This is a genomic window from Cupriavidus pauculus, assembly GCF_008801835.1.
GTDB lineage: Bacteria > Pseudomonadota > Gammaproteobacteria > Burkholderiales > Burkholderiaceae > Cupriavidus > Cupriavidus pauculus.
Genome location: NZ_VZOW01000025.1, coordinates 1 through 57671 on the forward strand (window position 1 = coordinate 1; position 57671 = coordinate 57671).

General features: G+C 61.0%; 51 protein-coding genes and 1 pseudogene (1 of these 52 running past the window's edge). 30 read left to right on the forward strand and 22 right to left on the reverse strand.

The window, feature by feature from the left end; all coding sequences use genetic code 11:
• Positions 1–350 precede the first annotated feature (350 nt).
• Positions 351–773: a flagellar basal body rod protein FlgB gene (gene flgB / locus F7R19_RS21325; RefSeq protein ID WP_008650726.1), complete on the forward strand. Its 423-nt coding sequence runs from the start codon at positions 351–353 to the stop codon at positions 771–773.
• A gap of 499 nt (positions 774–1272) precedes the next feature.
• The gene (locus F7R19_RS21330; protein WP_011514822.1) at positions 1273–3762 is read left to right on the forward strand and encodes a heavy metal translocating P-type ATPase; all 2490 of its coding nucleotides are present in this window, start codon (positions 1273–1275) and stop codon (positions 3760–3762) included.
• A gap of 57 nt (positions 3763–3819) precedes the next feature.
• Here the strand turns inward: F7R19_RS21330 and F7R19_RS21335 are convergent, their stop codons facing one another.
• The 4 genes from F7R19_RS21335 to F7R19_RS21350 form a co-directional block, all read right to left on the reverse strand.
• Complete coding sequence (locus tag F7R19_RS21335) at positions 3820–4122, reverse strand: zinc ribbon domain-containing protein (protein WP_008650724.1); 303 nt, start codon at positions 4120–4122, stop codon at positions 3820–3822.
• 232 nt (positions 4123–4354) lie between these two features.
• Positions 4355–5476 (reverse strand): glycosyltransferase family 2 protein, encoded by a 1122-nt coding sequence (locus F7R19_RS21340; RefSeq protein ID WP_008650723.1) that lies wholly within the window; start codon positions 5474–5476, stop codon positions 4355–4357.
• Complete coding sequence (locus tag F7R19_RS21345) at positions 5473–5856, reverse strand: GtrA family protein (RefSeq protein WP_008650722.1); 384 nt, start codon at positions 5854–5856, stop codon at positions 5473–5475. The genes F7R19_RS21340 and F7R19_RS21345 overlap by 4 nt, the downstream gene beginning before the upstream one ends.
• Positions 5853–7460 carry a glycosyltransferase family 39 protein gene (locus F7R19_RS21350; RefSeq protein WP_008650720.1) on the reverse strand — a complete coding sequence of 536 codons (1608 nt, stop codon included), beginning with the start codon at positions 7458–7460 and terminating at the stop codon, positions 5853–5855. The genes F7R19_RS21345 and F7R19_RS21350 overlap by 4 nt, the downstream gene beginning before the upstream one ends.
• Positions 7461–8102: 642 nt before the next feature.
• On the opposite strand from F7R19_RS21350, the gene F7R19_RS21355 reads away from it, so the two are divergent.
• Together F7R19_RS21355 and F7R19_RS21360 are read left to right on the forward strand one after the other, a co-directional pair.
• Positions 8103–8636: a helix-turn-helix transcriptional regulator gene (locus F7R19_RS21355; RefSeq protein WP_150981917.1), complete on the forward strand. Its 534-nt coding sequence runs from the start codon at positions 8103–8105 to the stop codon at positions 8634–8636.
• A gap of 98 nt (positions 8637–8734) precedes the next feature.
• Positions 8735–9298, forward strand: a complete 564-nt coding sequence (locus tag F7R19_RS21360) for a mechanosensitive ion channel family protein (protein WP_150981918.1) — start codon at positions 8735–8737, stop codon at positions 9296–9298.
• Positions 9299–9440: 142 nt separating this feature from the next.
• Here F7R19_RS21360 and F7R19_RS30645 read toward each other — a convergent pair whose 3' ends face one another.
• Entirely contained in the window at positions 9441–9518 is a 78-nt protein-coding gene (locus tag F7R19_RS30645; RefSeq protein WP_227461464.1) for a YHYH domain-containing protein, read from the reverse strand.
• A 620-nt stretch (positions 9519–10138) separates the two neighbouring features.
• Between F7R19_RS30645 and F7R19_RS21370 the strand changes: the two genes are divergently transcribed.
• From F7R19_RS21370 to F7R19_RS21415, 10 genes are all read left to right on the forward strand, one after another.
• The gene (locus tag F7R19_RS21370; protein ID WP_150981919.1) at positions 10139–11332 is read left to right on the forward strand and encodes an aromatic ring-hydroxylating oxygenase subunit alpha; all 1194 of its coding nucleotides are present in this window, start codon (positions 10139–10141) and stop codon (positions 11330–11332) included.
• A 12-nt stretch (positions 11333–11344) separates the two neighbouring features.
• Positions 11345–12793 carry an aldehyde dehydrogenase family protein gene (locus F7R19_RS21375; protein ID WP_150981920.1) on the forward strand — a complete coding sequence of 483 codons (1449 nt, stop codon included), beginning with the start codon at positions 11345–11347 and terminating at the stop codon, positions 12791–12793.
• A gap of 12 nt (positions 12794–12805) precedes the next feature.
• A complete protein-coding gene (locus F7R19_RS21380) occupies positions 12806–14209 on the forward strand; it encodes an FAD-dependent oxidoreductase (RefSeq protein ID WP_150981921.1) in 1404 nt (467 codons plus the stop codon).
• A gap of 15 nt (positions 14210–14224) precedes the next feature.
• Positions 14225–15541 (forward strand): NAD(P)/FAD-dependent oxidoreductase, encoded by a 1317-nt coding sequence (locus F7R19_RS21385; RefSeq protein WP_150981922.1) that lies wholly within the window; start codon positions 14225–14227, stop codon positions 15539–15541.
• Positions 15538–15936: an ethanolamine utilization protein EutQ gene (locus F7R19_RS21390; protein WP_150981923.1), complete on the forward strand. Its 399-nt coding sequence runs from the start codon at positions 15538–15540 to the stop codon at positions 15934–15936. Before F7R19_RS21385 ends, F7R19_RS21390 begins: the two co-directional genes overlap by 4 nt.
• A gap of 105 nt (positions 15937–16041) precedes the next feature.
• On the forward strand, positions 16042–16938 hold the full coding sequence (locus tag F7R19_RS21395; protein WP_150981924.1) for a LysR substrate-binding domain-containing protein: 897 nt from the start codon (positions 16042–16044) through the stop codon (positions 16936–16938).
• Positions 16939–17180: 242 nt separating this feature from the next.
• Complete coding sequence (locus F7R19_RS21400; protein WP_227461085.1) at positions 17181–18554, forward strand: MFS transporter; 1374 nt, start codon at positions 17181–17183, stop codon at positions 18552–18554.
• 140 nt (positions 18555–18694) lie between these two features.
• On the forward strand, positions 18695–19087 hold the full coding sequence (locus F7R19_RS21405; RefSeq protein WP_150981925.1) for a CBU_0592 family membrane protein: 393 nt from the start codon (positions 18695–18697) through the stop codon (positions 19085–19087).
• 184 nt (positions 19088–19271) lie between these two features.
• Positions 19272–20417, forward strand: coding sequence for a porin (locus tag F7R19_RS21410; protein ID WP_150981926.1), 1146 nt, complete (start codon positions 19272–19274; stop codon positions 20415–20417).
• A 589-nt stretch (positions 20418–21006) separates the two neighbouring features.
• The gene (locus tag F7R19_RS21415; protein WP_150981927.1) at positions 21007–22062 is read left to right on the forward strand and encodes a DMT family transporter; all 1056 of its coding nucleotides are present in this window, start codon (positions 21007–21009) and stop codon (positions 22060–22062) included.
• A gap of 1229 nt (positions 22063–23291) precedes the next feature.
• Here F7R19_RS21415 and F7R19_RS21420 read toward each other — a convergent pair.
• Positions 23292–24626: an MFS transporter gene (locus tag F7R19_RS21420; protein ID WP_170292626.1), complete on the reverse strand. Its 1335-nt coding sequence runs from the start codon at positions 24624–24626 to the stop codon at positions 23292–23294.
• Positions 24613–25392: a nitrilase-related carbon-nitrogen hydrolase gene (locus tag F7R19_RS21425; RefSeq protein WP_150981929.1), complete on the reverse strand. Its 780-nt coding sequence runs from the start codon at positions 25390–25392 to the stop codon at positions 24613–24615. The genes F7R19_RS21420 and F7R19_RS21425 overlap by 14 nt, the downstream gene beginning before the upstream one ends.
• Between F7R19_RS21425 and F7R19_RS21430 the strand changes: the two genes are divergently transcribed.
• Complete coding sequence (locus F7R19_RS21430) at positions 25346–25957, forward strand: hypothetical protein (RefSeq protein ID WP_150981930.1); 612 nt, start codon at positions 25346–25348, stop codon at positions 25955–25957. The two genes, F7R19_RS21425 and F7R19_RS21430, sit on opposite strands and share 47 nt — an antisense overlap.
• Positions 25958–26089: 132 nt before the next feature.
• On the opposite strand, the gene F7R19_RS21435 is transcribed toward F7R19_RS21430, so the two are convergent.
• From F7R19_RS21435 to F7R19_RS21445, 3 genes are all read right to left on the reverse strand, one after another.
• Positions 26090–26602, reverse strand: a complete 513-nt coding sequence (locus F7R19_RS21435) for a hypothetical protein (protein WP_150981931.1) — start codon at positions 26600–26602, stop codon at positions 26090–26092.
• A gap of 87 nt (positions 26603–26689) precedes the next feature.
• On the reverse strand, positions 26690–28159 hold the full coding sequence (locus F7R19_RS21440) for a hypothetical protein (protein ID WP_150981932.1): 1470 nt from the start codon (positions 28157–28159) through the stop codon (positions 26690–26692).
• Positions 28160–28272: 113 nt separating this feature from the next.
• A complete protein-coding gene (locus F7R19_RS21445; RefSeq protein WP_150981933.1) occupies positions 28273–29247 on the reverse strand; it encodes a hypothetical protein in 975 nt (324 codons plus the stop codon).
• Between the two features lie 678 nt (positions 29248–29925).
• On the opposite strand from F7R19_RS21445, the gene F7R19_RS30250 reads away from it, so the two are divergent.
• The 4 genes from F7R19_RS30250 (at position 29926) to F7R19_RS21460 (ending at position 33285) form a co-directional block, all read left to right on the forward strand.
• On the forward strand, positions 29926–30726 hold the full coding sequence (locus F7R19_RS30250) for a hypothetical protein (protein ID WP_194946607.1): 801 nt from the start codon (positions 29926–29928) through the stop codon (positions 30724–30726).
• 170 nt (positions 30727–30896) lie between these two features.
• Positions 30897–31202, forward strand: coding sequence for a hypothetical protein (locus F7R19_RS29840; protein WP_170292628.1), 306 nt, complete (start codon positions 30897–30899; stop codon positions 31200–31202).
• Positions 31203–32576: 1374 nt separating this feature from the next.
• A complete protein-coding gene (locus F7R19_RS21455) occupies positions 32577–32855 on the forward strand; it encodes a hypothetical protein (RefSeq protein WP_150981934.1) in 279 nt (92 codons plus the stop codon).
• Positions 32856–32907: 52 nt separating this feature from the next.
• Entirely contained in the window at positions 32908–33285 is a 378-nt protein-coding gene (locus F7R19_RS21460) for a hypothetical protein (RefSeq protein WP_150981935.1), read from the forward strand.
• Positions 33286–33358: 73 nt separating this feature from the next.
• Here F7R19_RS21460 and F7R19_RS21465 read toward each other — a convergent pair whose 3' ends face one another.
• From F7R19_RS21465 to F7R19_RS21480, 4 genes are all read right to left on the reverse strand, one after another.
• Positions 33359–33781, reverse strand: coding sequence for an HU family DNA-binding protein (locus tag F7R19_RS21465; protein ID WP_150981936.1), 423 nt, complete (start codon positions 33779–33781; stop codon positions 33359–33361).
• A gap of 85 nt (positions 33782–33866) precedes the next feature.
• Positions 33867–34925, reverse strand: a complete 1059-nt coding sequence (locus F7R19_RS21470; RefSeq protein ID WP_150981937.1) for a hypothetical protein — start codon at positions 34923–34925, stop codon at positions 33867–33869.
• 128 nt (positions 34926–35053) lie between these two features.
• Complete coding sequence (locus F7R19_RS21475; protein ID WP_150981938.1) at positions 35054–35851, reverse strand: competence protein CoiA; 798 nt, start codon at positions 35849–35851, stop codon at positions 35054–35056.
• A gap of 224 nt (positions 35852–36075) precedes the next feature.
• A complete protein-coding gene (locus tag F7R19_RS21480; protein WP_194946606.1) occupies positions 36076–36981 on the reverse strand; it encodes a tyrosine-type recombinase/integrase in 906 nt (301 codons plus the stop codon).
• A gap of 691 nt (positions 36982–37672) precedes the next feature.
• Here F7R19_RS21480 and F7R19_RS21485 point away from each other — a divergent pair.
• Positions 37673–40672 carry a Tn3 family transposase gene (locus tag F7R19_RS21485; RefSeq protein ID WP_150981939.1) on the forward strand — a complete coding sequence of 1000 codons (3000 nt, stop codon included), beginning with the start codon at positions 37673–37675 and terminating at the stop codon, positions 40670–40672.
• Positions 40665–41009, forward strand: a complete 345-nt coding sequence (tnpC, locus tag F7R19_RS21490) for a Tn3 family transposase post-transcriptional regulator TnpC (RefSeq protein ID WP_150981940.1) — start codon at positions 40665–40667, stop codon at positions 41007–41009. The genes F7R19_RS21485 and tnpC overlap by 8 nt, the downstream gene beginning before the upstream one ends.
• A 103-nt stretch (positions 41010–41112) precedes the next feature.
• Here tnpC and merR read toward each other — a convergent pair whose 3' ends face one another.
• Positions 41113–41538 (reverse strand): Hg(II)-responsive transcriptional regulator, encoded by a 426-nt coding sequence (gene merR / locus F7R19_RS21495; protein ID WP_150981941.1) that lies wholly within the window; start codon positions 41536–41538, stop codon positions 41113–41115.
• Positions 41539–41609: 71 nt separating this feature from the next.
• Between merR and merT the strand changes: the two genes are divergently transcribed.
• From merT to merA, 4 genes are read left to right on the forward strand one after another with little or no spacing between them, the layout of a single operon-like run.
• Positions 41610–41960, forward strand: coding sequence for a mercuric ion transporter MerT (merT, locus tag F7R19_RS21500; protein WP_150981942.1), 351 nt, complete (start codon positions 41610–41612; stop codon positions 41958–41960).
• A 13-nt stretch (positions 41961–41973) separates the two neighbouring features.
• Complete coding sequence (gene merP / locus F7R19_RS21505; RefSeq protein WP_150981943.1) at positions 41974–42249, forward strand: mercury resistance system periplasmic binding protein MerP; 276 nt, start codon at positions 41974–41976, stop codon at positions 42247–42249.
• Between the two features lie 28 nt (positions 42250–42277).
• Positions 42278–42649 (forward strand): organomercurial transporter MerC, encoded by a 372-nt coding sequence (gene merC, locus F7R19_RS21510; RefSeq protein WP_150981944.1) that lies wholly within the window; start codon positions 42278–42280, stop codon positions 42647–42649.
• 39 nt (positions 42650–42688) lie between these two features.
• Positions 42689–44371, forward strand: coding sequence for a mercury(II) reductase (merA, locus tag F7R19_RS21515; RefSeq protein WP_150981945.1), 1683 nt, complete (start codon positions 42689–42691; stop codon positions 44369–44371).
• Between the two features lie 310 nt (positions 44372–44681).
• On the opposite strand, the gene F7R19_RS21525 is transcribed toward merA, so the two are convergent.
• From F7R19_RS21525 to F7R19_RS21540, 4 genes are all read right to left on the reverse strand, one after another.
• Positions 44682–46709 carry a heavy metal translocating P-type ATPase gene (locus tag F7R19_RS21525; RefSeq protein WP_150981946.1) on the reverse strand — a complete coding sequence of 676 codons (2028 nt, stop codon included), beginning with the start codon at positions 46707–46709 and terminating at the stop codon, positions 44682–44684.
• A 76-nt stretch (positions 46710–46785) separates the two neighbouring features.
• Complete coding sequence (locus F7R19_RS21530; RefSeq protein ID WP_211922770.1) at positions 46786–47007, reverse strand: heavy-metal-associated domain-containing protein; 222 nt, start codon at positions 47005–47007, stop codon at positions 46786–46788.
• 510 nt (positions 47008–47517) lie between these two features.
• Positions 47518–47799, reverse strand: coding sequence for a hypothetical protein (locus F7R19_RS21535; protein WP_150981947.1), 282 nt, complete (start codon positions 47797–47799; stop codon positions 47518–47520).
• Positions 47800–48227: 428 nt separating this feature from the next.
• The gene (locus tag F7R19_RS21540; RefSeq protein WP_150981948.1) at positions 48228–48623 is read right to left on the reverse strand and encodes a DUF305 domain-containing protein; all 396 of its coding nucleotides are present in this window, start codon (positions 48621–48623) and stop codon (positions 48228–48230) included.
• Between the two features lie 237 nt (positions 48624–48860).
• On the opposite strand from F7R19_RS21540, the gene F7R19_RS29845 reads away from it, so the two are divergent.
• On the forward strand, positions 48861–49082 hold the full coding sequence (locus tag F7R19_RS29845; protein ID WP_170292629.1) for a hypothetical protein: 222 nt from the start codon (positions 48861–48863) through the stop codon (positions 49080–49082).
• A gap of 1136 nt (positions 49083–50218) precedes the next feature.
• Here F7R19_RS29845 and F7R19_RS21550 read toward each other — a convergent pair.
• The 3 genes and pseudogenes from F7R19_RS21550 to F7R19_RS21560 all read right to left on the reverse strand — a co-directional run.
• On the reverse strand, positions 50219–50557 hold the full coding sequence (locus F7R19_RS21550) for a copper-binding protein (protein ID WP_150981949.1): 339 nt from the start codon (positions 50555–50557) through the stop codon (positions 50219–50221).
• The gene (locus tag F7R19_RS21555; protein WP_150981950.1) at positions 50554–53727 is read right to left on the reverse strand and encodes an efflux RND transporter permease subunit; all 3174 of its coding nucleotides are present in this window, start codon (positions 53725–53727) and stop codon (positions 50554–50556) included. The genes F7R19_RS21550 and F7R19_RS21555 overlap by 4 nt, the downstream gene beginning before the upstream one ends.
• Positions 53724–54059 (reverse strand): annotated as a pseudogene (locus F7R19_RS21560) (copper-binding protein); the annotation flags it as partial. The pseudogene F7R19_RS21560 and the gene F7R19_RS21555, both read right to left, overlap by 4 nt.
• Before the next feature lie 310 nt (positions 54060–54369).
• On the opposite strand from F7R19_RS21560, the gene F7R19_RS21565 reads away from it, so the two are divergent.
• From F7R19_RS21565 to F7R19_RS30255, 4 genes are all read left to right on the forward strand, one after another.
• On the forward strand, positions 54370–55347 hold the full coding sequence (locus tag F7R19_RS21565) for a DNA-binding protein (protein ID WP_150981952.1): 978 nt from the start codon (positions 54370–54372) through the stop codon (positions 55345–55347).
• Positions 55344–56834, forward strand: coding sequence for a tyrosine-type recombinase/integrase (locus tag F7R19_RS21570; protein WP_150981953.1), 1491 nt, complete (start codon positions 55344–55346; stop codon positions 56832–56834). The genes F7R19_RS21565 and F7R19_RS21570 overlap by 4 nt, the downstream gene beginning before the upstream one ends.
• A gap of 88 nt (positions 56835–56922) precedes the next feature.
• Positions 56923–57570: a hypothetical protein gene (locus F7R19_RS21575; protein ID WP_150981954.1), complete on the forward strand. Its 648-nt coding sequence runs from the start codon at positions 56923–56925 to the stop codon at positions 57568–57570.
• 54 nt (positions 57571–57624) lie between these two features.
• Positions 57625–57671, forward strand: partial view of a GDCCVxC domain-containing (seleno)protein gene (locus tag F7R19_RS30255; protein ID WP_150981955.1) — the 5' end (the start) only. 169 nt of this gene lie beyond the right edge of the window; the window shows 47 of its 216 coding nt (coding positions 1–47); its start codon is at positions 57625–57627; its stop codon lies beyond the right edge, outside the window.

The window sequence follows — 57671 nt, forward strand, 5'->3', positions numbered from 1 at the left end:
CACCAGCCGTACCGCTTCCAGCTTGAATTCCAGCGTGTACTGCGCCCGCTTTGTCTTGCTTGTCATCACATCTCTCCTTGCTTCAGTTTAACCTCAGCAAGGGATTCGTTTTGCGGGGGCAAGCTCAGCGAAGTAATTACGTGGGGTCACTTCGTCGCGTGATGACGACAAGGTGGAACGTACCGGGGTTATGTGGATTGACATGGCTTTCGCGCGGACGCGTCAACCTGTGTGCGCGCGAACATTGCGGGCCGGTAATGGGAAACTCACGAAAAGAGGTCGCTTCTCTCGAAGCAAGATCGACTGCCTTTGCAATACGCTGCGGGTTCCGATCTAGTTGGAGAGTAAGGATGGACACGCCATACGTCGCAAAATGGGCGCGTAGCGAAGACAGCGTTCATGAGCAAGCGCTGCGACTTCGCACACGGAGGTTCGAGCTGCTGTCTGCAAATATTGCAAATGCGGATACGCCGAACTACAAGGCGCGCGATATCGACTTCAGCGCCGAGTTGGATAGGGTGATGGGCAGTGGCCAGAATTTTGCGGGCATGACCATGACTTCGCCGCGACACATCGAGGCAAGCAAGCCCGCGCTGGAAGAGGATCTGATGTATCGCGTCCCCCTGCAGTCGAGTATGGACGGCAACACCGTGGAGATGGACGTCGAGCGTGTGGCGTTTGCAGAGAACGCGCTGCGGATGCGGTTCTCCATTCAAAAGACTGCCGACGAGTACAAGGACATGCTCAAGCTCTACCAGGACATGCGGCCCTAGCGGGGAAACCGCGACTACTGGCAGGGCGGCTTGGGTGCGGCGACAGCGCTGGACGCGTCTCTGGAAGACGGCTCCGGTGTGCTCGCTGCGGATTCCTGCTTCGACGGATGTTTGGCTGTGCGATGTCGCGGGTTGGCCGCCCAGGCAACCCGTTGGTCGCGGGAGGCGTATCCCGTGTCTGAATGTCCAATGGCGAGGGTGTGCCACTGGGTCGGCTTCTCGCTGAGTCGATCACCGGTCGCAGGAGCCGGCAAAGCGTAGGCCAGCAAGGCAGAGCATGCGACGGCGCTAATCATCTGTATGGTTCCTGGACGGATGACATGAGGATCCTGTCATCCGCAAGATAGTACGCTCAGATTGCGGGCACATTACCAACGCATTACGGCGGGGCATTGGGGCGCTGACTCGTTGAGCTTTGTTGTTGCAATGCGGGGCACACTAGTTGCTAATAGTGTGCAACGGCGTGAATGCCGATTCAGACTGACTGGAGCCCGCGACAATGACCGAAAAGCTGCGCCTGGACATTCCTGTCTTGCTTCCTGGCCTTCCCGATTCCTCTGATCCCTGTGTAGAACGGTTGCTGTCCGAACTGAGAGGGAAAGAGGGCGTCGAGGCGGCGCATATAAAAACTGCAAATGTTGATAGCGATTCACAGATATGTGTCCACTACGATCCCGCAGCGATTTCCCTTGCCCGCATCCGGGAGCTGGTGACAAGCACGGGTGCGGTGATTTCGTCGCGGTTTGGTCATGTGCTTTGGCAATTGAAGGGCGTCTGGCACGAACGACGAGCGCGAACCGTAGCTAGCCAACTGCGGGCCTTGCCCGGCGTCATCGAGGCCGAAGTCAGCGCCTCCGGCATAGCGCGCGTCGAATTCGACAACGATCGGATCTCCGCGGCAGGGATCGAGCAGGCCCTGTCAAAACGCGGGCTCGCGCCGGTTGAGATCGGTGCCCGGAAGAGCGGTCATGCAGACCATGAACACCGCGAAGGCGTCAAGGATCATGCACATGGGGAAGGCGAGGGGCATGAGGCCCACGCACACGGCAGCGTGTTTGGCCCGAATACTGAGCTAATCTTCTCCCTGATCTGTGGGGCCTTGCTTGGTCTCGGATTTGCCGTTGGTAAGCTGTTCGGCAGCCTGCCAGCATGGATTCCGGTTGCCTTCTTTGTCGGCGCGTATTTTTTTGGTGGTTTCTATACCGTTCGGGAAGCGATAGAGAACCTCCGGCTAAAGAAGTTCGAAATCGACACACTGATGCTGGTAGCCGCCGCAGGGGCGGCGGCGTTAGGCGCTTGGGCGGAAGGCGCGCTACTTCTCTTTTTGTTCAGTCTCGGCCACGGGCTCGAACACTACGCCATGGGGCGCGCCAAGCGGGCGATCGAAGCGTTGGCGGCGCTCGCACCGGCTACAGCAAGTGTGCGGCGTGAAGGCGAGGTACGAGAGGTCCCCGTCGAGGAATTGCAGGTGGGGGATGTGGTGGTGGTTCGGCCGAACGAACGCCTCCCCGCCGATGGTTTTCTGGTAAAGGGGGCTTCCGCAGTCAATCAAGCGCCGGTTACTGGCGAAAGCATCCCGGTCGACAAGCAGCCCGTGGATGACGCCGCCGCAGCCAGGAGGAAGCCCGATGCCGTAGGGGCCGTGTCCCGCGTGTTCGCCGGAACCATCAATGGCGCCGGCGCCATTGAAGTGGAAGTGACGCGCCTTTCCACGGACAGCGCCCTGGCGAAAGTCGTCAAGATGGTCAACGAGGCCGAAGCGCAAAAGTCACCGAGCCAGCGGTTCACTGAGAAGTTCGAACGGATCTTTGTTCCTGCAGTGCTTGTGCTGGCGGTATTGCTGCTGTTTGCAGGGCTAGTGATCAATGAGCCGTTCAGTGCGACCTTCTACCGCGCCATGGCGGTGCTGGTTGCCGCCAGCCCATGCGCGCTCGCCATCGCGACACCGAGCGCGGTGCTGTCGGGGGTAGCGCGCGCCGCTAGAGGGGGTGTACTGATCAAGGGCGGGGCGCCGCTCGAAAACCTGGGTTCACTGAAAGCCATTGCATTCGATAAGACGGGGACGCTGACGGAGGGGCGCCCCCGTATTACCGATGTGATGGTCGCCGAAGGAGTAGCTGAAGCGGAATTGTTGAGCGTAGCGGTCGCCGTGGAGTCGCTCAGCGACCACCCGTTGGCTGCGGCCATTGCCCGCGATGGCCGCAAGCGCCTGGAAGGCAGTTCCATCCCGGAAGCGTCTCATCTCCAAAGCTTGACCGGACGCGGGGTCACGGCGACGTTGTGCGGTAAGACCGTCTGGATTGGCAAGCCTGACATGTTCGGCGCCGACGGGATTGCACCGCTTAGCGAATCGATGGCGAGCGCAGTGCAGACGCTGCGCAGCACTGGCCGCACGACAATGATCGTCAGGCAGGGAGATCGGGACCTCGGCGCCATTGGGCTGATGGACACGCCGCGCGCCTCGGCGCGCGCTGCCCTCGAGGCACTGCGCAGGCTGGGTATCACACGCATGATCATGATCTCCGGCGATCACCAGCGCGCAGCCGAAGCCGTCGCCAAGGACGTAGGTATCGATGAAGCCTGGGGCGATCTGATGCCTGAGGACAAGGTCAAAGCCATCCAGACGTTGCGCGCGGAAGCCAAAGTGGCCATGGTCGGCGACGGCGTCAACGACGCGCCGGCAATGGCCAACGCCACGGTGGGCATCGCAATGGGTGCGGCAGGTTCAGATGTGGCACTGGAAACGGCGGATGTTGCGCTGATGGCCGACGACCTCCAACACCTACCTTTTGTGGTCGGTTTAAGCCGACATACGCGGGCCATCATCCTTCAGAACGTGTATATCAGCCTCGGCGTCGTGGCGTTCCTTCTGCCAGCCACGATCCTCGGCCTCGGTATCGGGCCCGCCGTGGCCATGCATGAGGGGTCGACGCTGATCGTCGTGTTCAATGCGCTTCGACTGCTAGCCTATCGCGACAAATCCCCATGACGGGCCCCGGCCGCAATGATGGCGATGCCAGATGCGGCGGCAGCTATGGCCGCCGACTCATTTGGCGGCATTGCCGCAACTTCCACAGAACTTTGCGTCGCGTGGGAGTAAGGTGCCGCATCGACTGCACGGCGCCGGAGCCAGTGAACTGCCGCATTGCTGGCAGAAGCGCGCGCCCTGGGCGCTCACCGTGCCGCAGTTGGGGCAGTGGACGCCGGCGGGGCTTTGTGGTGGCAAAGGATTCCCATAGCCGTAGCTGCCGCCACCATCATGATGACCTCCTCGACGACCGTGCTCACTTCCGCCGCCGTGATGACCGCCGCTGTGACGGCCCATGAGCCTTTCCAAGAAACCCATCATTCCTCCTAAGTGGATGGATCGTCGCTGCGGCCCCGTGGTGTCGGGTGCTGCGACGACTTGCGCTGCTACGCGTCAGCCAATGCCTGTAGTAAATAGTCTGTAGTGACTACAGGGTCAATGGTCGGTGGATGCGAAGAACGGAATAAGTTGAATACGAGGCTCTTTCTTTCGAAAACGTCATGATCCCGATAGTTGCTGGCCATGTCGTGAGAGCGCATGGAAGGCGGGCTGTCTATCGGCTTGGCGCAAGGGTTTCCGTGAGGATGGCATCCCGCTGAGGAGCCTCGGGGAGGCCAGGAGCTTTGCCTTCCGGGCATCCGGGTGCGTGAAAGATTGCTGCAGGCGGGGTGCCACCCCGTGTCGCTGCGGCCACCTGCCCCGGCTCAGCGGTGGGGGTGCCGGGGCCGATCGGCGCCGTATAGCTTGCCACCAGATACACCGGCCGCCGCTTGACTTCATTGAACAGACGCCCAACATATTCCCCGAGCACGCCTAGGAAAACCAGTTGCAGGCCGCCCAGCAGAAGCAGGGCGGTCATCATGGATGGGTAGCCGTGTACGGGGTCGCCGTAGAGCAGCGTCTTGCCAACGATGAAGGCGGCCATGCCAAAGGCGGGAACGGCAACAAGCAGGCCGATCGAGGTTGCAAACTTGAGCGGCACGGTGGAAAAGGCAGTGATGCCATCCACGGCAAAACGCAACAGCTTGCGGTAGTTGAACTTGGTCGTCCCGGATGCCCGCGCGTCACGCCGATACAAGACGGCCGTCTGCCGGAATCCTATCCAGGCATACAGCCCCTTCATGAAGCGGTGCTGCTCCCGGAGTTGTCCGAGTGCGGCAACGGCACGACGGCTCATGACGCGGAAGTCGCCGGTGTCGGCCGGAATCTCCGTATCGCTGAGCTTGCCCATCAGGCGGTAAAACCAGTGCGCGGTGAACTTCTTGAGGAACGATTCGCCATCCCGGGAAGTGCGCGTGGCGTACACCACGTCGAACCCCTCGCGCCATTTCTCGATCAACGACGGAATCAGTTCGGGCGGATCCTGCAGATCGGCGTCGATGATCACAACGGCGTCGCCGCTTGCCACGTCGAGGCCCGCCGTTAGCGCGGCTTCCTTGCCGAAGTTGCGACTCAGCTCGACAATGCCGACGCGCGCTTCGGCCGCCTTGAGATTGTGTGCAACCGCCAGTGATCGATCGCGGCTGCCATCGTCCACGTAGATAATCTCGTAGTCCGATGCCAATCCATCCATCACGCGGAGAAGCCGAAAGTGAAACTGTGGCAGGACAGCTTCTTCATTGAAGAGCGGTACGACGACCGAGATCTTCTCTGGCAGCAGGCTGGCGGCATTCATCGCATCGCTCCATTCATGAACGTCCAATTTGCATGGAGTACGTAGTTGACCAACATGACGAAAATTGTCGAGAGGATTTGAGCAACCAGGTAGTGAAGCCCCAATGCTAGTCCAGCCCACATCAGAAGTGAGTTAAGAAAGAACGCCAGCGCGGAAACGAGAATGAACCGTCCGAAAGTGGCGCGTTGTGGTCGGACTGGTGTGAACACCCATCGGCTGCTGATGCAGTAGTGCGTCAGAAGGCCTGCAACACTGCCGGCGGCAGACGCCGGTAGCGCTGCAACCCCGAAACCGACCAGCGTGATCAGTGTTGCGTAGTGTGTAGCGGTTGCCGTCGCCCCCGCGCCCAGAAACCGTACAAATCGTGATGGGATGTTCATGGTTTTTGCACCAGAACGTTGACGCCATGTCGTCCGATCACAGTTGTGTTGCCGCCGAGCAGCGGTCTCAGTCGATGAAACGTCTCGTGCCGCATGACCGCGAGCTTGTGACCAGGGGTCAGCCATCGCTGCGCAAAAGCTTCTTCATTAGCAATCCACTTGTCGGGCTCGACCGAGAAGCCGAGATCCAGCTCGGATCTGGCCCCGACAATGATCGGTTCTCGTTCGGCGTAAAACGCCAGACCTCGGTCAATCTGGCCCACGTTGAACAGTTGTGTGTTGTCGCGGGACGCCGCCTTGGCTTCCAAGCCAAGTGGTTTGATGGAGAGGGACCCAAACGCCCGAGACGCCATCAAGCCAGCCTGAAGGCTGGCCAGCGTCGCCAGCGAAGCGACGGCAACCGCGCAGAGCCTGTGGCCGCGCAGGGCGATCCCAAAGGCCAGGAAGCCACCGATGACCAGAATGCCCATCGTGATGGCGCCCCAGGTATGCAATGAGGCCGGATTGCTGATATTGAGCTTCAGTACCGCATTCGACATTGTCGGATGCCATAGCAGCACGGCGATGGCAACGCCGAGCACAGGCATGGCAAGAAAGCTTGCCGCCAGTGTGGGGCGGGCTGCAGTCATGGATCTGTACGCGAGCAAGACGGCCACCGGTGGTAAGGCGGGCAGGATATAGAGCGGCAGCTTCGAGCGCGAAATCGAAAAGAAGGCAATGACAACGACTACCCACAGCGACAGAAACAGTCGTGCGTCGAAGCCAGGCGTTGCCTGTGCGCTGCGAGAGCGGAGTGCGATAGCACGGGGAATCAAGCCCATGAACGGCAGGACGCCTGCCGCACCAACGGCCAGGAAGAACCAGAATGGCTTGTCCCGCTCGTGAACCGAGGACGAGAATCTCGCGAAGTGTTCGTGGATGAAGAAGTAATTCAGAAATTCGGGGTTGCGCTGGGACACCACGACAAACCAAGGCATGGTGATGGCCACCGCAAGCAGGCTCCAGCGCCAGAATCTCGCGCTAAAAAATGCGGAAAATTGTCGAGTGACCGCCCCGTATAGCAGCAGCGTGATTCCTGGCAGTACCAGGGCAATCAGGCCTTTGGCAAGAAATGCCAGACCGACCAACAACCAGATCAGGGGGTATAAGCGAGGTTCCCGATTCTGGTAGGCCACGGCGAAAACGAGAGCGGCACTGCCGAGCAGTGCGCCGACACCAATGTCTGTTGTTGTCAGATTCGAGCCGAGAATCCAGAGGGGAGCGCCGATGAGCACCAGCGCTGAGGCGAGGCCTATGCGCGTGTCATAGAGCGATCGCGCCGCCCACCATGCGGCGAGTGCGCCCAGCAGTCCCACAAGCGCACTCCAGATCCTTGCTGTCCACTCGGACGGCCCGAAGAGCGTATAGGCGCTGGCGGTCGCCCAATACTGCAGGGGCGGCTTGTCGAAGAACTTGATGCCGTTCAACCGCGGCGTGACCCAATCGCCGGAGACGAACATCTCGCGCGGAACCTCGGCGTAACGACCCTCGTCGGGTTCATAGAGGGGACGCACGGATAGCGTGGACATCCAGAGGACCACCGTGAGTGCGATGGTCAAAGCCATGAAAATCTGTCGCTTCAAGAGACTGCCCGTCCAGGTGTGCGGTGGCCACTGCTACCGCGCTTGGTCAAATGCTCTCAGGGCGCAACGACATAGATGCCGGATGTGGTTCGTCGCCGTCGTGATGTTGGATCATGGAGCAGTTCACGCGGCGCCGCTTGACGCCCCACGAGCCGAGGATGCGATTCACGCGGGAGTCCGAAGGATGGCGACTTGGCCAGCAGAGAGCGAACAGCGGGATTCTAGGGCGCTCACCTGTCGGGGGGATTACGAGATGATGACGGCGCAGTCCGCCGTGGAGTGCGTTGCGGCAGAAGATGTTGCCTGTTAAAGCGCAGCGTCAGCTCATGGTAACCCAAGTGCTTCGGAGAACGGGCGTCGGGTTCGATGCCTTTGCGCGTAACCATTCGGCCATGTCTGCGCAATGTTCTGCGTAGTAAAATTGCGCCCCCGCAGTTGTCAGCGGGGCTTCATCATCCTTAGTGCTCACGCCTAGAAGGGCGCTTTCCCTCAGATGTTCTTGGGCGCAGCCGCGTTCGAAGGTGCTTGTCTTCCGCGCTGCGCATAGATCCGGGGTGTTCGTTGTGAACCCCAAAAAGTCGCAAGGACTTCGCTGCTATGCGGTCGAGACTGACGGCACTTCTGATGGCAATCTCGACCTATCAGGCGTGGGATTTCTACTACCTTGCAACGCGAGCACCGGACGCTCATGTCGTCGCCGACGCAGTCGCGTGGGTAGTGGGCGGCCTCGCGATCCTTTGGTTCGTGATTCGAAAACGGCGTCGTCGTGTCCACCACAAGCGGCCCGTTTCTGAAGCGCTACCTGGCGCACCCAAGGTACGATGGCAAGCGATGGTCGAACGAGACGAGGTGGCAATTCAGGCGACGCGGCAGTTGTTGCAGTCAATGCAGATGCAGTTCGATCGCTGGAAATTTACGCCACCGGAAACGGAAGTGGCGATGCTTCTCATAAAAGGGTTGACCCTTGAAGAGTGTGCTCAGTCGCTAGCGTGGCATGATGTGACGGTGCGGACAATTGCCGCGAGCGTATTCGCCAAGGCACACCTCAGCAATCGCCATCAATTTGCCGCCTACTTTCTCGGTGATCTGTTGGTTGAGCCGATCGAACCTGCACCTCGATCAAAAGCCGGTGAGTGTAGACACGACGCCGGCATGTAAGTTGTCGCGCTTGACCTTCAAGCAAAGACCAGAACGGTAAAAACCCGATTATTGGTGTCTGTGCCGCAGTACGGTGCTGTGGCTGTATCTCTATTTCGATGAACAAACTTCTTCAAGCTATACACGAAAGCTTGCCGCAGTGGCTGGCAGATTGGTTCGACATTCTTGTTCCCGCTATCGAGGTCGTGCTGATTGCGGCTGGCGCATGGTTAGCAGTGCGCATCGCGCGTCGGTTGCTTAGAAAGCTGACCAACACATATTCTCTGCCAGGAAAAGTTGCGGCGCTGTCTTTGCGTGTGGTGGCGACCATCGTGTACGTAGCTGCCACGCTCTGGGCTCTCGAGCGAATGGGCGTGTCTGGAACTGTCCTGTGGACCGCATTCACGGGATTTGCCACTGTCGGGGCGGTCGCGTTTTTCGCCGCGTGGAGTGTACTCTCGAACCTGTTCTGCGCGCTCCTGATCTACGTCACCGGTGCGTTCCGCATCGGGGACGTTGTGGAGCTTCTTGAGAACGGGGAAAAGCCGGGAATAAAGGGCCGTGTGCTCGACGTAAATCTCGTCTATACCACCTTACTGGAAACAACAGTCGACGGACAAGAGGTGGTGCTGCAGCTGCCGAACAGTCTGGTGTTTCAACGTGTGCTACGAAGGTGGAAGTAGCCTCACGGGTGGCGCGGTCCGGTGAGAACGCAGACCGGTGCTAGAGGGGAATCCCGCTTTCGCGTTTTTGAGGCTACGTAAACTACTCAAGACCTTAAGCTGGCGTCCGCGATGTCGGCGGGCGCCGCAAAACTGCTTGATTTCAGTGGCAGTGGCGAATGCCGGTCTTGTGGTCTATATGGCAGCCTTGGCTGTCAGTCCCACCACTATGCGCCCACACGCCGCCCGACGCACAGGCCAGAACGGCCGTGAGAATGATGGTGATCCGTTTCAAGAAAGGTCTCCCTGGAGTGTTGGTTAGCGGTCTCAGTCTGCCGCACGTTCCACACTATCATCACTGCGATTGCCAGCCCTCCCCGCCGCGGTAGGGCTGTTGCGGCTGTGTCACAACTGTCTGCGCTCGCTACGGCCAACGCACCTCAGCAACGTAACGAAAATGCTGACGGCCGCTGGCGCCCAAGTTTGTAGGTGAATCGACGCATAACGTCCCCGCAATCCCGATGGCCTCGCCGACTCACGCCCTCTGACTTTCGATTTGCACCGAGCATGATAGGAGTCCTTGCGACCTGAACAGGGAAGGGAGAGTGGACCGAATCGGGCGCTTCGACGCAGGCGCCACGGTGGGCAATAGCTCCCTTGGACTACATCGGTGGTGAGGGTAAACCCCAGCGTTGCGAAGGCCATCCACGTTGGCGGGCGAGCGTCAATCTATGAGTTTTCCAGATCAATCCGCTCCCAAAGAATCGTTTGTTGTCCCTGAGACCGGCTTCGATAATTTGCATCAAAGCCCGCGACAAACTGCGCGCGGGCGACAAATCCAGATGCAAAGGAGACAAGGCAATGAATGCCCCCATCGAAGCCAAAGAATTTCCGCTCGTCCAGCTCGCAAACGTTCTGGAGCCGATTGAGAGAGCCACTGGGCTCGGAAATGCGTTCTATACCGACGACCAGTACTACAAGCAAGAGCGTGACACGTTGCTGGGTAAAGACTGGGTATGCATCGGTTTTGCGGATGACGTGAAGGCGAAGTCTTTTGCCAAGCCGGTCGATTTCATGGGTCTACCGCTGCTGATGATGCGCAATCGCGAAGGCGTCCTCCAGGTTTTCCACAACGTCTGCAGCCATCGTGGCATGAAACTGGTACACGAAGCCGGTGAAATCCAGGGAGTGATTCGCTGTGGATACCATTCCTGGACGTATGATCTGAACGGCGTGCTCAAGGGCACGCCACATGTTGGCGGTGTCAATCAGCACAAGGACCCCCGCTTTGCGTGCGAGAAGCACGGTCTGAAGGCATTGCGCAGCCATGTCTGGATGGGCATGGTCTTCGTCAATCTCTCGGGGACGGCGCCTGCCTTCGAGGAAGCCATTAAGCCGCTGACGGACCGCTGGCAACAATTTCTCGGTGCGGATGGGCTATCCATGATCCGTATGCCGCACGATAGTGGCTCGTGGTCGCTTGAGGTCAATTGCAACTGGAAGCTTGCGGTCGAGAACTACTGCGAGGCCTACCATCTTCCCTGGGTCCACCCATCGCTGAATACCTATTCGCGTTTGGAAGACCACTACAACATCGCGTTTTCGGAGCGCTTTGCCGGCCAGGGAAGTCATGCATACAACCTCGCCGACGTCGAGGGCATCTCACTGCCGACGTTCCCATCGTGGCCGGTGGACCGGATGCGCACCGCCGAGTACGTTGCACTCTTCCCCAACGTCCTGCTTGGCATTCAGGCCGATCATGCCTTCGCAATGGTGCTGCAACCCTTGGCCGCGAACCGCACGGTAGAGCACCTACGGCTCTTTTTCGTGGGCGATGAGGCCGCGCAAGACCCGAACTATGCGGCGAGCCGACATGCCGTCCTGGCAGCCTGGCGCGTCGTGTTCAGCGAAGACATCGGCGCTGTGGAGGGGATGCAGGCCGGACGCCAGTCGCCCGGCTTCACAGGGGGCGCCTTCTCGCCAGAGATGGACGCGCCCACCCACTATTTCCATCGTTGGATGGCCACCCGGCTCCTTGAAAACGCGCAAGCGTGATAGGAGAGAGAAATGGCACCCACCATGGCTCGACATTGGCTCAACTACATCAACGGAGAGTGGGTCGACAGTGGCCGCCGGCTCGATGTCGCCTCCCCCGCGACAGGCGAGAATTTCGCTACCGTGGCGCTGGCGAGTGTCGAGGATGCTGAACTGGCTCTCGACGCGGCCGCGCGGTGTGTTCAACGCGGGGACCTGACACATCAGCGGCCCGAGGAAAGGGTGAGATGGCTTCTGCATATCGCGGAGGAGATCCGCGCCGTAGCCGACGAAGGCGCGCAGATCCTCTGCCAGGAAAACGGTAAGCGACTGAGCGACGCGCGCGACGAGTTTATCGAGGCTGCACGCTACTTCGAGTACTACGCGGGTATGGCCGACAAGATCGAGGGAATTTCCGTCCCACTCGGTGATAGCTATGTGGATTTCACGCGCTATGAGCCGATGGGCGTCTCGGTGCAGATCGTGCCGTGGAATTTCCCGGTCTCCATCTGCGCGCGTTCGCTCGCGCCCGCATTGGCGGCGGGCAACGCCGTCATCGTGAAGTCCCCGGAACTGTCGCCGCTCGGTCTCTGCGTTCTTTTCCAGGCGATTCAACGAGTTGGGTTGCCCCGTGGCGCCGTCCAGTTACTGTGCGGTCTCGGTCGAGAAGTCGGTGCCCATCTGGCTAGTAGTGCGAAGACGAATCACATTGTCTTTACCGGTTCCGTACCGACGGGGCGCGCCATTCTTGCTGCCGCTGCGCAATGGGCGACGCCCAGCGTGATGGAGTTGGGCGGAAAGTCCGCGGCAATTGCTTTCCCAGACTGTGACCGTGAGGATCTGCTTGCCAGCGTAAAGAGCGGCATCTTCTTCAACGCTGGTCAGGTGTGCTCGGCCATGTCGCGGCTTCTCGTACACCGCGATATTTACGACGAGGTGCTGCTTGCCGTCGCAGCGCTTGCCAACCAACTCGTCACGGGGCCTGGAGAAGACGACCCCGATCACACCCCGCTGATCAGCCTCGATCAGCTCGATAAGGTGGCTTCTATGTGTCGGGAGGCCGTTGCGGAGGGGGCCACGGTGGTGGCAGGCGGCGACCGAGTGGTGGAGCGGTGCGGGCATTTCATGCAGCCGACGATTCTTGGCCACGTACAGCCACACATGAAGATCGCTTGCGAAGAGGTGTTCGGTCCCGTGTTGTGTGTGATGCCATTCGAAACCGAGGATGAAGCGGTACAGATTGCCAATGGCACGCCGTTTGGCCTGGTGGGGGGCGTATTCACGCGCGACATTAGCCGCGCACTGCGCTTTACGCGACGTCTGCGCGCCGGCCAGGTCTTCGTGAACGAATGGTATGCGGGCGGCATCGAAACCCCGTTCGGTGGCGTTGGGCTTTCTGGATTTGGTCGGGAGAAGGGCCAGGAGGCCATCTATAGCTACGTGCGTACGAAGAACGTCGCGATTCGCGTGGCCGACCACTAGGAGGCACCCGAAATGAAGAAGTGGCTCTGCATCGTTTGCGGTGTGATCTACGACGAGGCTGAAGGCTGGCCTCAGGATGGCATTCCCCCCGGAACCCGATGGGAGGATGTCCCTGAGGATTGGAAGTGCCCCGAGTGTGGGGTCGGCAAGGCTGACTTTGAGATGCTGGAGATTGCGGGGGAGGAGGTGCCGTCAGCCTCGCCAGCGATTGCTGTGTCGGCCGTCGCCGCAGCGAACCCTGTCACGCAGTGCTCACCCCATCCAGTCGTCATCGTGGGTTCCGGCCATGCTGGTTACGGGCTGGCCCAGGCGATTCGTCAGCGTGACCCGCATGCCGAAATCATCGTCCTGACGCGTGAGTCTGGTCATCTCTATTCAAAGCCAGCCCTATCAATCGCGACCTCGTTGGGGCGCAGTGTCGAGAGCCTGATTGCCGAATCGCCTTTCGAGATCGAGAGAAGGCTCAGGATCCGTGTCTATCCCTACTGTGACGTGCATGCGATCAACAGTGCCGCGCACACCCTGACGACTAGCATGGGGGAGATGCCCTACGCAAAGCTCGTTCTGGCTCTGGGGGCAAGCCCCGTACGCCTTGGTGTTAGGGGGCGTGGCGATGCGCTGCTAAGCGTCAACAACCTTGACGACTATCGGGCATTGCGTCGTCAGTTGGAAGGCGCCACACGTGTGGCGATCATCGGCGATGGGCTCATTGGGTGTGAGTTTGCCAACGACCTCGCCACCAGTGGCTACCAGGTGAGTGTCGTCGGCATCGGGAGATGGCCGCTGGAACGTCTCCTGCCGCATGCGGCTGGAGTCCACCTGCAACGTGCCCTGACAAGCCTTGGAGTGGATTGGCATCTGGAAAATCAGCTGGAGGAAATCGGCGGAGTACCCGGTGCATGGCAACTCAAGCTCGCCGATGGCAGAGAACTGGAGGCGAACGTGGTGATCTCGGCGGTGGGCCTGACGCCAAACGTCGCGCTGGCTGCCGACAGCGGTTGCGCCGTCGGACGCGGCATTCGTACGGACGACACCCTGCAGACAAGCCTTCCGGATGTGTATGCACTTGGTGACTGCCTGGAAATTGGCGGCCGACTGGCCCCGTACTTGGCACCAATCAACCACGGCATTACCGCCCTTGCTCGAACACTGACCGGGAGCCCGACGCCAGTCAGCTACCCGCCCATGCCCGTCCATGTGAAAACGCCGGTGGCGCCGCTGTGCTTCCTGCCGTCTCCCGCATCCGGCTTAGGCGAGTGGCGGGTCGATGAGACCGCGGATGGGGGGGTGAGTTGTGGCCACTTTGACGACAGCGGGCGGATGTGCGGCTTCGCGCTCGTCGGTTCCGCGGCACAGTCGTTGCGCGGACAGTGGCTGGAAGCATGCAAGCCGCCGATTGGCGATTATGTGTCCTGATATCTACTACGCAAGATGAACCTGCCAAATGATGACAAAAGCTGCGGCTGGTATGCCGCGCTACCAAGCCCGGAACTGGCCATGGGATTGGCTGGCCGTCAATCGGCGGACTATGCCGTGATCGGCGCCGGCTTTGCCGGTCTTGCCGCTGCGCGTCGGCTCGCTGTTCACAAGCCGCAGGCTCGCATTCTCCTGGTCGACGCACAACGCGTGGGCGAGGGCGCGTCGGGTCGCAATTCGGGGTTCGTGATAGATCTTCCGCACAAGTTCGCCCTGGAGAACCCGGACCCGGCGTTCAAGCAGCGGTTGCTGCGGTTGAACCGCGCCGCGATTGCCCAACTGCAATCACTCATCGACAACCACGGCATCGCGTGTCAATGGTCGCATGCAGGGAAATATCAGGGTGCGGTCGGTGAGCGAGGACTGGCCTACCTGGCGCATTTCGAAAAGCTCCTGGCGGATCTAGGAGAGCCCCACCATTCGGTCGATGGCAGCAAGCTGGCTGGGATCTTGGGCACCAGTCATTACAGCCGCGCCGTATTCACGCCGGGATGCTACCTGATGCAGCCAGCGGCGCTGGTCCGAGGGCTTGCGCGATGCCTGCCCGAGAATGTTGAGCTGCTCGAGAACGCTCCCATTTTGCGGGTGGACCGTGACGGCACTGGCGGCTACGTACTGCACGGCGCGAACGGGGCCATTCATACGCGAAGCCTGCTGCTCGGGACGAGCATTTTTACGCGCGAGTTCGGGTACCTGCAAAACCGGCTGTTGCCGGTGATGACCTTCGCGAGCTGGACCGCGCCACTGAACTCCGAGCAATGCAAGCGCTACAAGGGAACCTTCGACTGGGGATTAACGCCGGCCGATCATGCGGGCACGACGGTGCGCATGACGCAGGATCGACGTTTGATCATTCGAAATACCTACCGGCACGTATCGAAATATGGCCGCAGCGTCGACAGCGCTATGCGCGAGCGAATCCGCGCGGGTCACCGTCAGGCATTCCTTGCACGCTTTCCGGAGTTGGCGGATCTGGAATTCACCCATACATGGGGAGGCGTCTACGCCATCTCGCGCAACTTTACGAACTTCTTCGGCCAGTTGCCGGATGGGGCCTTCGCGTCGGCATGCGACAACGGCGTTGGCGCTGCATGGGGCACCATCTCAGGTACCTTGTTGGCGGACTATGCCGTGGGCGCCCAGTCTTCCCTGCTTGACGACATTCAGGCGGTCACCGGTATGCCATCCCTGAATCCACCGGAACCGTTCCTCGGCATTGGCGTTCGCTCCCGCATCATGCTCGCCGCGTGGCAAAGTCGGAGCGAGCTGTGAGAACCCAAGCGAATCCGACTGCGGAAGTAAGGTTGGTCGACCAGGCTGACCTCGGCTTCGTTGTCCGAGGCGGGCCGCCTGGTGCGGCCTACGTCGCACGAGCGTTTCCCGATGACGGACTGTCTCCTCTCGGTATCGGTTTCGCGAGGTGGGAAGGTGCGCGGGTCAGCTGGACCACATTGTACGAGGAAGTGATCTTCACCATCGAAGGCAGCCTAAGTGTGGAAGTCGGCGGTTGTCAGCATCACGTCAAGCCCGGACAGGTTTTGTGGATACCCAAGTACACGGAGCTGATCTATTCGGGCTTTGCGCTTTTTGGGTATGTCGTGTACCCGGGAAACTGGAAGCAGACGTGCAACGAGGACTTGGAGGAACCTACAATGCACTTGAGGTAAGGTAACGTGGTTGCATCACGGAAGGCATCTTCGCTGTCCAGGACCTTCAGTGGCGCGACCAATGCGGGACTACTATTAAAAAAGCCCCCGGAGACACCCGTTCCCATGAAAATCCAGCCATTGCCGCCGTTCAAGGCGCTGATTGCCTTTGAAGCCACGGCTCGCTTGGGCAGCTTCACGCGTGCCGCAGACGAACTCAATGTCACGCAGGGCGCCATCAGCCGACAAATCGGTTTGCTCGAAGACATGCTTGGCGCACACCTTCTCGACCGAACCACGCGCTCGGTCCGCCTGACTCCCACGGGCGAACAGTACTTTCAATCCAGTCGAGAAGCCTTGCTTGCCCTTGCGGAGGCCACGCAGGTGGTCAAACGATGGCAGGGCGACCAGCAGGTGACGGTTGCCACCAGCACAGCGCTCGCCTCCTTGTGGTTGCTGCCGCGCATCCCCGAGTTTAATGACGCTCATCATGGCATCGACCTGCGCATAGTTGCCTTTGATCACGTCAAGGACTACGGCAAACTGGAGTGTGACCTCGCCGTCTACTATTGCAAGAGCCCACCGGCCTCTATCAAGAGCACGCCGATCTGCAGCGAAGAAATCTTCCCGATCTGCAGTCCCGCGTATCTGGCACGTTGTCCGGAACTCCGCCGGGCGGAAGACCTTGCTGCCTGTACCTGGCTGTGGCTAGACGATTCCGAACGAGACTGGGTCAGTTGGCCAGAGTGGTTTCGCCGCCTGGATCTCGCGCCCGCCACGCCTCGCAATCGGATCAATCTCAACAGCTATGCCATGGTGATCCAAGCCGCGTTGAGCGGCCAAGGTGTCGCGCTCGGATGGGGAAATCTCATCGATCCCTATTTAAAGGCGGGCACCCTAATACGTCCTGTTCCTGAAACGCTTAAAACAGATGGGCAATTCCTGATCCTCGAACCGTCGGGGCCGCACGAGAGACGAAAAAGCGTGGGAAGTTTTCGGGACTGGCTGCTGTCGCTGCAATGACTGGGGCCTTGCGAGCATCGCGGGGGCCCTGTATTACGTCGCGCCCAGAGCAGTCTATTCGGACTAATGCTTGGCTATTCATGTATCCTTTTTTATTACATTAAATAATCAATCGATGCACAAAAGATCGTTTGTTTAACCCGGCGGACTTACACAAACTCTCCTTGCGGCTTGATCGAAATCAAGGTGTTCCTGCTGCGAATAGAACAGGCCTTAGGCCATACAGATCCAAGGAGACAACGTTGTCCAATGCAATCGGTTCCCTATCTTCCGCCCCCGTGCTACACCCCGGGAAACTGTCAAACAAGCATCGCAAATTCCTGACGAAGCTGACGGCCGTCATCTCCGGAGGCATGCTGATCGATGGCTTCGTCCTGGGCTGCATCGGGATCGTGATGCCCGCCATCACCAACGACCTGCACCTGTCCGTCGTCTGGCAGGGATTGATTGGCGCATCGGCGCTCATTGGCATCTTCATTGGTGGTCCGCTCGGCGGGTGGCTGGCCGACAAAGTCGGACGACGGCCGATGTTCACGATCGATCTGGCGATTTTCCTGGTAGGTTCCATCGCGCAATTCTTCGTGACGGACGCGCTGCAACTCTTTGCGGTCCGGGTATTGATGGGTATTGCTATCGGTGCGGACTATTCGATCGGTTGGCCCCTGCTTGCGGAATTCTCGCCAGCGCGCCTGCGCGGCAAGTTGCTCGCAGTCCTTGAACTGGCGTGGTACGTGGGATTCCTCGTCTCCTACGCGGTGGGCTACGGCTTGACGGTTGCTCACGCGGCGAGTTGGAACGTGATTCTTGGACTAAGCACGATTCCGACCGTCATCGTTTTCTTGATGCGGCTGGGTACGCCGGAGTCGCCGCGTTGGCTGATGAGCATGGGGCGAACGGCCGAAGCTAGGGCCCTGGCGGCGGAGTATATGGAGCAGGACGAACAAGCGGATTTGCAATCGCAGCCCATCACCGATCAGCAGGGGTTCGGTCGACTGTTCTCGGCCGACTATATCAAGGCCACCATTTTTGTCTCGATCTTCTGGGTATGTAACGTCACCCCATACTTTGCGATCGGTGCATTCGCACCCATTGTGCTGGAACGACTGGGGCTTCAGGAGGGATTGACTGGCGGGTTGGTGCTCAACGGAGTGGCGGTACTCGGGACCGCTATCGCGGTGATGTCGATCGAGCGCGTCGGTCGGCGCAAACTGGCTATTCCGCCGTTCTTCGTTTCGGCCATCGCGCTGCTCTGCGTGGCGCTGTTTTCTCACGGTTCCCCCACGCTCATTCTGGTGTGCTTCTTCACGTTCTCCCTGGTGAACGCGATTTCGACCACGCTGACGGGGGTCTATCCCGGTGAGGTGTTCCCCACGGAAATCCGAGGAGTAGGCGTCGGCTTTGCCACCGCCTTTTCTCGTGTAGGGGCCGCGGCCGGCACCTTTTTGCTGCCGCTGGTCATTGATGGCTTCGGCGTTGGCATGGCATTACTCATTGCCGCGGGTATCTGCCTCTTCGGCGGCATCGTGTCTTACTTCCTGGCACCGGAGACCAAGGGGAAACTACTCAGCGAGGTCTCTGCACCGCAGGGGCGCACCGTGCCGCAACCTGGGTCATGATTGTCGACGAGGCAACGGGCGCTCTGGCGCATCGATGAAGCTCTCCCGCACGCCGCGTGTGGTGCGGCGCTCGCAGCAAGTTGGCATGAGTCGGCGTGCGGCGCGCTCCGGATGACCGGATGCCGACGCGAGGCCTGCGCATGGCATCCGTCATGGGGTGCGTGCTTCCTCGTGCCGACGTCGTCCTGTCCATACCACGCATAACCGAAATCATGATGGCCGTCGCTGACGCAGTCGGGATCATTGGTGTGATCTGCTATCAGATCGCCTATGCAGGCCTGCAATTGAATCGATTGCAACGGGACAGCAAACTGTACTTGGCCCTCAATCTGATCGGTCCCTGCTGCTTGCTGTATTCCCTTGTCTTTCATTTCAACCTCGCCGCGGCGATCAGCCAGTGGTTATGGTTGATGTGGAGCGTGGTGGGTGTGGTCGTCACCGTCCGCACCCGACGACGGCAGCCTGCGCACAGCGGCGAAATGTGTCCGGGACAGGGTAGGCGGTCCGCATTGGGTTCGGACGTGCCGCGGTAGGCGACGGCGGCACCGCGGGCGCCACGCGCGGCGATCGCCCGGCAGGGAAGCCAGACGGCCATCGGCTTACGACAGCAACCGCCGGCGGCTCGCGCCGGCGCGCCCGCGGCCTGCAAGACCTGACTTGTCATTTCCTAATGCCGCCAACGGTGCGGCCTGCAACGCAATCCATTTGGAACTACCCATGAAGAAACAATTCTTTGTGATGGGCATGGCGTGCGCCGTCATGGCGCCCGCCTGGGCTGTCGGCTCAGTGACCCTGTATGGCATCTTGGATGAAGGGGTCAACTACACGAGCAATGTCGGCGGACACAGCCAGGTCGCGCTGGAAAGCGGCTTCCCTCACGGCAGCAGGTGGGGCATAAAGGGCACCGAACCATTGGGCGGTGGACTCCAAACGGTGTTTCAGCTCGAAAACGGCTTCATGGTGGACAACGGCCGCGCAGCCCAGGGGGGCTTGCTGTTCGGCCGGCAGGCCTATGTTGGGATTGTTAGTGATCGATTCGGGACTGTGACGGCGGGTCGGCAGTATGACTTGACGGTGGATTTCCTCTCGCAAACCTCCGCAGCCGGGAGTTGGGGCGGATACATGTTTGGACACCCCTACGACAACGACAACATGGTGTATTCATTTCGGGTGAACAACACGCTGAAATACACCAGTCCGCTGCTGGGTGGGGTCAAGTTCGGCGGCGCCTACAGTTTCAGCAACGACGCAAACTTTGCGAGAAATCGGCAGTTCAGCTTTGGTACGCAATACACGCAGGGTGGCCTGCTGCTGGCGGCTGCCTACCTTCAGGCCAACCAGCCCTCCGCGACGCCCAACGGTGCGATCAACAACGGGGGAGACCAGAATCTGCTCGGCAGTCGGCTGGAGATCTTTGGCGCTGGCGCGACTTATAGCATCGGGGCGTCGACCTTCGGTCTCGTCTACTCGAACACGAACGTGTCCGCGCCCAAAAGCTCGGGGTACGTCGGGCCGATTGTCTCTCCGGCGGGGGCGGCGTCATCCCTGAAATTTCAGAACTTCGAGGTGAACGCCAAATACCAGTTCGCGCCATCTTACTGGCTTGGAGCAATGTACACGTTTACGCGCGCGAGTCTGGCGGCCGGTTCTGGCCGCCAGGATCCGGTCTATCACTCATTTGGGTTCATGGCCGACTATGCATTTTCCAAACGGACCGATATTTATATGCAGGGTGTCTATCAGCGCGTCGCAGGAGACCGCACGGGCACCGTCCTCGATGCAGCCTATGTGACCGGAGCCGCCAACGTGTCCTCTAACCGGAATCAGTTGCTGCTCCGCGCGGCAATCCGCCATTTTTTCTAGGGGTGGCCTTTCCTCGCCAATCACGGGTTACCTCGTCCGAGGAAAGTCCGGCGGTAGGCCTCGGCCTGTTAGGCATGAAAGAGCGAGGCAATCACTGTACGAACCCGGATCGAGCGAGATTTTCCGGGAGGCGTGTGCTTGGCCGCCGCGGATTTTTCCTGAAAGTATGCGAGCCGAGGGCTGCTATCGCTCCATCTAGGCGACGCCTCGCAGGAAGCTGGCAGCGCCACCGTACCTTACGCGGCGAACAGCTGATCTCGAAGGCTGTTTGCCGCTTCCATGACGGCTCGCGGCGTCGACCCGCCGTGTCATCGGAGGGGTGAGTTGTCTTACACATATATCTCCGAGGTGCCAATCGGTGAGCAGCCGCGGGAGTATCGAGGCTGAGCATTCGTTGGCCGCCATCGCTAGCGTCACTTCGATCTTCGGCAGCTACTGTTCAAAAAAGGCGCAAGCCTCGTTTGACTGCACGAGGCAATCGTGTGAGAGTCGAGCATCCGATGGTCCCCGACCCCGGCCGACCGGAAGCGCAAGTAGTGCTGGAAATGTGAGTTCGCGAGTCTACGCTCGTCCCAACCCCTGATCTGCAATGTCCATTCGTACCGCATCACCGGCATTACTGGCGGCTCTGCTTTTCGGCGCAAGCACGCCGCTGGCCAAGGCGCTGACCGGATCGGTTGCCCCGCTCCTGCTGGCCGGACTACTGTATCTTGGTAGCGGCATCGGCCTGGCGCTCGTGCTCGCAATCCGAAGAGTCTGGGCGAAGCCTGATCCGGGAAACGATCATAGCGGTATTCCGCGGGCAGAGGTGCCGTGGCTGATTGGCGCAATCGTTGCGGGCGGCGTAGCGGGGCCAGCGTTGCTGATGAATGGCCTCGTCTCGACCAATGCCGCTTCGGCATCACTGCTGCTGAACGTGGAGGGTGTGTTCACGGCGGTCATCGCCTGGGTGGTGTTGAAGGAGAACGCCGACCGGCAGATTGTTCTGGGGATGATCACGATCGTGGCCGGCGGCTTGCTGCTGTCCTGGCAGCCGGGCAGCCTGCAGATGTCGACTGGCGCGCTGCTTATCGTCGGCGCTTGCCTGTGCTGGGCGATTGACAACAACCTCACCCGCAAGGTGTCCAGCAACGACGCACTGCTCGTCGCCTGCCTGAAGGGGCTTGTCGCGGGACTCTGCAACACGTCGCTCGCCCTGATGCATGGGGCGGAGTTCCCACCAGTCGGTACCGCGGCGGGCGCGCTGATCATCGGATTCGCCGGATACGGTGTGAGTCTCGCCTTGTTTGTGGTGGCGCTGCGGCTATTGGGAACGGCTCGAAGCGGTGCATACTTCTCGGTCGCCCCATTGTTTGGGGTCCTGATCTCGTTTGTGATTTGGCCTGAGGTGCCAGGCTTGGCGTTCTGGTTTGCCGCGGCGCTGATGGCCTTGGGCGTGTGGTTGCATCTGCGAGAGCGGCACGAACACGTGCATACCCATGAGCCATTGGCGCATAGCCACTCGCATCGGCATGACGAGCATCATCAGCATGAGCACGGCTTCTCATGGGATGGCAAGGAACCCCACAGGCACTGGCACGAACACGAGGTAATGGCGCACAAACACCCGCATTATCCAGACATGCACCATCGCCACTTGCACTAATACATCGCGAAGGCCTATGACAGATAGGCCACAATGCGGGTAAATGGCGCGTCGTGCATGGTTGAGCGAAGGTAGTTGACTGGGCTTGCCGACCATGGCCCGCTCGCACCTCGTATGCGAGACCCCAAGTTAGCGCAATAAGCGCCTTTCCAGAGGCTCGCCGGGGGCTGCTTCCTTGCGCAACACGGCAGGGTCAGCGGGGACGATTGCGAAACTAATGCAACAACCTACATTTTGCGCGGGGTTGCTGCACTCAAAAAACCACCCACGGAAAACCCGGCGCTACGCGAGGCATGCCAATCGGCGTCAGAACGGACAGAAACGGTGTCCTTCTCGCCATGCGAACCAATCGCACGGGTAGATGCAATCGCCATCTCGTTCGTGGAAGATCGCGATCATCTCTCGCCGGATGCAGGCTAACAGGTCATCCCGATATGGCCGAGGCACCTCGGCGAGCACGACAAAGCGGCCGCGATCGTCTTTCGTCACCGATCGCCGCGCTGCAATCGCCCATGGGTTAGCGGGGCCATTTGCGACCGGGTTGTGCATCGTTCACTGGTTCAGGGTTGTCGACAGAGCCAAGCGCGCAGGGCAAGCAGGCTGCCGACCAGCGGTGCGATAGAGAGGGCGGGGACGCCGCGGAGGCGGCCGTCCCAGCGCCGCCACGCCTGTAGCGAAGCCTGCGCGGCGCCACGCAGTGGGAGGAAATAAACGCCAGGGGCTTCACGCGCCGCGCGCGATAGCTCGCGTGCCACGGGTGACCACCGAAAATTAGAGCGCATGACGGATCTCTACCGCGCAATCCTGGTTGCGGCACCTGGACGGTGCGATGGCGCTGGCACAACGCGCGGTCCAACAACGTAACGCCTTCTTAATCCACGGCACGGCAGGTGAGAGTGCCAATTACCCGGAGTGGACACCCGCATTTTACGGACCGCTTGGCACGCCCATCCGCCAGGGAAGATCGGGAATTTCTGAGGGAGATTTACTAGGTGCAGCAAAACTGCGCGAACTAGAGGTTGCTGCAGAAAATCCGGCGAGGCCCAGGCTTTCGGGACTTGTGTAAGGGATCGGGAGGATTTGGCACCTCCAACTTCAGCAGCACGTCATGCAGCATTGCACTATGCACTCCGCGCGCGAACGGGAACAGGGACAACGCGCAGGTGCTGGCCGGACCTGGCCCTGCGGCGCAGGGCCAGATTACCGAAAATTGTGCCGCTCGCAATCCTCTAACTAAGGTCCCCCTCCTGCAACAAAGGACGCCGATACGTCTCCGGGATCCGCACTATGAACAAGAATGCCACCAAGAATATGCCAGCCGCATAGTAAGCGGGTGCCAGCCTATTGTGCGTGAGCGCCAACAGATAGGTGCTCAGAAATGGCGCGGTGCCACCGAACAGAGCGTAGGCCGCGTTTACGCTGATCGATGCACAGCTCAGTCGCACACGCGTCGGAAAGAGCTCAAGCAGAGCAATCGGGAGCGGTCCCCAGAACAGGCCGCCAGCGATCGCAATCATGCCCTGTCCCAGATTAGCCGCAGCCAGGCTTCCTTGACCAGCAAGCATATAACCGGGAATCAGCGTAACGATGGATAGCACCAGTGCGCCAAGAAGGACGGGCTTTCGACCGAACCGGTCGGATAAATACCCACCAAGATTCATGGCAAGGAAAGCCAACATCAAGGCAATGCAGTTGGAAATCAAAGCATCGTTGGCACTCAGCTTCGTGGTCGTCGTCAGGTAGGTGACGAAGTAACCGGCCAGAGTGTAGAAGCCCAGACTAGACAGCGCGGAAAGTACGAACGTGAACAAGACCTCCGAGCGATACCGCTTAAGGGTCGCCAGGATGGGCTCGGGAGCGCCGCGCCTAGTCGCCTTCGTAGCCTCGAACGCTGGCGACTCTCCTACTTTCGCGCGAATATAGATGCCCACCAGCGCGAACGGCGCTCCCAGCAAGAAGGGGATGCGCCAGCCCCAGGACGCATAGCGCTCTGGCCCGAGTCCGCTAGTAACGGCCAAGACTACGAGCGCAGCGACGATGGGGCCTACGTTTGCAAAGGAATAGGTGAACGCCACTGCGATGCCGCGGCGCCTCGCTGGCGCATGTTCAGCCACGAAGGAGTTCGATCCGGTCGCCTCGCCAGCCGCTGACAGACCTTGCAGCAGACGACATACCACTAGGAGAACCGGGGCAAAAACACCAATCTGTTCGTAGGTGGGCAGCAGGCCAATCCCGACAGTGGACACCCCCATGATCAGAATGATCGCCGCGAGCGTGGACTTACGTCCGTAGCGATCTCCCAATCGACCAAACACGTAGCCACCGAACAGCCGCATGACAAATCCGACGGCGTAGACGGCAAACGTTGACAGCAATGCGGCGACCGGGTCCGAATGGGGAAAGAACAGTTTCGCCAACATGGTCGCCGAGTACGCATAGACGACGAAGTCATACCACTCGACAAATTGGCCCAGCGCCGCTGAAACGACAACCTTGCGCATCGCGTGCTCGTCCGTACCCGACGGTTGCGCTTGAACACCAGTGATGGAATCAACGTACGCCATTGCGCACCTCGCATTGCTCAGCATTGGTGTCAATAAGCATGTATCGGCGTTGGGATACGCACGGCAGGATCGTTCTGACATACGCCGCGTTCCAATGCACGCCAGCGATCACAGCACCCATAGGATCCACAATCATCGACATCCCGACGGAGTGGGGCGCTGGCTGGCAGCAGGCCACGACGTAACAGGTATTTTCGATAGCACGCGCCCGTGCGAGCGTTTCCCACTGCAAGGCCTTCAGAGGACCAGCTACCCATCCAGAGGCCACGAGCAAGACATCGGCCCCTTTCTCAATCAGCAGCCGGCTCATCTCAGGAAAGCGAAGGTCGTAGCAATTGAGCAGACCAAACTTGATGCCATCGCATTCGAAGACGACCAGTTCCTCGTAGTCCGGCTTGAGCGGAACGCGATCATGCTTCTCGCTTTCCACAAAGTTGAATGCGTCGTAGTGATGCAGCTTGTCGTAGTGAATTGGCGCGGCGCCGTCCGGGCGCAGCAAACTGAGGACGTTACGCGAACGGCCGGCCGTGGACGACGGCAGATAGAGCCCCGCGACAATCGCAACGCGATAGCGCTCAGCGTAGGCCTGTAGCGCCGCCTCAAATACGGCGCTGTGCTGCTGGGCCGCTGCGGCAATCGTCGCCGCAGGTTCAGTGAACTGAAACATCACCGCTTCTGGAAACACTACCAACGACGAGCCGTCATTGTTCGGAAAGTCTGTGCGTTCGGTGGCAGGCAGTGCCGTCCCGAAGAAGCGTTTTTCCACTCTTCTTGCCCATCTGTCGGATCTCCAAAAGCACTTTGCGGATGGCTACAGGCTGTTCGTGGCGGATTTTTCGTACGACAAGGTGATTGACCAGATCGAGGCGGCAAAGGTTGAGGAGATCGGCAAGATCCATAAGGCTTTTTCTGACATCCAGAATCAGATCCTAGGTATTCCTGTTGCGACGGTGATTGTTGCCACTCAGATGAAAGCGGCGGACAAGGTCGGCTACGAGTTCTGGGTAAATACGGCTGTGCTGATTGGGTGCTATGTGTTCGTTCTGCTAAGCGCGCTCATGCTTCGCAATCAGCTCCATACACTGGACACATTGAAGACTGAAATTACGCGAAAGCGCAATCAGATGCTGGACCAGTACAGCGAAGTCGCCGACCTCGTGACGGGCAGCTTCCCCGCTCTCTTTGCTCGGCTTAGGACGCAGCGAATCGCGTTCTACTTTGTCGGGTTCGTTCTCTTCGTCGGACTGGTTTTATCGCACGTGTTGTACTTTGCCCTTACGCAACCTGCGGCGAAGAAGCTAGAGGCCTTGCTTGCCTGTTTCAATGGGTAACCGTAGGGTGCCAATCAGTGCGCGGGGCCGAGCGTGCTCGGAGATTGATGAGTCTATTTGACTCAATTGCGTGGCATTGATTCAGCATGCGCGAACTCATTTAATCGGCGCACACATCAAGGATCTTCTGTATCAAGAGTTCGTAGCATAGAGGGTGCTCAGGAAGTTGACTTCTCTTTTGGTATGTTTCCACCCGATCAGCGTTCCACATGGAAAGAGTTCCAGAGCCTGATCAATGGCAATGTAGTCCGGGAACCTGCCATCAGGACGATGCTTGTTCTGCGATGTCGTCATTAGTACGGTCTGGTCGCGTTCGAGGAAGATTTCGAAGAATTGTTCGCGCGCGACAGGTTCCGTGGGTTTAATGTAGAGCTCGGCCGCGGTCGTGATGCGATTGATGCGGTGTCCACGTTGGATCGTGCGTGGCGGACGTCTGAACTCATGTGCCGCAAATATTTCCAAAGCCTCCCGAGTAATACCGACAACTCGCCACGACCAGGGACGCGATCCCATCAGGCTCGTCATCATCCGATTGGCATCGTTGGCAGTAAATCCCTCCCCATACGCTTTAATTGCCTTGAACTGCGCAACGTAAATGGAGTGCAGTGCTGCCCGGAGTTTGTGATCTTTGTAGATGGATTGCATGGTGGATGAGAGCTCGTTCGTCGTACGCTTGGCGGCACCTCGGTAGGGGTACGACAGCGCCAAGGGGGGCTAACCCGGGGACGCGGATTAATCGTTCGGAGCGTCTCGAAGCTGTCGCATGGGGCGTCCATGGCTGTAATAGTCAAAGTAATGGTCCCCGCCCGCCAAGGCCAAGATGATCCGATGCAGCAATACTGTGAGGAGCTTGTTTTCTCGAATCAGACGAATTGGGTCTTGCGAAGAGGTGCCCGCCCCGTGTGCGGCTCTGTTCCGGTTGCGCCAGGCCGACTTCTCCAGTTCAGTCGTCTGCAGATCGAGGCCGGAGAGAAAGCGCTCCATTAGTACATTCTGTGGTGCGGTATTTAGCCCATTGATCTTCCGATCCAGCAATTCCTTAATCTCCTCCGGAAGATTCGCTTCCTGGATGCAGGCACTCAGATTCTCTCGCAGTTGTTGCCAATCCTTGTTGTTTGTCACGAGACGCGAATCCAACTTGGTCGTGGCACGACCGTACCACGACTTTTGCAAGCCCTCAATCGTTGCGCCCAGATGCGCGGCTGCCATATGCACGGGCGCAGCTAGAGAATGCCAATAATTCCAGAAGACGGTACGCAGGTGATAGGCGTCGTATAGATTCAACAGCGTGGCGAGCTGCTTAGTTAGTCTTTCCTCTGTCAGTTCGGGAATGAACTTCAATCCGAGTGGAGCGGGCAGCCATCCTTGTAGTCGATCCGCTTCCTTGACAAGGGCATGCCCACTACTCGCGCTGAAGGCCACGGGTCGCCAAGCGTCATCGAAGGAAGTCCATCCTAAATAGATGAGGTAGCTACCGAGACAGAACGACAGACGGTCCCGAATCTTCCGCCGAAGTTCGTCATCCGGTGCTCCGATATACAGGATGTAGCCTGGTCTGCGTATGAAATTCGGCTGCGCTCTTGACGTACCTATGACTATGTCGAGGCCGTGAATGCGCAGGTGAACGCATGAGCGTGCGCTACTGCCGGTCTCGTCTGCAGCGGTTTGAATGATGTCTCCGCGCTTGCCTTGCAGCACGCGTGTTGTGCTGGTGACTTCGTTAAAGGTATCGAGATCCGGCCATCCTGCGTTCTTCGGCATGTTCTCGTACCATTCGATCAAATACTTCGCCGGCTTCTTGTTCAAACTTTCCCAGCGGAGTTGATGGCATTGGGATTCTTCCCTTGTCTCTCCGTTGCGATCTCTGTCCCATTTTCGGCTGTGCTGCAGTGGTATGACGCCGCTAGCGATGGCCACTGCTCCACTGTACCCTTCAATTCGGACCTCGTCCTCCGCTTCATAGACGGTGCCTGCGGCTCTTTCCTCGTGTACAGACGCACTGTTTCCGGCAGAGACAGTTTCGAAGACGAGTCGTAATTCATCATCTCTACGAAACGAGAAATGAGCCACAGGTCCATGCAAGGGACCATGGTCTACAACCCCATAGGTACCGTTGTTGAGGATAGCTTCACAGCATTCCCAGTCGAAACAAGTCCCACGGGAATTTTGGTCTATTTTTGGCATTGTCTTCCTGTAGGTCATTTACTTCGCAACCAAACTGGTGGCTGCGTGGGTGGTGCCGGGGAAACCCAGAAGCAGTGAACCAACATCTGCCCAGTTCGTCAGCGGCAATGCCGCGGGCCAGCGGATAGCTTCTACTTTACGACGCGTGCCAGCACAAGGGTTTCGCCGGTTTCCTGTACGCGATGTAGTTCGAGCGAGATCTGTCTACCTTCCGCCTCCATCGGGGAAAAAGACACGATCTCCGATATAGGAAGCTCGGCCCCGAGACGCGAGTAGGTGGAGACCTCATGAACGGGCAATGATGTAGCTTCGATGCGGACGGTTCCTATGAATTCGATCCTGGCTATCTGAATAGGGCCGAGGTTGGTGTCGATGACGTAGCGATCGTCTTCGGGATATTCGGCATTCAATTGCGTTCTTCTTGGCCCGGCGCCAGGCGCAAGTCCTTCATGCAACGATTCGATAGAGGATGCGACGTGCACGAATGCATTTGCCGGGGTCGTACTTACGCCATGTCGAACCGAGCGCAGGAAGGCAGTCGCGCCATTTGCTTGGTTCATCGATTCCCCGAGTGCGGCCAATGTTTCCGCGGTTTGGCCAGGCGCAGGATGCAATATCGCGGACTTCAGATCGTAGGATCTTGTAATCTGAGTAATGGCCTTCATCGACAGCCATGATTCGACATCATCGACTTGCTTGCGTGCCAGGACGCGCAGTTCGATTCCATGACCTTCAGCGAGTGCCACGGCCGCAGGGGCGAAACCCGTTGTTGAGACCGCCGTCACCTTGCCGAAGTTGAAGCGGGTTCGACGACCAATTAGCTGTTCTATCCACGCAGAGGGTGCAGGCCCATGGCTGGGGCGGTCTCGACACTCTAGCAGCCATGTCATTTCGGTACTGCCGAAGCGGCCCGAGACGAAAATGTCGAACTCGGCGACAGGGCTCCCGTCGCTGTCGAAGATTTTCTTGCTTTGCTCGATTGTAAAACCCTCGCCCATGAAGTATTCCTCGATCGTCTTAACAAGACTTTCCAGGCGCTTTCCGTCAGATGGCATGATCGGCCCTTTGAGGATGTCGTTGGTACCTGCACGATTAACGGACGTCATTAAGCTACTGGTTCGTTTCCCCTGCGTCTGGGTCAATATATCGGTGCGTAACGGCGTGCAACTGCATAAGGATAACAAGCTACACGCCCATGGCGTCGTCAGGAATTACGGCGCGCTCCATGCTGCGAGAGTCATACGCAGGCGCATCTTCGCAACAAAGTAGGAGGGTATGGTCCGCAGCGGTCGCGGCAGCGGCAGCCAAGCTTAGGTTTAGCCCCGTAGTGACGGGGCTGACTCATAGAACGTGCGCGGTGACGTCCATATGGGAGCCGTGGTCGCATGGCCCGTCAGTCGAGTCGGTGCAGGCGATGAGGGCGTTGCGTTGGCACGTGGTGAAGAGTCGAGATCACCGCGCCACGCGCGGCGGCAGACCACTGGGTAGCGCCTATTTATGTTAGTCCCCGGCTCACTTGCGGCGAGTAGAGCGCCGGAGGTCTGGCACAAAAGGCTGGTGGTCATCTCGGATATTTTCCTCAGACTTTGTTGTCGGCTAGCTGAGTATCGCATTCCAGTACCATTAGTGTGTGCATGGATTCGACCCGGCGATAACCCGTTGTATGGAATGAACTTTTTCCCTTCTCCATTTTTCTTGTGTGGGTTTCTCAGTCTTTATTGTTTGGGTACATTCGGACGACGCGGCACGACTGGATGCGGCGGCACTGGATCGGACGTACCATCATGTCCGGCTACATTAAGATCCAGCCAGACACCTACCATCCTGCGATGCTTGGGCAGCTGCGGCGATTCATGCTGCAGTTGGATTTCGACGAAGAGCAGCGCGCAACCGCCGCCGGCGAAGCGCCAAAGTTCCGGTTGCTGCCACTCGACCTGATGATCGCAGTTGACGCCATGCAGTCCCTGAATGGTGTGGCAAGGCCGTTCGCGGCGTGGGCCGACCTGCGGAATATACGGACTCGCGGCGTTCGGTACGACATCCCAGATGTGCCGGAGGTCGCGCAGACACCGATTCCTGCGGCGCGTTTTCTGCACGTCGGTGACGACTGGGACGATTCAGCGCCTGATTCGGGGGGGACTGGCCTGCGTGACCCCATGCGGGAAGCGCTAACAGAAGGAAGCTCTTGTGCTTCGGAAATCGTCACGACGGATGACGGCCGCGCCATTCTGGACCTTCCGACAGCGCAGCGGTTTGATGTTGACCCGGAATCCGCAGCTTTCATCGCGGACTTCGAGGTCGATCGTCTGCTGTCGATGCACGACGCTGGTAATGGGCCCGGATCGATTACTGCGGGATACCGTTGGTATGTGCACTACGGTTGTTTGACGCTGTCGCATTCGCAAATGGCAGAGCACGATGAGATAGCGAGACGAACGGCTTTCAAGGACCGGCTCGGTCTTACTGATAGCTATGATGTTCGGGACGTACTCGCCAGATCTGTGCCAGTGGAAGATCTATCGCCCCAGGCGCGAGAAGCTTGGGGCGTCCACGGGATCCACCAGGCCCAGCTCACTCTCTGCTAGCCCTTTACAAAGCCCCGGCGTCGCGAGACGACCGGGGCTTTCTTATTTCGGATTGTGGGATTCCGAAGCATAAATCTTGAAAGCTCGGATAAAACATACCTCTTTTTACGGAAATCTAGAGGCGAGAATGGGAAATAATACGCGAACCTTACTTGGAAGGACCGAAAGCTATGCTCGATGCATTGATGTTCGCGGCTGCCGCTCTGGGTGCTGCGCAAACCGGAGGCGCGGTTCTTGCCTTTGTTGTGGCCGCATATGCGCACATCCCGGTGGTGGGTGGGCTCGTACAGGGGTACGTCGAATATATTGGACCTCTGGGTGCTTCAAGAACAGAAAATGTCCTCGCCGGCCTAGTCGCTTTCCAACTTATCGTACTTCCCGGTAGTGCCATCTACGGCCTGCGTCTTATTTGCAAGGCTGTGCGCCTTTTGTGGACCGACTTTGCCAGCCAGAGACGACCTGCGACCCGCAGTTAAGGGGGGAACGGGCCGATCGAGCTAACGGCGGAACAGACTTCAGCGGTTGCGACCGCCCGGCTGGAGTGCTGACTTCGTTGCTGCATCCATTCCAGTTACCGCTACATCTGGTCACGACATGGCGGGGTCAGCCGGGGCGCAAGGACGATCCGCTGCATGAGACGATGGGTGAAATCACGCACGAGCTACTGGCGCTGATCGGCTTCGTCTCGGAGACAATTCCCGACTCCGCCGACGCGTGGCGAGGGGTATGCGCTGGGAACGGACCCGCGCGCGCCATCGGGTGGCGGAGATCGGAAAGAATATGGGAATCCTCACTTGGATCTAGATGATGAGCGACAGCACAACTATCGTCCCGACTGCAAATAATTCTGTGCAACACGCCCGCTACGAAAGTTTTCGCCTCACTGAGCACGAGACTTCCGCAATACTTCGCGTGGGCCATCCAGCTGGAACCCTCTCGGTCAATCAAGCGGCTGTGGGCGACGCATTGAGGCGCATCCCTACCGCGATCTTCACTGCGACGACGGATATCAGTTCGATACGCGCCGTACGCGGCAAGACAAGCGATGCGGTTCGTCGGAACGCGAACTCGAAGATCTACCTGAAGCCGTGACGCGGGATTGGGAACCTGGCCCCCGTCATCCGTTGACGATTTGAGGAACAAAGCACTCGTGGTTAGATTCCTTCTTCGCCTCGCACGAGGTGACGCATTCTTTTGCGCCGATTCACAACTGTTCTCCCCGGCACGCCGTCGGGCAAAAGATCGTCAAAGAGCGAAACGGACACTCGCTAAGAATCTCTCGCATCTCGAGCCAGTTCGAGTAGGAAAAGCAGAGTCCGTCGCGGTGTGCCCCGACTGGATCGGAATGCCTAAGATCGCCACATGCGGTCCATGGAGCGTTTGCCTTTCGAGACACGTCGCGGTTTCGATCGGTAGCGACTTACGCGTGGTCGGCAACCGGGTCCGTGTAGATGGGACATGGCACTACACACAATGGCGAGTGTCTCGCCAACGGGTGTGGGTCAATGCGGGACTCGCTTTTGCCAAGATGTTGCTCTTGGCCGGTGCAATGTGGACGGGGTGGAAGTTCTCTATAGCCCTACTCGGAGTCTTGTTTGCCCCCTTTTTGAGGGAGACTCAAGACTGGCCGTCCGTCCTGGCGTATGGTGCCGCTGCCCTGTGCCTTATGAGCGCGGAACGAGTCCTTGCTCGCATTCCTAAGGGATTGCCGAGAGTATGGATGACATCCAAATCGGCTCGCGCACCGGCGATGGAGCATGGCGATGGCGGCCAGAGACAGGCGAAATTCCCTGAGCCAGATGTCTGCTTTCCGACGCGAAATGGCTGAAGCCGCGACAGAGGAAACGCCTATGGCAACGCCCAAGATCAAGAAGGTGTTCTACCTGCCGCCTGACTATGGCTTCTTTCCGATGCTCGTCGGATTGGGCGTGGTTGCAGTGGTTGTTCTGTTCTGGCCTCAAGAGCCGCATACGGCGAAATGGTATGCGGAGCATCTCGACGCCGCGCGGGTAGCTCAGACGCAGTGTGCACGCCTAGCGAGTGCTGGCACGCAGCTCTCCGAAAGGATGAAAACAGAGTGCGAAAGCGTTGGCAATGCACTGCACGTAATCAATCAACGCGTGCCGTAACGAGGCTCACAGGTGTTTAGCTCCACCACTCTTGACACACGGAGAAGGAACAATGTTTTTCTGGAACAGAAGAGTTGTCGCGGAAGTACGCAGAATCCTGGGCTGGTCTGGCGGAGGAGTGCACAAGCGAATCGACGAGAATCGAGAGCTACTTGAGCTGCTGCGGGATAAGGCCCCTGAGTTTGTCCAAGAGCACCCTTGGATCGTCAACTGGTTACAGTCTCAAGACGAATTTTTGTCGGAACTTGCTTCGGCTGTGCCAATCATGGAGGGGCGCTTCCTGGCTCAGACTCGCAATCCAGTAGGAGTGTTCCCGCGCCCCTGGCCAGCTGAGATTTTTGCTGGCCACGCGTACACCGTCGACCCGGCACAGGATGGAATGAGCCGTGTTGGGTTGGCTCCCGCGCAGGAGCCGAGCACTCGCCGTTGAGTCGGCGGTCAGAGTAAACGAAAGGCCCGACTGATGCGAGTCGGGCCTTTGTCGTTTTTGAGGATGCGTCGAATTACAGCGCCGCGTCCTTCAACTTCTTCAGCGGACGAACCTTCACCTTAACGGAAGCCGGCTTGGCCGCGAACCATTGGTCCTGGCCGGTGAACGGATTTTTGCCGAAACGCTTCTTGGTCGCCGGCACTTGAATGGCCGACACCTTGAACAGGCCGGGGAATGTGAATTCGCCCGCGCCCTTCTTGTGGATGGCGCTGGTGATCGTGTTCTCGAGGTGGGCAAGCACGGTCTGCACCGTCTTCTTGTCCAATTCGGTCTGCGTAACCAGGTGCGCAAGGAGGCTGGACTTGTTGAACGTGTCCTTCAGCGGCTTTGCCACGGGTGCAGCAGCTGCTTTCTTCGCTGCGGGTGCAGCCTTCTTCGCCGGCGCTGCCGGTTTCTTTGCCGCAGTCTTCGGGGCGGCCGTCTTCTTCGTTGCCATGGAGCTCCTGTTTCGAGAATGCCGGCACCGTGCCGGATCGGCAGAGCTTAGCGAAGATGACAGGCACTTTGCAACGGGGAAATCGCTAGTCGGGCGCCTTTCCCACAGCCTCATAGCGCTTACGTTTGTGCTGATTCTTCGCGACGATGGTATTGAGGATCGCGCAGGATGGGCACCAGTGACCGGCCTTCACTCCAGAGGGCGTCGCGTCCCAGACGTGGCCACGATGACATTCCCACTTGAGTTTGGCTTTTCCGTGGCGGTAAGTGTCTGACAAGCAAATGCCGCCGCGCTCCCGCGCCAAGGCGTGCATGGCCTCGATGCCCAGCTTTTGCCCCTCGTTGCGGCAGATCCTGCACCAGCCGCCCTGGAGGACGTTGTTACCGAGCGCTTCCCATTCGTGGCCAGCCGCGCATCGGAAACGGTAGAAAGCGCTGGTTCCATGGTAAGCGGTACTTAAACACCGGCCTCCGCGCTCGTTGGCCGTGCCCTGTATGCGCGCCAGGCCGTCTGCATCGGTCCGTTGTGCTCCTAATCTGGTATCGGTGCACGTCCGGCACCAGTTGCCTTGTTTTAGAACCTTGTAGCCCATCGCTTCCCAACGGTGGCCAGCCGCGCATTCAAATGGGTAATGGTCGCGGCCAGTCTTCCAGGCGGCCGCGAGGCACTTGCCCCCATGCTCGGCCGCTTTGGCGTGCAGGTCGGCCAAGCCGTATTTTGAGGCTTGCCGGTGCGGCCGAGGCTCGGTTGGCTTGCCGGCGCAACGGGGACACCAGTAGCCCGCCAACACGCTCCGCCCTTCTGGATTCCATTCATGCCCATGCTTGCAGCGAATTCTATGGAGCGCCGCGCCACCAAGAAATCCACCGTCGGTCAGGCACTGTCCGCCGCGATCCGCCACGAGCTTGTCGAACTTCGCTGCAATGCTCGCGCGGCTGCATTCAGGGCAACCGGGCGCCTTGTACAGGACGCCGTAGGCGCGGCGCTCGAAGCGATGCCCATTGGCGCATTCAAGGAGAATCTTGGCGCTAACGCCTTGCCATACCGTCGCGTGGCAGGCGAGGCCTTGTAGCGTGGCGGCGGCCTGTAGGCGGGCAAGGGCCATCGTCGCGCGGCGCGACGGTGGGGAGTTGGCTTGTTTCACGTTATCTGGAAGGGGATCTTGCGTCCCTGTCATGGTTCCGACTGCGCGAAGCCTATCATCCCATGTGACATTACTGGGCGCGGATTATCCGCCGGTCCACCACCTTCCACGCCGCGTTGCGCCTCCTTTCATAGGCGTTTCCGAGAACGCCTGCGTAACAAGGGATTCATCGATCTCGGCAGCGCCTGGGGTATGGCCTGACTTCGTGTTTGTGTGCGAACAGGGCTTTCAATGTTTGTGATGCATTTTTCAAAATTTTCGACCAGAGCGAGAAACCGGGTTGTTACGTCGGTACCACCAGGCCGATGTGCGTCCAGGAACCTTGCACGCGAGAAAGGTGCGACATATACGCGTCCATTTGGACTTTTCGGAAAGAGCCACCAGAGCCAAGGACTTCCACCAAGATCAAATAGTACCGGCGCTTTCGTGTCACCCCACTCCCGCAACAGAGCACTTTGCTCAGGGAACGGAATTCTAGTAATCAGCAAGTCTGCGTCCAGAGGCTTGCCTGCTCTTATTGCTTTAAGAAAGTGTTCGCCGTCCTTCTTTCGTCTTGTCCCATCGACAACCCAAACGAGCTTTTGATAGAAGGCGTTGCGAGCCTGACGTTCCTCGGGCTTCAGGTACGAATGCTGGAATTCAATTACCCATCCATCATCGGTTTTCACATCCGCAATGTGCCGCTCGCCATCTTCTGCTCTGTGGACAACCTCCTGCCAGTTGCTTGGGAACTCGTTCTTCCACGCGCGATGCCATTCCGTTTCGTTCTCCCACCATGGGTCGCAGACGCGTTTCGCTTGATGGGCCCAGTGCCATGCCTTTAAGGTTCCGCACTTGGCGATCATCAGGCTTCCACAGGCTTCGCAGTTGCCTAGAAGGCCGCGCGCCGCTTCGTGGCGCTCACCTTTGACGGTTGCAAATTTCATGGTCTGCTTGGGCTATTGGGGTGCGAAGCAATGGCAGATGTTGGGGCGTGCTGCGAACCCGCTACCCACTATAGGAGACGGTGATCCGACTGTGGAGCGCGAAGCGAGTTGACGCCAGGAGGGAAATGTTAGTGCGGCACAGAGCAACCGATCGGATGCTGCTAATCCGGGATACGGTTAAACGACTGGCCGCAGTCTGTCCTCCCAAGGGGGCAATCTCGGCCTTATGCCCCGTCGAGAGTGGCGGCAATGCGCTCAACCGTCCTGTTGCTGGCCAAGCCCAGCCGCTCCGTGACGGCATCGGGGGCAACGCCACGGATCAGCAGGCGCCGGCAGTACGTGTTGCGGAGGATTCTCGGGCTCATGTCCTCGGAATCTTGTCCGATGGAGGCGGAGGCCTCTCGTACGATCTTTCCGAGGCTCATGTCCGTGATGGGCGTGCCGGTCCGCTTCAGGGTGAATAGGAGATCGCCAGCGACCGGCCAGTCATGCCGTACCGCGTGCCATGCGCTCAAAGGGGCTATGGCGAAGGGCTCAAGATGGATGGTGCGGGAGATTTTCGGCGGACGTGCCGGTACGTGCAGGTAGGGCGGGGCGGCGTTCGGGTGTAGGTCCTCAAATCGAGCAGTACGCCCCTCGCTGGCCGTGACGCCGGCGCCCAGGAAGAGCGCAACGATCGCACGTCTCTGGAGAGTTTCCGGCGAGTCAGCGCTGTGCGGCTGTACGAATTCCTGTAGGCGCTGGTCGACGTCTTCGGGAAGGAAGAGGGCATCGGGATCTTCCGTAGGCCAATGCTGACCACGAACGAGATCGCTGGCAGGGTTGGCATCGCGGATGCCGATGTCGACCAGATGCCGGCACAGGCGATCGATGAGCTTGAGATAGCGCATGCGTGTCGCCGGCGAGTATGCGGTGGCGTCGGCATCAAGCCAAAACCCATCGAGCGCGTCAGCGCCGAAGTTGGCCACCGTCATCCCGCGGCCGACCAAGTATCGGTTAAATCTGTCGAACATTGCCCGATGCTGGACGATGGACTGCTGCGCGAACGGTCGCCGGTCAGCGCCGGCGGCTTCGCGTGCTTGCCAGTCAGCGTAGGCGCGTGCGGGGTCAAGGTGCCAGAGGGTATCCATAAGAATTTATATACTGAATATTGCGTCCCCCGACAACCCCTACCGCATCTTCGATGCGGTTATTGCTAGCAAACGCGGGGGGTAGGCCCACAGCACCCGCCGCACGGCTTCGGACACCAGCAAGCGATATCCACCTGGAGACGACGCGCGGACGGCCAGCAACTATGTCGTCGACATCGGCACATGCGGTCGGGCCGGCCGGTCCGACGAACAACTCGTTCAGGACGGCGCGTTTCAGCGCGTGCCTGCCCGGGCCGGGCTCGTTGAAGAGAATGTGATCGCCGACTGCAAAGGTCCCAAACCGCCGGTACAGCGGCTGCCCGTTCGGGTGGCAACCAATCTGGTCTGCGAGGGTGGGCGCCTGGCCTTCGAGAAAATCGGCAAGCTGCGAACGCTGATAACCGATCCCTCCGTGAACTTCATCGACGGGAAGCTCCGGCTTGCCAACCACGCCAATCGCGGCACGCATCACACGCCGGTAGTGCTGTCCGCCCGCCAGAAACACCCTGCTGGCTCGGCTGGGCCAGGCCACTTGGACGGGGTCATGCCAAGATGCGGTCAATCGGCTATCATAAGCCATGGGGTTATATAGACAAGCAAAAACATTCCCGTCAGTTATAACGCTGGTCTAGAATTTTGCCACCATCCTCGGCTAGACTGGCTGGCCCTTCAGAGATTGCCGAGATCCTGTATGGCCACCGTCGAGCGTACCGCCTACCCGCGTTTCCCGAAGGTTTTCTCCACCAAGGAGCTACAGGCGTGCTACACGCCGGATGCCGAGGAACTGGAGTGGGCCACCCGCTCAACCCGTGGTCAAGGTCCGCGACTTGGCTTGCTGGTGCTGCTGAAGGTCTTCCAGCAACTGCATTACTTCCCCAACCTGGACAGCATTCCCGTCGTCGTGATCGACCACGTGCGCGCCAGCGCTGGTCTGGCGCCAGATGCCGCGTTTGGCTATGACCGCAAGCTGTCCCCCACGCTGTACCGGCATTACACGGCGGTGCGCGAATTTCTCGGCGTCCAGCCCTATATTGGCACCGATGCCAACGAGGTCACGATCCGCGCCGCGCGCGAAGCCGCGGAAACGATGGACCAGCAGGTGGACATCATCAACGCCACCATCGATGCGCTGATCCTGCACCAAGTCGAGCTGCCAGCGTTCTCCACCCTAGACAACATTGCCGAGCAGATTCACACCCGCACGCAGACCGCGCTGTTTCGACGCGTCGCAAGGCGCTTGTCGGATGAAGAACGGCAGCGGCTGGACCGGCTTCTGACCCGGGAATTCACCAACCGCCTGACGGCCTACAACAACATCAAGCGCCACGCGCGCCGTCCATCACGCAAGCATCTCAGCCTACTCATAGAACACCTGACCTTACTCGACGGTCTTGGCGATTTCTCTCGCGCAATCGCAGGCGTGCCAGCCTCGAAGCTGCGCTCGCTGGCCAGCCAGGCCATGAGCCTGGACGCGGCCAATCTACGGGAGATCCAGCCTGAGAAGCGCTACACGCTGATCGTCGCCTTGCTCAACCATATGCGCGTGCGCACCCGCGACGATCTCGCGGAGATGTTCATCCGTCGCATGGGCGCCATCCACAAGCGGGCGCGCGATGAGATGGAGCGCATCCAGTCCCGTCAGCGCGCGCAGATGGAGAAGCTGGTCACCTTGCTCGACGGCGTGGTCGATATCGTCGCCGATGGCCAGGACGACGCGCTGATCGGCCGGCAGGTGCGCCGCTTCCTCGCGCCGTCCGGCGATTTGGAGCCGCTGCGCGAGAGTTGCGCCGAGGTACGCGCCTTCAGCGGTAACAATTACCTGCCGCTGCTGTGGCGGCATTTCCGCGCGCACCGCTCCGTGATGCTGCGCCTGGCGCAGGTGCTGGAATGGGAGTCGACCAGCCAGTCGCGCACGCTGCTGGCGGCACTTGCGGTGGTGCTGGACAATGAATCTCTGCATCGCGAATGGATCGCCGCCGGCGTCGATGTGAGCTTCGCCTCGGAACGTTGGCGCAAGCTGGTGCGCCGCCCCCACGACCAGGGCGCCCCCACCAACCGGCGCTACCTGGAACTTTGCGTGCTCTCGCATATGGTCAACGAGCTGCGTTCCGGCGACTTGTGCGTGGTGGGGTCGGATGCCTTTGCCGATTACCGTGCGCACCTGCTGCCCTGGCGCGAATGCGAACGGCGCCTGCCCGAATACTGCGCCAAGCTGGACATGCCGGCCAACGCGCAGGACTTCGTGGTGCATCTACGCCAGTGGCTGACCGACACGGCTCGTACGCTGGATGCCAGTTTTCCCGACAAGCGCCAGCACGTCACCATCGGCCAGGACGGCGAACCCGTGCTCAAGCGGACGATCGCCAGGGAGATCCCGGCCAGCGCGATCGCCCTGCAACAGGCGCTGATCCGGCGCATGCCGACGCGCAATCTGCTGGACGTGCTGGCCAACATCGAGCACTGGACCCACTTCACGCGGCACTTCGGCCCGCTCTCCGGCAGCGACCCCAAGATCCGCAATGCGGCCGAGCGCTACCTGCTGACCATCTTCGCCATGGGCTGCAACCTGGGGCCCACCCAGGCCGCCCGCCATATGGCGGATCGGGTCACGCCGCACATGATGTCGTTCGTCAACCGCCGGCATCTGAGCCTGGAGCGTCTCGAAACCGCGCAGCGGGAATTGATCGAGCTGTATCTGCGGCTTGACCTGCCCAAGCACTGGGGGGATGGCAAGACCGTCGCGGCTGACGGCACCCAGTACGACTTCTACGACAACAACCTGCTGGCCGGCTACCACTTCCGCTACCGCAAGATGGGCGCGGTGGCCTACCGGCACGTGGCCGACAACTACATCGCGGTGTTCCGGCATTTCATTCCGCCCGGCGTGTGGGAAGCCATCTACGTGATCGAGGGTCTGCTCAAAGCCGGCTTGAGCGTGGAGGCCGATACCGTGCACGCCGACACCCAGGGCCAGTCGGCGGCAGTGTTCGCCTTCACGCATCTGCTGGGCATCAACCTGATGCCGCGCATCCGCAACTGGCAGGATCTGAAGCTTTACCGTGCCGATGCCAGCACCAAATACAAGCACATCGACCGGCTGTTCTCGGACATCGTGGACTGGGACCTGATCGCCTTCCACTGGCAGGACCTGATGCAGGTAGCGCTATCGATCCAGGCCGGAACAATCTCCTCGCCGCTCCTGCTGCGCCGGTTCGGCTCGGAAAGCCGCCGCAATCGCCTGTTCCTGGCGGCGCAGGAACTCGGCAAGGTCGTGCGCACGGCGTTCCTGCTCGAATGGATCGGCAGCCGCGAACTACGCCAAGAGATCACCGCCACCACCAACAAGATCGAGTCCTACAATGGCTTTGCCAAATGGTTCTCATTCGGCGGTGACGTGCTGGCCGAAAACGATCCCGACGAACAGCAGAAGCGCCTACGCTACAACGACCTGATCGCCTCGGCCGTGATTCTGCAGAACACGGCGGACATGATGCAGGCCCTGCGCGCGATGGTGAAGGAAGGGATCAAGGTCGACGTGGCCGACATTGGCTTCCTGAGTCCCTATCTCACCAGCAACATCAAGCGCTTCGGCGACTATAAACTCAACCTGGAGCGGGTGCCGGAAGCCTGGATTCGCGACAGCCTCTTCGCCGCTCCCGCCCATTCCGTCCGCAAGCCTCGCCATGCCTGACACCGATACCCCTTACGGCAGGGTCGACGCCGAGGCGTTGCAAGCGCTTCGGGACACGTTCGACACAACCACCATCCTGCGCGTGGTGGACCACCTCGATGCGATCCGCGCGCGTTGCTGTGAGCCAGCCGGGCTGCGCGACGATCTGCTGCGCTTGCACGGCATGGCACATACGCTGATCAACGGCGCCGCGTTGTCGTATCCAACCACTGGCCCGACCCTCGTGGACCAGGCCGAGGCCATCATAGAGGAGCTGGACGACTGGATCTTGCTGCTCAAGCGCGCCGTGCAAGCGCTGCGCCCGCTGGAGCCGCTTCGTCCCGGCGACGATAGCTGACTCGGCGAGGTCGCTTGCCCGTCGAGACGGCGCATGTGAGGCTGGCTGCGACGACGCGGCAGAACAGAAGCCGGAACGAGCCAGGGCAGCGTAGCCGCGTCCACTACGCCCTTTGGCGCACTTTTCCCGCTTGCAGCGATGCGATCAGCGGGCAGGATACGTTGCCCTGGCGGGCATGGCAGGCGCACACCAGCTCGGACAGCACGGCCTCCATGCGTCTCAGGTCGGCCAGCTTTGCGCGCACGTCGTTGAGCTTGCGCTCGGCCAGGCTGCTGGCTTCCTCGCAATGGGTGCCGTCCTCCAGGCGAAGCAGTTCGCCAATTTCTTCCAGACTGAATCCCAGCCGTTTGGCCGCTTTCACGAACCTCACGCGCGTCACATCCGCTTCGCCATAGCGGCGGATGCTGCCATAAGGCTTGTCCGGCTCCGGCAGCAGCCCCTTGCGCTGGTAGAACCGAATGGTTTCCACATTGATCTCGGCCGCCTTGGCGAAGGCGCCGATGGTCAAATTCTCCAAATTGCGTTCCATCCCGCTTGACTCCGTACAAAACTACGGAAGTAAGCTTACGTTATCACTTCCCGATTCGAAAGACCAAGCGCATGCCACAACCGCAACCCGGGCGCCGTGCACTCTTTGCCGGCGGGCTGGCCGCCATCCTCGCCTCCACCTGCTGCCTGGGGCCGTTGGTCCTGGTCGCGCTCGGTTTCAGCGGGGCCTGGATCGGTAACCTGACCGCGCTGGAGCCATATCGGCCTCTTTTTATCGGCACGGCGCTGGTGGCACTGTTCTTCGGCTGGCGGCGCATTTTCCGTCCGCCGCAAGTCTGCAACCCGGGGGAGGCCTGCGCCATCCCGAAGGTACGCGCCACCTACAAGCTCATGTTCTGGGTCGTCGCGCTGTTGGTTCTGGTCGCGCTCGGATTTCCCTACGTCATGCCATGGTTCTACTGATCAGGAGTTCGCCATGAGAAAGCTGTTTGCCGCCCTCGCTCTCGCCGCCGCCGTCGCTCCCGCGTGGGCCGCGATGCAAACCGTCACGCTGTCTGTGCCGGGCATGACTTGCGAGACCTGCCCGATCACGGTCAAGAAAGCGCTCTCCAAGGTCGACGGCGTAAGTAAGGCCAGCGTCAGTTTCGAGCAGCGCGCGGCCGTCGTCACCTTCGATGATGCCAAGACCAGCGTGCAGAAACTGACCAAGGCGACCGAGGACGCGGGCTATCCATCCAGCGTCAAGCGCTAAGCCCCGGAGCGAACGCGGGAGCGAGATCATGGGACGGATCACGCGCGTGGCCAACAAGGCAGGGGCGCTTGGCAGCATCGTCTCGGCGATGGGCTGCGCGAGTTGCTTTCCCGCCATCGCCGGCTTGGGCGCGGCCATCGGCCTGGGCTTCCTGAGCCAGTACGAGGGGCTGTTCATTCGCCTCCTGTTGCCGGCGTTCGCTGGCATCGCGCTACTCGCCAATGGGATCGGATGGCTCAACCATCGGCAGTGGCAACGGACCGCGCTCGGACTGATCGGCCCGCTCCTGGTGCTGGCCGCGGTGTATTTGAGCTTTGGCTGGCGCAGCGAAGCGCTGCTCTCGCCGGCGAAGCGCTGCGGGGCACCGGACGCCTGTGAACTACCGGCCAAGCGCGGCTGATCGCCTGGCCGTCGCCTATATGACAGAAGGAACTGTGGCATGACCCACTTGAAGATCACTGGCATGACCTGCGACTCGTGCGCCGCGCACGTCAAAGAAGCCTTGGAGAGAGTGCCGGGCGTGCGGTCGGCGGTGGTGTCCTACCCGAGGGCGATGGCGCAACTTGCCACCGAGCCTGGCACCTCGCCGCAGGCGCTGACTGTCGCCGTGGCCGGACTGGGCTACCGGGCGATGCTCGCCGAGGCCTCGCCAGCGGAAAAAGGCAGCCTGCTCGACAAGGCGTTGGGCTGGCTGGGCGGCGGTGACAAGTCCAGGAGCGAAGCCGGCGGCCTGCATATCGCCATTATCGGCAGCGGCGGCGCCGCGATGGCGGCGGCGCTCAAGGCCGTCGAGCAAGGCGCGCAGGTGACCTTGATCGAGCGCGGCACCATCGGTGGCACCTGCGTCAATGTCGGCTGCGTGCCGTCCAAGATCATGATCCGCGCGGCCCACATCGCCCACCTGCGCCGCGAAAGCCCGTTCGACGGGGGCATCCAGGCTACGCCGCCGGCGATCCTGCGCGCGCGCCTGCTGGCCCAGCAGCAGGGGCGTGTCGATGAGCTGCGCCGCGCCAAGTATGAGGGCATCCTGGCAAGTACCCCGGCCATCACGGTGCTGCGCGGCGAGGCGCGCTTCCAGAACGGGCACACCCTGAGCGTGCGCCAGACCGAGGGCGGCGAGCGCGCGGTGGCGTTTGACCGCTGCCTGATCGCCACTGGCGCCAGCGCGGCCGTGCCGCTGATCCCCGGTCTGAAGGACACCCCCTACTGGACCTCGAACGAGGCGCTGGCCAGCAACATCCTGCCGAAGCGGCTGGCCGTGATCGGCTCGTCGGTAGTGGCCGTGGAGCTGGCGCAGGCCTTCGCCCGGCTCGGCAGCCAAGTCACGATCCTGGCGCGCAGCACGCTGTTCTTCCGCGAGGACCCGTCCATCGGCGGGACCGTCACGGCCGCCTTCCGCGCCGAGGACATGACGGTGCTGGAACACACGCAGGCCAGCCAAGTGGGCTACGCGGACGGCGAATTCGTGCTCACCACCGGGCACGGCGAAATCCGTGCTGACCAGTTGCTGGTCGCCACCGGCCGCGCGCCCAACACGCGCGAGCTGGCACTGGAGGCGGCAGGTGTGAGGGTCAACGCGCAGGGCGCCATCGTCATCGACCATGGCATGCGCACCACCGCACCCCACATCTACGCCGCCGGCGACTGCACCAACCAGCCGCAATTCGTCTACGTGGCGGCGGCGGCCGGCACCCGCGCGGCGATCAATATGACCGGAGGCGATGCCGCGCTCGATTTGAGCGCTGTGCCGGCGGTCGTGTTCACCGACCCGCAGGTCGCCACCGTGGGCTACAGCGAGGCGGAAGCGCACCACGAGGGCATCGAGACCGACAGCCGGATGTTGACGCTGGACAACGTGCCGCGCGCGTTGGCCAACTTCGACACGCGCGGCTTCATCAAGCTGGTCGCCGAGGCCGGTACCGACCGGCTGATTGGCGTGCAGGCGGTGGCGCCGGAAGCTGGTGAGCTGATCCAGACGGCGGCGCTGGCGATCCGGGCGCGCATGACCGTGCAGGAACTGGCGGACCAGTTGTTCCCATACCTGACGATGGTCGAGGGGCTGAAGCTCGCGGCACAGACGTTCAGTAAAGACGTGAGCCAGCTATCCTGTTGCGCCGGATGACGAGAAAGGGGAACTTCGAGGCGGGCAGACGCCAAGCCCGCAATTCGAGTCGTGCGCCAGCAGCGCCGACCAAGGTTTCGCAGCGGCGTCACCGTGGGGTTCCAGGTGCCTCGGGGTAGTCGGCCATTTTGCTCACGGACACTGCCTTCGAATGAAAGTCGAGATTTCCTCAGGGCGGGTGAAGCCTACTACGGCGCGGTCTCCCTGCATGCCGGCGCCGATGAGCACAGGCTTGCCGGCCGGCGGGCCATTAGCGCTGCCATCCGTCTTGAATCGCAGGTTGAATTCCCAGAGGGTGTGAGTCTTCCGGTCAGCGGTGGTGAGGCGGTAGGTGTCGCCGCAGTAGCGGATCGCGGTGACCCGCGCCAATCCGCCGGGCCGCGCGCTCATTGTCGCCGGTCAACAGCACCGGCCGGATCCCTGCCGCGCGCAGCGCCGCCACCGCTTTGGCTGCGTCAGGACGCAACCGGTCGCCGAGGGCGAGGATGCCGAGAGCCCTGCCGTTCCTCGCGACGGCGATCACCGTGCGGCCTTTTTCTTCCAGCTCCCGAGTCCGCCCGGCCAGCGCGTCTAGGGCGATTCCCCGCGCCTGCAAGAAGGTTGGATTCCCTACCAGAACCTGCTCGCGTTCGATATGCGCGATCACGCCCTGGCCTGGAAGCGCCTCGAATGCGTCGATCTGCGGCGGCGCAATCCCACGCCGCAGCGCCACCTCCAGGATCGCCTGGGCCAGCGGATGCTCGGAACTCGATTCGGCGGCGGCCGCAATCGCGAGCAACTCGTCTTCGCCCGCTTCGTGCGGCACCATCTCCTGGACCAGCGGTTGGCCCTCGGTAAGCGTGCCGGTTTTGTCGAGCACGACCGAGCTCACAAGACGGTAGCCTTGAAACGCCTCGCCGGTGCGCATCAGAATGCCACGCTCCGCGGCCTCGCCCGCGCCCCGCACGATCGACAGCGGGGCGGAAATGCCGACTGCGCACGGATAGCCCATCACCAACACGCTCAAGCCAGCAAACACCGCGCGCTCGAGGTCGATCTGTCCCGTCACGAGCAGCGAGCCGGCGAGCCAGCCGGCCACCGCCAGCGCGGCCACTGCCAGTACCGTGGGCGTATAGACGCACAGCACGCGGTCCACCAGGTGCAGCAACCCCGGTTTCAGGGCGCGCGCGTCCTCGACATGGCGGATCACCTGTTGCAGGAAACTCTCCTCGCCGATCGCGGTGACTTCGACGAGCAGGGTCCCGGTCCCGTTCATCGCGCCGCCGATCACCGCGTCGCCGCGCCGCTTTTCGACTGGCAACGGCTCGCCGGTCATCAGCGCCTCGTGCACTGCCGAGTGGCCGTCGATGACCTTGCCGTCGACCGGGATGCGCTCGCCGGGACGCACGTGCAAGCGGTCGCCAAGCGGGACCTCGTCGAGTGGGATTTCCGCTTCACGGTTGTCGCGCACCACGCGCGCGAGATCCGGCTGCAGGTCGAGGAGTTTCTTCACCGCCTGCGAGCTCCGGGTCTTGACGATCAGCGAGAGCCACTCCGAGAAGATGTGGTAGGTCGCCACCATCACCGCGACCGCGAAGAAGGGGGCGGTGGGATAGCCGGCGGGTTGCAGGATCAGGCCGATGATCCCCCCGACGATGCCAGCAAAGGCGCCGATCTCTAGCAGCACGTGTTGATTGAGAATGCCGCGGCGCAGTGCCTGCACCGCCATGATGAGGATGTGATTACCGATGCCGAACACCAGCCCCAATGCCAGCGCGGCCGTCACCCACGGCGCTGCCTCGACAAGCCACCCGTGGGACCTGGCGTAGTAGAGCACGACGCCGAGCCCGCACAGGCCTGCGGTTCCGCCCAGCGCCGTGACGATTCCCCGCGGTCTGAGGACGACGAACAGGAACGTGGCCAGGCTGAAGAAGACGGCGATGGCAAGTAAGGTTGACCAGAATCCCACGGGGTTGGCCACCAGCGCGATCGCCGTGAGGCTGCATCCGACCGCGGCCACAAAGCGCCGGCCCTCGCGCACCAGCGCCGCCTCCTCTTCCTCGAAGGGGCGCAGCTTGCGCGGATCGGAGATCGTATAGCCGATGTCCTTGAGCGTCTGCAGCAGGTCCTCGGCCTGGGCTACGCGCGGATCGTACTCGATCAGTGCCTGCTCGTGCGTCAGGCTCACCGCAACCTTGTCGACGCCGGGCCGCTTGCCGAGCGCCTTCTCGATCGTGCCGGTGCACAGCGAGCAGTGCAGCCCCCCAATCCGTGCGCGGATGCGCCGGCGCCCCGGCCGGCTGGATGGTTCCTCGCTCCAGAAGCGAGGCGCGGATTCAATGGGAGTGGCGGCCTTCATGATGACACCTCATCGCGGGTTGACTCAAGCCGTTTGACAACACCAACCGCGGCAGCACGGCCAGCGTTTGGGGCGATCACGAGACTTCGGCCGCGGTGACCCGATAACCCGCATTTTCCACCGCGCTCACGAGGGCCTGCTCCGAGATCGCTCGCGGCTCAAACAGCACGCGCGCAAGGGCCTCTTTATGGGACACTTCGACCGCCTTGACGCCAGCCTGGCGCTCGAGCAACACTTGAACGATAGTGGCGCATCCAGCACAATGCATGCCGTCGATTCTCAAGGTGGCGTTCTTCACGTGTCTCTCCTTGCCGAGACTGACAGGCTCACAGGCCCTGTGTTTTGTGCCGAAAGCCAATGGCCACCCACTTGTGGGCCGTCCCGTCAAGTTGAATTGAAGCGCGTGCGACGCATAGACGGCCAATCGTTCTTGTTGGGACAAGACCCCAGCAAAAGGGGCTCGATGGCTGTAACCGGTCGCTGTCTCGCTGGTCTCCCCTTAAGAAGGACAAGAGCTTGTCAAATGGACCATTGAGCAGCGCTTCCCACTCGTTGATCCATGCCTGGTCGAGATGCTGCCGCCACCGGAAGAGATTGCCTTGCGCAATCCGCAAGCGTTTCCCACTGAAGCTTGTCGACTCGGCGATGCAGGACAAGACTGCGTTCATCGAGCCGATGATGAGCGCTCGGGTGCTGTGCTGAGGGATGCTCAGGCATCGTGGCAGGCCTATCCAGAAATAGACAGCGTGCAGTCATTGCATAGAGGCGCGTCATGCGCCTTATGCAGCACGTTGACGGCCTATCGCCGCTATTGCAGAGGACAGTAATGCGGGCGCGATTCGCATTGGCGACGATCCAGAAAGTCCTGTGTGTTGGCATGCTGACGGGCGGTGATCTCGCCTCGCGTCAATAACAGATCGTTGATGCATTCCAGTTCGGCGATTGGCCATTGCTCCGCCAGCACGACTAGGTCAAACAGCGTCGGCGCTCGCATGACGGTTGGCACGGCCTCGGTACCGCGTCGCCTGGGATTGGACCAAAGATGCATGCCTGCACGCAGCGTGATGCCATGCCAACTGAACGATTTCATCTTCGACTCATGGGAACGTGGTCTCGTTACCACTGCCTGTTGAGCAGACGGCTGCCGGATGGCAGCTTCGCGCGCCAAGGTAGCCGGGCGGCCAGGGCGTTCTGCGGATACTGAAGACGCTCGGGCTCGATTGCTAAGTTGTAATGCGTGCGCAACATCACGGTTAACTCGTGCGTTCTATATTTGATGGAAGCGCCTGATCGATGCTGGCGGGTAAGCGGCGCGTCGATCTTGCCATAGCTGGTGCCTCTCTCCCCGGGGTCCAGCATACTTAAGTCCCCGCAGCACCTAGGCTGCGGGGACTTCGTTTTTTTCCGATGCATACAGATCTCGACGAAAAAGCCTGAAAACGTGATCCGGCGTACCAATCCCGGATGCCGTTGTGCCGCTTGTGCTCCTCAGATCAATTGGGGCGCCAGAGGCGAGGGTCACCTGGGTGCCTTGCCTTGGTCTAACCAGCGATCGAACTTGCCGATATCGCGTTGCGCATCCTTGATGATCTGATTCGCCACGGCTTTCATTTCTTTCGAGTCGCCTTTTGCCAGCTCAGTCTTGGCCATGTCGATCGCCATCTGGTGGTGCATCTTCATCATCGTGGCAAAATCCTTATCAACGTTGCCTGACGATTGCATCGCCATCATTTTGTCCATGCCTGGCGCCATCGAGCCGTGAATCTCTTGTGCGGCGGAGCCGCCTGGCACGGCGCCTTGACCGTGTTCACCGGCAGCATGCTGCGCGAGGGCGGATAAGATGCCGGTCAGCAGAAGGCAAGCCGCCACAACAAGCCGGCGATTCGCATGCAGTTTGGTTTGTAGGGTCAGCATGATGGATGCTCCGCAAGAAAGAAGACATTGGGTGCGCACCGCTCCTTTCCAGGAGCACGTACATCGTCGAACGCAGCGTGCGGTTCGGCCATTTCAGGTAGTTACCCCCGCTATGTTGGCCGCGAGGGCTACCGTGTACCGGCTGCAAGGACTGCATGCCGCTAAACGGCTGGTAGTCTGGAATGTTAAAGTCACGCTCCAGCATTTCACGCATGCCGTCAATGCCCATGCTTTGGCATGCCACTCGTTGCACATCTGGATGAGCGCACCATGCCGCCGATCTGCGCCGGTGATGCAGGCATTGAGCGGGTCCAGGAAAGTGAAGGGGTGCCTGCTAAAGACGTCGAGAAAGGCGTGCTCAAAGCCCTTGCCCAGTTGAAATCGTTCGAGGATATCGATGGCGGCCTGCTGCTCCGGCCGGACTCGGGGCTGATAGTGAATGCCGTACCGATTGCGTAGCATCGCGAGCAGTCGCAGGATCTCTTCGCGCTGGGGCACGATTCTCCTGACGAGCATTTGACTTGATCTCATTCGAGGCGGCGTTAGGATGCGTCTCCGGAAAACCCACGGTCGGCGACGTCCCCTCACTGTTCGAAAGTTGGCCGCTACGGCGCGGGTCGGTACCAGGTAGTCAACCCGGTCATGCGCGAGGCGGAGTAGTGATGGTCGATCAGTAGCTGCATCAGCGCAACTTCGAAGTTGGCTGTGATGGCGCGACCAGGGGCGACAGACCAAGTGGGCAGGGCCGACATTGTGAAGAGTCCCGCCGCCATACAGATGCCCCACCTGGGGAGATACTGAGCGCGGCGGCGTGATCGCGGCTGCCAGCCCCTCCCTCTGCGATGCGTCGTTGGGCCGTGTGCGGTTCATGGCAGCCTCTCCTCATCGATCTCTCGTCGATATGCGGACCATTGTAGAAGGCACATCGCTTCAATCAAGAAGTAGTCAGGTTGACTTTGCTCACATGGCGAAACATACAAAGACACGTAGTAGAACATGCGCTCGCGTGGCGGATGGCAACGGCGCAAAACGAAAGTGGCAGCGTGGCAGATCGCGATTTCTCTTAATTTGCCGATCCGTCGCAACGTTTGCGCTCGCGTTGATTACACGATAATGACGCGCGCGTAATGTTCGCGTTGGCACGCGTCCTGCGTGCATAAGCCGACTGACGACGACGCTGAGTTGGCACTCTAAATGCCGTGCTGGTATGCCGAGGCAGGCACGAACCGGTGCTGCATCGCATTCCGCTGCGAACGAACCGTTGTGGCCGCTATTTGCGACGTCTCGTCGATTTTCTGTTGCGCTTACGCGACGCCGCGCCGCGCGGATTGCGCATTCTCGAGGCAGGGCCATGTCGGCGTCTGACATACCAGGCAAACAGGCCGAGCATAACTAGGATGGCGGCCAGTCCGAATAAGACGACAACAAGGACATCGTGTGGCAGATCAAAAGGGGGGCGGCGCACGGTCTGATTCGATTCGGAATTGGCCAGTCAGGATCGTTGAGCAAATGCGCCCATCGGCCGGCTAGACGTTGCTAGCATCTACAGGACGCGCACGGCCACTGGCAACGCAACCGTGCGCGCATGGCGTGAATTATTTGCGCTGGATGTCCACGACCGTGGGCGCGCCATCCACCTTGTCGAAGGTCACCGACACGGCTTCGCCTTCCTTGAACTGGCTAAGCGAGGCGCGATCCTTGACCGGAAACGCCATGGTCATTCCGGGCATGCCCAGGTTCTCGATGGGGCCGTGCTTGAGCGTAACCTTGCCGGCTTGCGCATCGATCTTCTTGATCTCTGCGGGCACCGGTCGAGGCGCCTGTGGTGAGGCGGCCGGGGCCTTCATGTCCATGCCGTCCATTGAACCCGCGGCGAATGCGACCGGCCCAGTAAGGATGGCCACGACGGCCGCGAGGGTTTTGAGGTATTTCATTGCGATTCCTCCTGAGGTGAGAGGTGGTGGGGGGAAAGGGAAGTCTGCTTGAGCTGGCGGCGGCGTAACAGCAGGTACACCGCCGGCACCACAAACATGGACAGCAGCGGCGCCGTCACCATGCCACCAACCATCGGCGCAGCGATGCGCTGCATTACTTCTGAGCCAGTGCCGTGCGACCACATGATCGGAAGCAGGCCGGCCAGAATCACCGCCACGGTCATCGCCTTCGGGCGCACACGCAGCACGGCGCCTTCCTGGATCGCATCGAGCAGGGCCGCGAGATTGCTTTGACCATCCTCAAGCCGTTCCTGCCAAGCGTGTTTCAGATAGAGCAGCATGATGACGCCAAATTCCGCAGCGACCCCGGCGAGTGCGATGAAGCCGACAATCCCGGCTACCGACAGGTTATAGCCCAGCAGATAGAGTAGCCAGAAGCCGCCGATCAAGGCGAGCGGTAGCGTCCCCATGATGAGCAGCGCCTCATCCAGCCGGCCGAACACCAGATAAAGCAAGACGAAGATGATCAACAGGGTGAACGGCACCACCACCTTCAGCTTGGCCGTAGCGCGCTCGAGATACTCGAACTGCCCTGACCAGCTCAGGGAGTATCCGCCTGGCATCGGGACGGCTTTGGCCACCGCCGCCTGCATGTCCTGCACGGCCGAGCGCAGGTCCCTGCCGCGAATGTCGACATAGATCCATCCGGAGAGCCGCGCATTTTCACTGCGCAGCATCGGCGGCCCTTGCACGACCTGGATGCGCGCAACGTCGGCCAGGGTGATCTGCAGCCCCTTGTCGGTCACGATCGGCAGACTGCGCAGTTGCTCGATGGAGTCCCGATAGTCGCGCGGATACCGGACATTGATTGGATAGCGCGCGAGCCCGTCGACCACTTCACCGACGTTTTCGCCGCCGATGGCCGAGGAGACGATGGCCTGAACGTCTTCAATGTTCAGGCCATACCGGCCGGCAACCGCCCGGTCGATATCCACGTCGATGTACCGGCCGCCAGTGAGCCTTTCGGCCAGCGCGGAGGTGACTCCGGGGACCGTCTTGACGGCCTCCTCGATGCGAGTAGCCAAGCGATCGATTTCCTTCAGATCCGTACCGGCGACCTTGATCCCCACTGGGCTTTTTATGCCGGTGGCGAGCATGTCGATGCGGTTGCGGATCGGCGGCACCCAGATGTTAGACAGCCCTGGCACCCTGACGACCCGATCGAGTTCCTCCACCAGCTTGTCGGTGGTCATGCCGGCACGCCATTGGTCCTTGGGCTTGAACTGAATGGTGGTCTCGAACATCTCGATCGGCGCTGGATCAGTAGCGGTATCGGCGCGGCCCGCCTTGCCATACACCGTCGCGACCTCCGGCACGGTCTTGATGAGCCGATCGGTCTGTTGCAGGAGCTGGGAGGCCTTGCCTGCGGAGAGACCTGGCAACGCCGAGGGCATGTAGAGCAGATCGCCTTCATCCAGGGGGGGCATGAATTCGCCGCCGATGCGCATAATGGGCCACGCGGTGGCGACAAGCAGCACGGCGGCAATCGCCAGGGTGGTCTTCGGATAGGTGAGCACCTTGCCAAGCAGCGGCTGGTAGCCGCGAATCAGCCAGCGATTGAGCGGATTGGCCTGTTCCGACGGAATCTTGCCGCGGATCATGTAGCCCATCAGCACCGGTACTAAGGTGACGGACAATCCCGCAGCGGCCGCCATGGAATAGGTCTTGGTAAAGGCCAGCGGCGAAAAGAGGCGGCCCTCTTGCGCCTCCAGTGTGAACACCGGAATGAACGACAGCGTGATGATCAACAGCGAGAAGAACAGGGCAGGCCCGACCTCGGCGGCCGATTCGCCAATGACGCGCCAGCGCTCCTGTGCGCTGAGTTCGCGCTGTGGGTTGTCGGCATGCCAATGCTCAAGATGCTTGTGCGCGTTCTCGATCATCACCACCGCGGCATCAACCATCGCGCCGATGGCGATGGCAATGCCGCCCAGCGACATGATGTTGGCATTCACGCCCTGGTAGCGCATCACCAGGAAGGCGGCCAGCACGCCCAGCGGCAGCGAGACGATGGCCACCAGCGCCGAGCGCAGGTGAAACAGAAACACCAGGCAGACCAGCGCCACGACCGCAAATTCCTCGATCAGTTTGGTGGTGAGGTTGTCCACCGCCCGCTTGATCAGTGCCGACCGGTCGTACGTCGTGACGATCTCGACGCCCTTAGGTAGGCTCTTCTGTAAGGTGGCGAGCTTGGCCTTGACCGCTTCGATGGTTTCCAGGGCATTTTTGCCCGAGCGCAGCACGATGACGCCACCGGCCACTTCGCCCTGGCCATTCAGTTCGGCAATACCGCGCCGCATCTCGGGGCCGAGCTGCACGGTGGCAATGTCGCCCAGCCGTACCGGGATGCCCGCGTCGCTGGTGACCAGCGGAATCTGGCGAAAGTCGTCCAGCGTTTTCAGATAACCGGTCGCCCGGACCATGTATTCCGCTTCGCCCAACTCCAGCACCGAGCCGCCGGTTTCCTGGTTGGCGCCCTTGAGCGCTGCCAGCACCTTGGCTTGGGACAGGTTATAGGCGCGCAGCCGATCCGGCATCAGCACGATCTGGTACTGCTTGACCATGCCGCCGAGCGAGGCCACTTCGGCGACGTTGGGCAGGGACTTGAGCTCGAAGCGCAGGAACCAGTCCTGCAGTCCCCGTAGCTGGCTGAGGTCATGCTGGCCGGTCTTGTCGACCAAGGCATACTCGTAGATCCAGCCGACGCCGGTTGCATCGGGCCCGAGCGCGGGCTTGGCTGCCGCCGGCAATCGCGACTGCACTTGGTTCAGGTACTCGAGCACGCGTGAGCGCGCCCAGTACAGGTCAGTCCCGTCTTCGAACAGCACATAGACATAGGAGTCACCGAAGAACGAGTAGCCGCGCACGGTCTTCGCCCCGGGCACCGACAGCATGGTCGTGGTGAGCGGATAGGTCACCTGGTTTTCTACGATTTGCGGCGCCTGGCCAGGGAATGGCGTGCGGATGATCACTTGCACATCGGACAGGTCGGGCAGGGCGTCAAGCGGTGTACTTCGTACCGCCCAAAGTCCCCACGCGGTCACCATGACGGTGGCGAGCAGTACCAGGAAGCGATTGCGGATGGAGGCGAGAATGAGTCGGGCGATCATGGCTTGGCTCCCGCAGTGGTGTCGGCCGTCTCGACCGCCGACAGGGTCGCCACGCCGTCCTTATCCAGTCGGAAGCGGAACCTGACCTGATCCCCGGACTTGAATCCCTTGGGCATGCCGGCCGGCGGCGCGCCAAACTCCATCGTCATGGCGCCCCACTGCGCAGAGGGAATGGCGCCATGGGAGATCGTCATGCTCTGCTCGGTCACGGCCTCGATTCGCCCAACGCCTTGATGTTCCGGCCCGGGCGCTGCAGAGGCGGCTGTGGGCGCGGTCATGCGCTGAGTAGTGCCGCGCAGGCTCGCCTCCGAGTCAATCAGGAACTGTCCTGATAGGGGTCCCCTTGATTCCCGTGCAGTTTACCGGCGTAGCCACTCCTAGCATCCACGCGGGTTTCCGGGCGGTGCTCGCCTGATACCTCAGTCAAATCAGTCACTTGCTGACTGGTCCTTTTCTCCCCTCTTGATGGACCGTTGATCGGCCCCGGCCCGAGTAGCGCGCCGGCGAGACCGTGCGACAGCCTGTTTTGGCAAGATAATTACATTTATCCTGTTTTCATGATTCATTACCACGAGGAAAAGCCTTTCCTAACGTTAGGATCGTACGTAAGATAGGGTCACATTCACCCTCTGTCCGACCACCATGCCCCGCCTCGCCGCCACGTCCGACCAGATCCGCGCCACCGTGCTGGCCATGCTGACCGAAGCCGGCGACGCGGCACCGCCCACCGCGGCGCGCTTTCGGCGCGTGGTATCGGTGCGCAAGCTGCGCGACCGCCTGGGCGGCGGCGACCCGGCGACCCTGTCGCGCACGCTCAATGCCATCGAGGCCGAGGTCGTGCGCGCGGGCCTGGCCGACCTGGCCCTGCCCGAGCTTCCCGCCGAGGTCGCCGAGGCGATGCGCGCGCTGTGGCAGGCCGCCGTCGCGGTCCAGCTTGACGACGTAGTGCGCCTGCGACGCGAGGCGCAACAGACTGCGGAGGCCGCGCAGTCCGCCCGGGCCGAGGCCGAGCTGCGGGTCGAACTGCTGCGCCAGGAACTCAGTGAGGTGCGCGCCCAACTCGCCGCGCGCGACACGGCCCTCGCCGAAGCCAGCGCGGCCTTGGCGGCCGCCAGCGCGCGGGCCGACGCGCAGACCGCCCGCCGTGGTGAACTCGAAACGGCACTGGCGACCGTGCAGGCGCGTGTCGCGGCGGACGAGCGCACCCACGCCGAGGCGATCGCCACCATCCAGACGCGCTACGAAGCGCTGTCCAAGCAGCTGCTGCAGGAAACCGCCCATCAGCGCGACGCCGTGCGCGCCGAGCGCGCGCAACTGGCCTCGCAACTCAAATTTGCCGAGCGGCGCATCGCGGCGCTCGAGGAGGAACGCGGACGACTGGACGCGGAGCTGGCCAGCGAACGTGCCGCGCGCCAGACCGCCGTCGGCGAAGCGAGCGCGCTCAAGGCCGTCACCGCCAGCCAGCGCGCCCAGCTCGACGACCTGCTGCGCACCACCCTGGCCGCGGCACCGCCCGCCGCCAAGGCCGCACGCGGGAGCCGATCGACCGCCAAGCCGGCCGGTAAGCCCGGCCACAAGCCCGACCATAAGCCCGGTAGCAAGCGCCGCGATCTGTCATGAATCCGGCCGACTGGATCGATACGGGCGCGGTGCCGCCGCGCGCATTACCGGCCACGGTCGAGGCAGCGCTCGCCTACCTCGCCGAGACTCTCGGGCATCCGGTGTACGCGCACTGGACCCTGACGCGCATCAAGCGCCGGTATGGATCGCTCGCGGACGCCAAGGCCGCGCAGCCGACGGTGCTTAATCTGCTGCTGGCCCACGACGGGGCGGTCGAGTATTGGGAGCGCGGACGCCTGCGCGCCGCGCCAGCGGACCAGGCGCCCAGCCCGGAGACGGTCCTCACCCGGCTGCTGCACACGCACCGCCGCCGCTTCCGCTCCGGCGCCGCCTTGCCGGGGAGCAAGACTGCGGTGCTGGCCGCCACAGAGGCAACGGAGGGGGTGGCTGCGCCATGGCTGGCCGCATCCGGTCTTGCCGACCCCGCGTGGCTCGCGCGCGCCGGCCGCTTTGCCCAGCCTCAGACCGCCGCTAACACGCTGGGCGCCATCGATGATGCGCAGGCGCTGGCGCTTTTTCTGCGCGACCGGACGGGCCGATCGCTCCATACACGACGCGCCTACGGCGCCGAGCTGCGTCGCCTGATTCGCTGGTGTCACCTGCATGGCTTGGGGCCGTTATCGGCCCTGACGCGCCAGCAACTGCTCGCCTACCGGCACACGTTGCAGCACGGTGAGGCCGGCACAGAGAACGCCTCGCCACCGCTATCCGAAGCGACCTGCACACGCGCACTCGCCGTGGTAGCCAGCCTCTACGGCTACTGGTACGCCACCGGTTACCTGTATGCCAACCCGGCCGCCGGCCTGTCCAACGGCAGCCGCGCGCGCAGTGGCTTTGTGCCGACGCGGCTGATCCCGCCCGCGCTGCTGGACGCGTGCGATGCCTGGCTCAATGGATTGAGCACCGACGATTCGTTGCCGGCGCTGCGCCGGCGTGCCATCTGGGTGCTGTATCGCTATGCCGGCGTGCGCCTGGCGGAACTGGCCTGGTCGGATAAGACGGGACTGCCCCGACTGGAGGCCGAGGCGCCCGGGCGGTGGACCCTCTATGTCTGCGGCAAGGGACACAAGGTGCGCGCCATCCCATTGCCGACCCAATGCATGGCCATATTGCGGACTTACCGGCTCGCACGGGGCTTGCCCGCCGAGCCGCCCGCGCACGAGACGTTGCCCGTGATCCACGGCCACAAGGGCGAAGCGCTGCAGCAGGCAGGTCTCTATCAGGAGGTCAAGGCGATCTTTGCGGCCGTGGCCGATAGCCTGCAGGCGCGCGAGCCGGCGCAGGCGTTGCTGCTGCGCAAGGCATCGCCGCACTGGCTGCGCCATGCTTATGCGCGCACGCTGGTGGTCGACCACCAGGTACCGTTGCCAGCGGCCCAGGCGCTCCTTGGCCACGCCTCCGTACAGACCACAGCAGCCTATGCCAGGACGGACCTGACGCAGTTGCGGGCATTTGTGGATGCGACATTTGGTGCCGATACGCCGTAGGCGCAAGCAGCAGGCAATAGCCGTACTGCTTTGGCCGAGGACGGGCTGCACTTTCTACTTACTTAGCCGGTTAAAAAGCCAGTCAACCATGACACGGAAGAAATACGGGATCCAGATCTTTGATGAAACGGGAGCACCCGTCCTGGAAGTGGGGCCGCACCTGATTCGAGAGTCACCAAAGTTTGCCGAAAAAATCGGGACGATCGCGGCATCGTGGGCGCATGCCGAAGTGAACCTGAACTGCTACTTCGCGATCTTGCTCGATACGACGCCCGAGGAAGCAGCCAAGCACCTGACAAAGCACAAGAGCGCGGCCCGCGCCACCACAGGTGCGAGAAAGGTCGCCGAGGTGTCGCTGAGCGGCACGGAACTCGCCGCGACCATCGCGATTCTGGACAACCTGGACGAAGTACGCGTGCGGCGCAACCGGATTCAACACGATGTGTGGGCCAAGAAAGGGAGCGACGACCAGCGGATTTTTGCGATTCACGCGGATCAATACCTTTCATTCACCACTGCCGTAGTGGCTATCCAAGAGTCGGCAGCCACGCAAAGCGAACAGAATGCGCGCGTGATCGCGCTCGCCAACGAATTTGCGGCCGACGTGTCTAACGGCTACTCCGTTCAGGAACTCGACAAGCTTGATCACGATGTTGATCTTCTGAGCCAGTCTCTTGTAACGGCCATGTTTTCGCGCATCGCCCGACGTTTGGCAAAGGTGACCGAGTCATACTAACGACATCAGTGCGACGAACAACGCAGAAGAGTGTTTAGGAAAAGTCCAACAGCCATGAGCGAAACGCAGCTTGAATCGGTCCTAACTTGCCCCCACTGTGG

Coding starts and splice junctions, on each gene's coding strand:
- flgB (WP_008650726.1), top strand. CDS start 351: ATGGACACGCCATACGTCGCAAAATGGGCGCGTAGCGAAGACAGCGTT.
- F7R19_RS21330 (WP_011514822.1), top strand. CDS start 1,273: ATGACCGAAAAGCTGCGCCTGGACATTCCTGTCTTGCTTCCTGGCCTT.
- F7R19_RS21335 (WP_008650724.1), bottom strand. CDS start 4,122: ATGATGGGTTTCTTGGAAAGGCTCATGGGCCGTCACAGCGGCGGTCAT.
- F7R19_RS21340 (WP_008650723.1), bottom strand. CDS start 5,476: ATGAATGCCGCCAGCCTGCTGCCAGAGAAGATCTCGGTCGTCGTACCG.
- F7R19_RS21345 (WP_008650722.1), bottom strand. CDS start 5,856: ATGAACATCCCATCACGATTTGTACGGTTTCTGGGCGCGGGGGCGACG.
- F7R19_RS21350 (WP_008650720.1), bottom strand. CDS start 7,460: ATGGCTTTGACCATCGCACTCACGGTGGTCCTCTGGATGTCCACGCTA.
- F7R19_RS21355 (WP_150981917.1), top strand. CDS start 8,103: ATGGCAATCTCGACCTATCAGGCGTGGGATTTCTACTACCTTGCAACG.
- F7R19_RS21360 (WP_150981918.1), top strand. CDS start 8,735: ATGAACAAACTTCTTCAAGCTATACACGAAAGCTTGCCGCAGTGGCTG.
- F7R19_RS21370 (WP_150981919.1), top strand. CDS start 10,139: ATGAATGCCCCCATCGAAGCCAAAGAATTTCCGCTCGTCCAGCTCGCA.
- F7R19_RS21375 (WP_150981920.1), top strand. CDS start 11,345: ATGGCACCCACCATGGCTCGACATTGGCTCAACTACATCAACGGAGAG.
- F7R19_RS21380 (WP_150981921.1), top strand. CDS start 12,806: ATGAAGAAGTGGCTCTGCATCGTTTGCGGTGTGATCTACGACGAGGCT.
- F7R19_RS21385 (WP_150981922.1), top strand. CDS start 14,225: ATGAACCTGCCAAATGATGACAAAAGCTGCGGCTGGTATGCCGCGCTA.
- F7R19_RS21395 (WP_150981924.1), top strand. CDS start 16,042: ATGAAAATCCAGCCATTGCCGCCGTTCAAGGCGCTGATTGCCTTTGAA.
- F7R19_RS21405 (WP_150981925.1), top strand. CDS start 18,695: ATGGCATCCGTCATGGGGTGCGTGCTTCCTCGTGCCGACGTCGTCCTG.
- F7R19_RS21410 (WP_150981926.1), top strand. CDS start 19,272: ATGAAGAAACAATTCTTTGTGATGGGCATGGCGTGCGCCGTCATGGCG.
- F7R19_RS21415 (WP_150981927.1), top strand. CDS start 21,007: ATGTCCATTCGTACCGCATCACCGGCATTACTGGCGGCTCTGCTTTTC.
- F7R19_RS21420 (WP_170292626.1), bottom strand. CDS start 24,626: ATGGCGTACGTTGATTCCATCACTGGTGTTCAAGCGCAACCGTCGGGT.
- F7R19_RS21435 (WP_150981931.1), bottom strand. CDS start 26,602: ATGCAATCCATCTACAAAGATCACAAACTCCGGGCAGCACTGCACTCC.
- F7R19_RS21440 (WP_150981932.1), bottom strand. CDS start 28,159: ATGACCTACAGGAAGACAATGCCAAAAATAGACCAAAATTCCCGTGGG.
- F7R19_RS21445 (WP_150981933.1), bottom strand. CDS start 29,247: ATGACGTCCGTTAATCGTGCAGGTACCAACGACATCCTCAAAGGGCCG.
- F7R19_RS30250 (WP_194946607.1), top strand. CDS start 29,926: ATGTCCGGCTACATTAAGATCCAGCCAGACACCTACCATCCTGCGATG.
- F7R19_RS29840 (WP_170292628.1), top strand. CDS start 30,897: ATGCTCGATGCATTGATGTTCGCGGCTGCCGCTCTGGGTGCTGCGCAA.
- F7R19_RS21455 (WP_150981934.1), top strand. CDS start 32,577: ATGGCAACGCCCAAGATCAAGAAGGTGTTCTACCTGCCGCCTGACTAT.
- F7R19_RS21460 (WP_150981935.1), top strand. CDS start 32,908: ATGTTTTTCTGGAACAGAAGAGTTGTCGCGGAAGTACGCAGAATCCTG.
- F7R19_RS21465 (WP_150981936.1), bottom strand. CDS start 33,781: ATGGCAACGAAGAAGACGGCCGCCCCGAAGACTGCGGCAAAGAAACCG.
- F7R19_RS21475 (WP_150981938.1), bottom strand. CDS start 35,851: ATGAAATTTGCAACCGTCAAAGGTGAGCGCCACGAAGCGGCGCGCGGC.
- F7R19_RS21480 (WP_194946606.1), bottom strand. CDS start 36,981: ATGGATACCCTCTGGCACCTTGACCCCGCACGCGCCTACGCTGACTGG.
- F7R19_RS21485 (WP_150981939.1), top strand. CDS start 37,673: ATGGCCACCGTCGAGCGTACCGCCTACCCGCGTTTCCCGAAGGTTTTC.
- tnpC (WP_150981940.1), top strand. CDS start 40,665: ATGCCTGACACCGATACCCCTTACGGCAGGGTCGACGCCGAGGCGTTG.
- merR (WP_150981941.1), bottom strand. CDS start 41,538: ATGGAACGCAATTTGGAGAATTTGACCATCGGCGCCTTCGCCAAGGCG.
- merT (WP_150981942.1), top strand. CDS start 41,610: ATGCCACAACCGCAACCCGGGCGCCGTGCACTCTTTGCCGGCGGGCTG.
- merP (WP_150981943.1), top strand. CDS start 41,974: ATGAGAAAGCTGTTTGCCGCCCTCGCTCTCGCCGCCGCCGTCGCTCCC.
- merC (WP_150981944.1), top strand. CDS start 42,278: ATGGGACGGATCACGCGCGTGGCCAACAAGGCAGGGGCGCTTGGCAGC.
- merA (WP_150981945.1), top strand. CDS start 42,689: ATGACCCACTTGAAGATCACTGGCATGACCTGCGACTCGTGCGCCGCG.
- F7R19_RS21525 (WP_150981946.1), bottom strand. CDS start 46,709: ATGAAGGCCGCCACTCCCATTGAATCCGCGCCTCGCTTCTGGAGCGAG.
- F7R19_RS21535 (WP_150981947.1), bottom strand. CDS start 47,799: ATGAAATCGTTCAGTTGGCATGGCATCACGCTGCGTGCAGGCATGCAT.
- F7R19_RS21540 (WP_150981948.1), bottom strand. CDS start 48,623: ATGCTGACCCTACAAACCAAACTGCATGCGAATCGCCGGCTTGTTGTG.
- F7R19_RS29845 (WP_170292629.1), top strand. CDS start 48,861: ATGCCACTCGTTGCACATCTGGATGAGCGCACCATGCCGCCGATCTGC.
- F7R19_RS21550 (WP_150981949.1), bottom strand. CDS start 50,557: ATGAAATACCTCAAAACCCTCGCGGCCGTCGTGGCCATCCTTACTGGG.
- F7R19_RS21555 (WP_150981950.1), bottom strand. CDS start 53,727: ATGATCGCCCGACTCATTCTCGCCTCCATCCGCAATCGCTTCCTGGTA.
- F7R19_RS21565 (WP_150981952.1), top strand. CDS start 54,370: ATGCCCCGCCTCGCCGCCACGTCCGACCAGATCCGCGCCACCGTGCTG.
- F7R19_RS21570 (WP_150981953.1), top strand. CDS start 55,344: ATGAATCCGGCCGACTGGATCGATACGGGCGCGGTGCCGCCGCGCGCA.
- F7R19_RS21575 (WP_150981954.1), top strand. CDS start 56,923: ATGACACGGAAGAAATACGGGATCCAGATCTTTGATGAAACGGGAGCA.